Annotated in this window: 64 protein-coding genes, 1 other RNA gene and 1 pseudogene (2 of these 66 only partly in view); 12 read left to right on the top strand and 54 right to left on the bottom strand. The window is 35.7% G+C overall.

The genetic code is table 11. The annotated features are described in order from the left end of the window. Positions 1-326, bottom strand: partial view of a helix-turn-helix domain-containing protein gene (locus tag IGJ20_RS08315; protein ID WP_202522573.1) — the 5' end (the start) only. It extends 1,141 nt beyond the left edge of the window; the window shows 326 of its 1,467 coding nt (coding positions 1-326); it begins with the start codon at positions 324-326; its stop codon lies off the left edge, out of view. Continuing rightward, the gene (locus tag IGJ20_RS08320) at positions 316-1,650 is read right to left on the bottom strand and encodes an FAD-dependent oxidoreductase (protein WP_202522574.1); all 1,335 of its coding nucleotides are present in this window, start codon (positions 1,648-1,650) and stop codon (positions 316-318) included. Before IGJ20_RS08320 ends, IGJ20_RS08315 begins: the two co-directional genes overlap by 11 nt. A gap of 179 nt (positions 1,651-1,829) precedes the next feature. Here IGJ20_RS08320 and IGJ20_RS08325 point away from each other — a divergent pair, with 179 nt between their 5' ends. From IGJ20_RS08325 to IGJ20_RS08335, 3 genes are read left to right on the top strand one after another with little or no spacing between them, the layout of a single operon-like run. Next, positions 1,830-2,186, top strand: coding sequence for a hypothetical protein (locus IGJ20_RS08325; protein WP_002357135.1), 357 nt, complete (start codon positions 1,830-1,832; stop codon positions 2,184-2,186). Between the two features lie 33 nt (positions 2,187-2,219). Continuing rightward, entirely contained in the window at positions 2,220-2,381 is a 162-nt protein-coding gene (locus IGJ20_RS08330; protein ID WP_002357133.1) for a hypothetical protein, read from the top strand. Beyond that, a complete protein-coding gene (locus tag IGJ20_RS08335; RefSeq protein WP_002389250.1) occupies positions 2,368-2,541 on the top strand; it encodes a hypothetical protein in 174 nt (57 codons plus the stop codon). The genes IGJ20_RS08330 and IGJ20_RS08335 overlap by 14 nt, the downstream gene beginning before the upstream one ends. Before the next feature lie 80 nt (positions 2,542-2,621). On the opposite strand, the gene IGJ20_RS08340 is transcribed toward IGJ20_RS08335, so the two are convergent. From IGJ20_RS08340 to IGJ20_RS08355, 4 genes are all read right to left on the bottom strand, one after another. Further along, positions 2,622-3,062 (bottom strand): hypothetical protein, encoded by a 441-nt coding sequence (locus IGJ20_RS08340; protein ID WP_202522575.1) that lies wholly within the window; start codon positions 3,060-3,062, stop codon positions 2,622-2,624. A 69-nt stretch (positions 3,063-3,131) separates the two neighbouring features. Continuing rightward, positions 3,132-3,668, bottom strand: a complete 537-nt coding sequence (locus tag IGJ20_RS08345) for a GNAT family N-acetyltransferase (protein WP_002409761.1) — start codon at positions 3,666-3,668, stop codon at positions 3,132-3,134. 69 nt (positions 3,669-3,737) lie between these two features. Beyond that, complete coding sequence (locus IGJ20_RS08350) at positions 3,738-6,443, bottom strand: cation-translocating P-type ATPase (protein WP_002377094.1); 2,706 nt, start codon at positions 6,441-6,443, stop codon at positions 3,738-3,740. A 317-nt stretch (positions 6,444-6,760) separates the two neighbouring features. Then, complete coding sequence (locus IGJ20_RS08355; protein ID WP_002397432.1) at positions 6,761-7,411, bottom strand: YczE/YyaS/YitT family protein; 651 nt, start codon at positions 7,409-7,411, stop codon at positions 6,761-6,763. Between the two features lie 88 nt (positions 7,412-7,499). On the opposite strand from IGJ20_RS08355, the gene yeiL reads away from it, so the two are divergent. The 3 genes from yeiL (at position 7,500) to IGJ20_RS08370 (ending at position 9,902) form a co-directional block, all read left to right on the top strand. Beyond that, entirely contained in the window at positions 7,500-8,165 is a 666-nt protein-coding gene (gene yeiL / locus IGJ20_RS08360; protein ID WP_002357123.1) for a transcriptional regulator YeiL, read from the top strand. Between the two features lie 71 nt (positions 8,166-8,236). Then, on the top strand, positions 8,237-8,611 hold the full coding sequence (locus IGJ20_RS08365) for a DUF3224 domain-containing protein (RefSeq protein WP_202522576.1): 375 nt from the start codon (positions 8,237-8,239) through the stop codon (positions 8,609-8,611). 109 nt (positions 8,612-8,720) lie between these two features. Continuing rightward, positions 8,721-9,902 carry a multidrug effflux MFS transporter gene (locus IGJ20_RS08370; RefSeq protein ID WP_142666674.1) on the top strand — a complete coding sequence of 394 codons (1,182 nt, stop codon included), beginning with the start codon at positions 8,721-8,723 and terminating at the stop codon, positions 9,900-9,902. Between the two features lie 35 nt (positions 9,903-9,937). Here IGJ20_RS08370 and IGJ20_RS08375 read toward each other — a convergent pair whose 3' ends face one another. After that, a complete protein-coding gene (locus tag IGJ20_RS08375; RefSeq protein ID WP_202522577.1) occupies positions 9,938-11,773 on the bottom strand; it encodes an LTA synthase family protein in 1,836 nt (611 codons plus the stop codon). Between the two features lie 208 nt (positions 11,774-11,981). Between IGJ20_RS08375 and IGJ20_RS08380 the strand changes: the two genes are divergently transcribed. Together IGJ20_RS08380 and IGJ20_RS08385 are read left to right on the top strand one after the other, a co-directional pair. Further along, positions 11,982-12,131, top strand: coding sequence for a hypothetical protein (locus tag IGJ20_RS08380; RefSeq protein ID WP_002357118.1), 150 nt, complete (start codon positions 11,982-11,984; stop codon positions 12,129-12,131). Between the two features lie 150 nt (positions 12,132-12,281). Then, positions 12,282-12,632: an iron chaperone gene (locus IGJ20_RS08385; protein WP_002357112.1), complete on the top strand. Its 351-nt coding sequence runs from the start codon at positions 12,282-12,284 to the stop codon at positions 12,630-12,632. A 10-nt stretch (positions 12,633-12,642) separates the two neighbouring features. Here IGJ20_RS08385 and IGJ20_RS08390 read toward each other — a convergent pair whose 3' ends face one another. From IGJ20_RS08390 to IGJ20_RS08575, 38 genes and pseudogenes are all read right to left on the bottom strand, one after another. Then, positions 12,643-12,993, bottom strand: a complete 351-nt coding sequence (locus tag IGJ20_RS08390) for a DUF2200 domain-containing protein (protein ID WP_002360043.1) — start codon at positions 12,991-12,993, stop codon at positions 12,643-12,645. A gap of 73 nt (positions 12,994-13,066) precedes the next feature. Beyond that, a complete protein-coding gene (locus IGJ20_RS08395) occupies positions 13,067-14,071 on the bottom strand; it encodes an SIS domain-containing protein (RefSeq protein ID WP_002369188.1) in 1,005 nt (334 codons plus the stop codon). After that, a complete protein-coding gene (locus IGJ20_RS08400; protein ID WP_016618453.1) occupies positions 14,065-15,141 on the bottom strand; it encodes an SIS domain-containing protein in 1,077 nt (358 codons plus the stop codon). Before IGJ20_RS08400 ends, IGJ20_RS08395 begins: the two co-directional genes overlap by 7 nt. A 10-nt stretch (positions 15,142-15,151) precedes the next feature. Beyond that, positions 15,152-15,985: a PTS system mannose/fructose/sorbose family transporter subunit IID gene (locus IGJ20_RS08405; protein ID WP_002384383.1), complete on the bottom strand. Its 834-nt coding sequence runs from the start codon at positions 15,983-15,985 to the stop codon at positions 15,152-15,154. Next, complete coding sequence (locus tag IGJ20_RS08410) at positions 15,966-16,757, bottom strand: PTS mannose/fructose/sorbose/N-acetylgalactosamine transporter subunit IIC (protein WP_002357107.1); 792 nt, start codon at positions 16,755-16,757, stop codon at positions 15,966-15,968. Before IGJ20_RS08410 ends, IGJ20_RS08405 begins: the two co-directional genes overlap by 20 nt. 15 nt (positions 16,758-16,772) lie before the next feature. Further along, complete coding sequence (locus tag IGJ20_RS08415; protein ID WP_002357106.1) at positions 16,773-17,243, bottom strand: PTS sugar transporter subunit IIB; 471 nt, start codon at positions 17,241-17,243, stop codon at positions 16,773-16,775. Between the two features lie 11 nt (positions 17,244-17,254). Further along, positions 17,255-17,674 carry a PTS sugar transporter subunit IIA gene (locus IGJ20_RS08420; RefSeq protein WP_002389037.1) on the bottom strand — a complete coding sequence of 140 codons (420 nt, stop codon included), beginning with the start codon at positions 17,672-17,674 and terminating at the stop codon, positions 17,255-17,257. Positions 17,675-17,746: 72 nt separating this feature from the next. Next, entirely contained in the window at positions 17,747-20,518 is a 2,772-nt protein-coding gene (locus IGJ20_RS08425) for a sigma 54-interacting transcriptional regulator (RefSeq protein ID WP_202522578.1), read from the bottom strand. A gap of 143 nt (positions 20,519-20,661) precedes the next feature. Then, positions 20,662-20,877, bottom strand: a complete 216-nt coding sequence (locus IGJ20_RS08430; RefSeq protein WP_002357102.1) for a hypothetical protein — start codon at positions 20,875-20,877, stop codon at positions 20,662-20,664. A 211-nt stretch (positions 20,878-21,088) separates the two neighbouring features. After that, positions 21,089-22,450: a deoxyguanosinetriphosphate triphosphohydrolase gene (locus IGJ20_RS08435; RefSeq protein ID WP_202522579.1), complete on the bottom strand. Its 1,362-nt coding sequence runs from the start codon at positions 22,448-22,450 to the stop codon at positions 21,089-21,091. A gap of 16 nt (positions 22,451-22,466) precedes the next feature. Next, positions 22,467-23,291, bottom strand: coding sequence for a toll/interleukin-1 receptor domain-containing protein (locus tag IGJ20_RS08440; RefSeq protein ID WP_002360036.1), 825 nt, complete (start codon positions 23,289-23,291; stop codon positions 22,467-22,469). 353 nt (positions 23,292-23,644) lie between these two features. Next, positions 23,645-23,749: pseudogene (locus tag IGJ20_RS08445) on the bottom strand (hypothetical protein); the annotation flags it as partial. Positions 23,750-24,012: 263 nt separating this feature from the next. Further along, complete coding sequence (locus IGJ20_RS08450; protein ID WP_070416110.1) at positions 24,013-24,381, bottom strand: PH domain-containing protein; 369 nt, start codon at positions 24,379-24,381, stop codon at positions 24,013-24,015. A gap of 708 nt (positions 24,382-25,089) precedes the next feature. Further along, positions 25,090-26,967 carry a hypothetical protein gene (locus IGJ20_RS08455; protein ID WP_070415782.1) on the bottom strand — a complete coding sequence of 626 codons (1,878 nt, stop codon included), beginning with the start codon at positions 26,965-26,967 and terminating at the stop codon, positions 25,090-25,092. Positions 26,968-27,003: 36 nt separating this feature from the next. After that, a complete protein-coding gene (locus IGJ20_RS08460) occupies positions 27,004-27,882 on the bottom strand; it encodes a hypothetical protein (RefSeq protein ID WP_070415781.1) in 879 nt (292 codons plus the stop codon). 103 nt (positions 27,883-27,985) lie between these two features. Then, positions 27,986-28,294 (bottom strand): hypothetical protein, encoded by a 309-nt coding sequence (locus IGJ20_RS08465; RefSeq protein ID WP_070415780.1) that lies wholly within the window; start codon positions 28,292-28,294, stop codon positions 27,986-27,988. Between the two features lie 74 nt (positions 28,295-28,368). Beyond that, positions 28,369-28,755, bottom strand: coding sequence for a hypothetical protein (locus tag IGJ20_RS08470; protein WP_070415779.1), 387 nt, complete (start codon positions 28,753-28,755; stop codon positions 28,369-28,371). A gap of 28 nt (positions 28,756-28,783) precedes the next feature. Then, positions 28,784-28,969, bottom strand: coding sequence for a hypothetical protein (locus IGJ20_RS08475; protein ID WP_070415778.1), 186 nt, complete (start codon positions 28,967-28,969; stop codon positions 28,784-28,786). A gap of 34 nt (positions 28,970-29,003) precedes the next feature. Next, positions 29,004-29,204, bottom strand: a complete 201-nt coding sequence (locus IGJ20_RS08480; protein ID WP_070415777.1) for a hypothetical protein — start codon at positions 29,202-29,204, stop codon at positions 29,004-29,006. A gap of 400 nt (positions 29,205-29,604) precedes the next feature. Then, on the bottom strand, positions 29,605-30,540 hold the full coding sequence (locus tag IGJ20_RS08485) for a tyrosine-type recombinase/integrase (protein WP_070415776.1): 936 nt from the start codon (positions 30,538-30,540) through the stop codon (positions 29,605-29,607). Positions 30,541-30,680: 140 nt separating this feature from the next. Further along, positions 30,681-31,979: a phosphopyruvate hydratase gene (gene eno / locus IGJ20_RS08490; protein WP_016632213.1), complete on the bottom strand. Its 1,299-nt coding sequence runs from the start codon at positions 31,977-31,979 to the stop codon at positions 30,681-30,683. A 131-nt stretch (positions 31,980-32,110) separates the two neighbouring features. Beyond that, on the bottom strand, positions 32,111-32,866 hold the full coding sequence (gene tpiA / locus IGJ20_RS08495; RefSeq protein ID WP_002362045.1) for a triose-phosphate isomerase: 756 nt from the start codon (positions 32,864-32,866) through the stop codon (positions 32,111-32,113). Positions 32,867-32,914: 48 nt separating this feature from the next. Continuing rightward, complete coding sequence (locus tag IGJ20_RS08500) at positions 32,915-34,108, bottom strand: phosphoglycerate kinase (protein ID WP_002357094.1); 1,194 nt, start codon at positions 34,106-34,108, stop codon at positions 32,915-32,917. A gap of 126 nt (positions 34,109-34,234) precedes the next feature. Next, positions 34,235-35,236, bottom strand: a complete 1,002-nt coding sequence (gene gap, locus IGJ20_RS08505) for a type I glyceraldehyde-3-phosphate dehydrogenase (protein ID WP_002357093.1) — start codon at positions 35,234-35,236, stop codon at positions 34,235-34,237. 39 nt (positions 35,237-35,275) lie between these two features. Then, positions 35,276-36,313 (bottom strand): sugar-binding transcriptional regulator, encoded by a 1,038-nt coding sequence (locus IGJ20_RS08510; RefSeq protein WP_002357092.1) that lies wholly within the window; start codon positions 36,311-36,313, stop codon positions 35,276-35,278. Between the two features lie 420 nt (positions 36,314-36,733). Next, positions 36,734-37,612 carry a YitT family protein gene (locus tag IGJ20_RS08515; RefSeq protein ID WP_002357090.1) on the bottom strand — a complete coding sequence of 293 codons (879 nt, stop codon included), beginning with the start codon at positions 37,610-37,612 and terminating at the stop codon, positions 36,734-36,736. 142 nt (positions 37,613-37,754) lie between these two features. Beyond that, the gene (locus IGJ20_RS08520) at positions 37,755-38,324 is read right to left on the bottom strand and encodes a TIGR01440 family protein (protein ID WP_002365825.1); all 570 of its coding nucleotides are present in this window, start codon (positions 38,322-38,324) and stop codon (positions 37,755-37,757) included. After that, complete coding sequence (locus IGJ20_RS08525) at positions 38,321-38,827, bottom strand: ECF transporter S component (RefSeq protein WP_202522580.1); 507 nt, start codon at positions 38,825-38,827, stop codon at positions 38,321-38,323. Before IGJ20_RS08525 ends, IGJ20_RS08520 begins: the two co-directional genes overlap by 4 nt. Beyond that, the gene (locus IGJ20_RS08530; protein ID WP_002385835.1) at positions 38,811-39,647 is read right to left on the bottom strand and encodes a bifunctional hydroxymethylpyrimidine kinase/phosphomethylpyrimidine kinase; all 837 of its coding nucleotides are present in this window, start codon (positions 39,645-39,647) and stop codon (positions 38,811-38,813) included. Before IGJ20_RS08530 ends, IGJ20_RS08525 begins: the two co-directional genes overlap by 17 nt. A 152-nt stretch (positions 39,648-39,799) precedes the next feature. Further along, on the bottom strand, positions 39,800-41,569 hold the full coding sequence (gene aspS / locus IGJ20_RS08535; protein WP_002360034.1) for an aspartate--tRNA ligase: 1,770 nt from the start codon (positions 41,567-41,569) through the stop codon (positions 39,800-39,802). Positions 41,570-41,586: 17 nt separating this feature from the next. Continuing rightward, positions 41,587-42,888: a histidine--tRNA ligase gene (gene hisS / locus IGJ20_RS08540; protein ID WP_202522582.1), complete on the bottom strand. Its 1,302-nt coding sequence runs from the start codon at positions 42,886-42,888 to the stop codon at positions 41,587-41,589. Continuing rightward, on the bottom strand, positions 42,885-43,106 hold the full coding sequence (locus IGJ20_RS08545; protein ID WP_002383130.1) for a hypothetical protein: 222 nt from the start codon (positions 43,104-43,106) through the stop codon (positions 42,885-42,887). Before IGJ20_RS08545 ends, hisS begins: the two co-directional genes overlap by 4 nt. A 139-nt stretch (positions 43,107-43,245) precedes the next feature. Then, on the bottom strand, positions 43,246-43,692 hold the full coding sequence (gene dtd, locus IGJ20_RS08550) for a D-aminoacyl-tRNA deacylase (RefSeq protein ID WP_002357080.1): 447 nt from the start codon (positions 43,690-43,692) through the stop codon (positions 43,246-43,248). A gap of 23 nt (positions 43,693-43,715) precedes the next feature. After that, positions 43,716-45,929, bottom strand: a complete 2,214-nt coding sequence (locus tag IGJ20_RS08555) for a RelA/SpoT family protein (protein WP_002357079.1) — start codon at positions 45,927-45,929, stop codon at positions 43,716-43,718. A gap of 214 nt (positions 45,930-46,143) precedes the next feature. Continuing rightward, positions 46,144-46,896 (bottom strand): 16S rRNA (uracil(1498)-N(3))-methyltransferase, encoded by a 753-nt coding sequence (locus IGJ20_RS08560; protein WP_202522583.1) that lies wholly within the window; start codon positions 46,894-46,896, stop codon positions 46,144-46,146. 1 nt (position 46,897) lies between these two features. Then, positions 46,898-47,845 (bottom strand): 50S ribosomal protein L11 methyltransferase, encoded by a 948-nt coding sequence (prmA, locus tag IGJ20_RS08565; protein WP_002357075.1) that lies wholly within the window; start codon positions 47,843-47,845, stop codon positions 46,898-46,900. Positions 47,846-47,860: 15 nt separating this feature from the next. Next, positions 47,861-48,346: a DUF3013 family protein gene (locus tag IGJ20_RS08570; RefSeq protein ID WP_231414697.1), complete on the bottom strand. Its 486-nt coding sequence runs from the start codon at positions 48,344-48,346 to the stop codon at positions 47,861-47,863. Further along, positions 48,303-48,980 (bottom strand): DNA-3-methyladenine glycosylase, encoded by a 678-nt coding sequence (locus IGJ20_RS08575; RefSeq protein WP_231414698.1) that lies wholly within the window; start codon positions 48,978-48,980, stop codon positions 48,303-48,305. Before IGJ20_RS08575 ends, IGJ20_RS08570 begins: the two co-directional genes overlap by 44 nt. Before the next feature lie 128 nt (positions 48,981-49,108). Here IGJ20_RS08575 and IGJ20_RS08580 point away from each other — a divergent pair, with 128 nt between their 5' ends. From IGJ20_RS08580 to IGJ20_RS08595, 4 genes are all read left to right on the top strand, one after another. Beyond that, a complete protein-coding gene (locus IGJ20_RS08580) occupies positions 49,109-50,386 on the top strand; it encodes a replication-associated recombination protein A (protein WP_002360030.1) in 1,278 nt (425 codons plus the stop codon). A 72-nt stretch (positions 50,387-50,458) separates the two neighbouring features. Next, a non-coding RNA gene (ssrS, locus tag IGJ20_RS08585) (6S RNA) lies at positions 50,459-50,652 on the top strand. 7 nt (positions 50,653-50,659) lie between these two features. Continuing rightward, complete coding sequence (locus IGJ20_RS08590) at positions 50,660-50,992, top strand: hypothetical protein (RefSeq protein ID WP_002357068.1); 333 nt, start codon at positions 50,660-50,662, stop codon at positions 50,990-50,992. Between the two features lie 176 nt (positions 50,993-51,168). Continuing rightward, a complete protein-coding gene (locus IGJ20_RS08595) occupies positions 51,169-51,642 on the top strand; it encodes a universal stress protein (protein WP_002357065.1) in 474 nt (157 codons plus the stop codon). Between the two features lie 111 nt (positions 51,643-51,753). Here the strand turns inward: IGJ20_RS08595 and IGJ20_RS08600 are convergent, their stop codons facing one another. From IGJ20_RS08600 to comGA, 9 genes are all read right to left on the bottom strand, one after another. Continuing rightward, complete coding sequence (locus IGJ20_RS08600) at positions 51,754-52,941, bottom strand: acetate/propionate family kinase (protein WP_002357064.1); 1,188 nt, start codon at positions 52,939-52,941, stop codon at positions 51,754-51,756. A gap of 24 nt (positions 52,942-52,965) precedes the next feature. Next, positions 52,966-53,973 carry a class I SAM-dependent methyltransferase gene (locus IGJ20_RS08605; protein ID WP_002357063.1) on the bottom strand — a complete coding sequence of 336 codons (1,008 nt, stop codon included), beginning with the start codon at positions 53,971-53,973 and terminating at the stop codon, positions 52,966-52,968. 128 nt (positions 53,974-54,101) lie between these two features. Beyond that, the gene (gene comGG, locus IGJ20_RS08610; protein WP_202522586.1) at positions 54,102-54,455 is read right to left on the bottom strand and encodes a competence type IV pilus minor pilin ComGG; all 354 of its coding nucleotides are present in this window, start codon (positions 54,453-54,455) and stop codon (positions 54,102-54,104) included. Beyond that, on the bottom strand, positions 54,455-54,889 hold the full coding sequence (comGF, locus tag IGJ20_RS08615) for a competence type IV pilus minor pilin ComGF (RefSeq protein ID WP_002366893.1): 435 nt from the start codon (positions 54,887-54,889) through the stop codon (positions 54,455-54,457). The genes comGG and comGF overlap by 1 nt, the downstream gene beginning before the upstream one ends. After that, positions 54,879-55,205 (bottom strand): type II secretion system protein, encoded by a 327-nt coding sequence (locus IGJ20_RS08620; RefSeq protein WP_016615218.1) that lies wholly within the window; start codon positions 55,203-55,205, stop codon positions 54,879-54,881. The genes comGF and IGJ20_RS08620 overlap by 11 nt, the downstream gene beginning before the upstream one ends. After that, complete coding sequence (gene comGD / locus IGJ20_RS08625) at positions 55,171-55,617, bottom strand: competence type IV pilus minor pilin ComGD (protein WP_002360025.1); 447 nt, start codon at positions 55,615-55,617, stop codon at positions 55,171-55,173. The genes IGJ20_RS08620 and comGD overlap by 35 nt, the downstream gene beginning before the upstream one ends. Then, entirely contained in the window at positions 55,614-55,889 is a 276-nt protein-coding gene (comGC, locus tag IGJ20_RS08630) for a competence type IV pilus major pilin ComGC (protein WP_002356991.1), read from the bottom strand. Before comGC ends, comGD begins: the two co-directional genes overlap by 4 nt. Next, on the bottom strand, positions 55,889-56,935 hold the full coding sequence (gene comGB / locus IGJ20_RS08635) for a competence type IV pilus assembly protein ComGB (protein ID WP_002356990.1): 1,047 nt from the start codon (positions 56,933-56,935) through the stop codon (positions 55,889-55,891). The genes comGC and comGB overlap by 1 nt, the downstream gene beginning before the upstream one ends. Beyond that, positions 56,892-57,494, bottom strand: the 3' portion of a protein-coding gene (gene comGA / locus IGJ20_RS08640; protein WP_002364362.1) for a competence type IV pilus ATPase ComGA. Its footprint extends 366 nt past the window's final position; only the last 603 of its 969 coding nucleotides appear in the window; its start codon lies beyond the right edge, outside the window; its stop codon occupies positions 56,892-56,894. The genes comGB and comGA overlap by 44 nt, the downstream gene beginning before the upstream one ends.

Consider the following 57,494-nt stretch of genomic DNA (forward strand, 5'->3'; position numbering starts at 1 on the left):
ATAGAAAACTCTTTATTACGATATAAATAATCTAAAAGTTGAAATTTAAGAGACTCTTTTACAAATGCTTCAATTAAATGATTCAACGAAAAAAAATCCGATAAGGTGGTTGATAGCTGCTGGCCATCATAAGTAAGCTGACAGTCCTGTCCAAAAGGTTTCAAAAAATAATGTAAATCCTCTAAGTCTTTTTCAAAGGAGGCTTTTGTGACCGCTAAAAATGCTGTTAAATCAGAGACTGAGCAGGTACCGCCTGCTAAGATGGTTTGTTGCACCGTTAATAATTGTCGCATCGCTTTCTTTTCCAATAACGTCTCAACTTTCATCGTTCTCTCTCCAATAAGCCAAAGCACCCATCAAATTTGTAATATCATAAATATTGGTTAAGGAAGGTTGATAAAAATAATCTTTTTGTAATAGGTCTGTCAGTGTCTGACCTGTTTGGATACTTAATGCTAACGTATTTATTTTTTCTAAACAGTTATTTTTTGAACAAAGCTGTGCACCAAGGACCCGTTGCGTCACTTTATCATAGATTAATTTGCCTAAAATTTCTGTCCCATGTTGTAGAGACGGCGCTGGCTGTCTAACAATTATGGAAGCAAGTGTTTGCGGAAAAAATAAACCTTCCGTTTCGGTTAGACCTGTACTAGCAAGGTAATAGTCCCCCACTTTTGTTCCCATTGTTCGCAAAGAGCCAATGAATCGGTGTGTTTTTTCTTCTAAATTGTTGGCGACTACTAAGCCAGTTCGTACCGCATTGTTCACTAACGGAGCATAAAAAGTTTCCGCGACTGGTTCATTCATAACTGAAATGCAATCTCCGATGGCAAAAACATTCGGCACTGAAGTTTGTAAATAAGCATTCACCGCGATTGTCTGATCCAGATTCCGTTGAATTTTTTTATCTAAATAGGCTAATTGAGGATGTAAGTTTAAAGCAAAAATCCCACTGTCACAAGAAATTTTCTGTTCACTTGTTTCAAGAACAATACCATTTGCTGTTTCTTCAATTCCTAGGACCGTTTCTTCAAAATGGAAAATTACTGCTTGTTTTTCCAAAGATTTTTGAACTTCTGCAACCATTTCTTTATCAAAATATTTAGGCAATAGATTTTCCAAGCTTTCAAAGACATGAACCGTTTTCTTCATTTTCACAAGAAAATCAATAGCTTCCATTCCAATGGGTCCTGCACCAATGACGGCTACTGTCTGGCTCTTTTCCAGTAATGGAACAGCCGCTAAAGCACCTGATAAAAATTTATATTTGAGTAATTTTTCTGTTTGACTACCACGAATTTGCGTGGAAAACTGGCTCGCGCCTGTCGCTAAAATCAATTTATCATAAGAATACCACTGTTGCTCTTCCTTTTGTGCCCAAGCAATCAATTGGTTCTCAACATCCATTGCCACGACTTCTCTATTTAAAAGCAACTGAATCTTTTGACGACGTAATTCCTCTTCCGTTATGTAACGTGCTTCGTGTAATTCATTGATGGTATGATTAAAATACGCACTTAAGCCACCAGATAAATACCCCACTGTTGCTTGTTTATCAATTAAAGAAATTTCTGCTTGGGGATATTTTTTCCTTGAAGCAATTGCTGCGGAAATACCTGCGAATGATGCACCAATAATCACAATTTTCATTTGTTTCCTCCTCTGTCAGGACCTATTATACTTCTCTCAGTTTATCATGATTAAAAAGAATGCTAAAGCAACAACTATAGTTTTCCATTAAAATAATTATTTTTGCTGAGCGCATTGCTTTTCAAGCACTTTCATTTTCATTTATAATAAATATTACTACTGTTTGAGGAGGAGTTTTCATGTCTGCAACAAAAGAGCAATTGGAACTATTTTTATTTTATTTATCTGAAACCCATACAAAAAGTTTATCTTTACATGACTTAGTTACAAGTCGACCACGCCCAGAGGAAGCGCGTATTTTATTGAATATTAACGAGGTTTTCACTTACTACCATAGCGCTCGTGTTCTCTACACAAGTGTTCCTGCTCTTGAAAACAACAAGTCTGAGCCTTTTTTCCAAGCCTTCGAAAATTTTTATTTTGAATTAAAACAACATTTTTTCAATGAAGAAGATGAAACCAATCAATTGAATGAACGTCTAGAGGAAATGAAAATTGCCTTTGAACAATTGACGGATGACTACAATGTTCTATAATAGAAGAGAACAATTCGTTGAGAAGGGGTCCTTATGAAGCAAGAAGAAGTGATTGAACGTTTAAAAGAAGAACTAAATTTGCCATTTTTTAATGGTACGCTAGAAGAAAAGAACTATTCTGAAGCAGATTATCAACAAATCAAGAAAGAGTTAATTCAATACTTTGATGATTATGTGCGAAATGTTGAAAATTAACAAGCTAAAACAACCTTTGATTTTAATAAAATCAAAGGTTGTTTTATTATTAAATAAAAAAATAACAAAAAAACCACCGGCAGTTTTGCCGATGGAAAAGGAGTATTTACTCAATAAGAGTAAAATGAAAAATAAAAAGGTTGTTGTTGGTATGAATTAATAATACAATACACTTTCTCTTTTGTCCATAAAAAAGACATGAAAAAAATATTAAATTCGTTAGTTATTTTTATTAGTTTTTTATTTTTTCAAAAGAATGTTGCTCATTCGCGTAATGGCAAAGGTTAATTCATCCGTTGCTTGATCCTGCTTTTCCTCTGAAGTATTAAATAAATCTGCATCAATACCTGTTTCTGGATCTGTTGCTAAAATCATTTCATTGCATCCTGCTACATATTCTGTATAAGCATGTTCAAATTTTTTGTGAATACCAAGTACTTGTGGTGTTGGTTTTAATGTTCCGACTTTTTTGAGCATTAATTCATATTTTTCAGTACCTTCTTTAAATTTTGCTTGAATTTCTGCAATTCGTTCGGCTGTTAAATCATTCACTTTATTCTTATCGATCGCTTGACGAACTTCTTCGTAATATGGATTCATGACTTCGCCAATATCTTCTGTTGTTTTAACGATATCATTAATTGTTTGAACGTAAAATCCTAAATTTGGTCTCATAACCATCCCTCTTTTCCCTTTTCTCTTTCACTCCATTTTACACTTTTTCTATTCCATCTGACAAGTGGCACTTTTTCAGTCTTTATTCTTTTGATTTTTAACAGAGAAAACATAGTGAGGCATCGTTTTGCCACGATATGTTTTAATGTATCGATCCCTAACAAGCATCTGGTTTCGAATAGCGACATTCATAGAGGCTAAGTTCGTATCACGAATCGTTGAAATAACTTCTGGAAAATTTAATACATCGAATGCGTATTGCTTTGTCGCTGCGGCAGCTTCAATCGCATACCCTTTGTGCCATTCTTTCACACATAAATGATAACCAATTTCTGGATAGCTCTTGCCTTTTACTAATTGATTAGTGAGACCACACTCGCCGATAACTTCGCCTGTTCGTTTCTTCTCTAACGCCCATAAGCCGTAGCCGTATTCTTGATAGGACTGTAAGTTCCACTTTAGCCAGTTTGCAACCTCTTCATCAGAAAAAGCGTGTTCATAGGCATACATCACATTTTCATCTTGCAAAAATTTTTTCAATTCCACTTCATCTTCCGACTGCCATTCTCTGACAATAAGTCGTTGTGTTTCGAAAATAATTTTCCGTTTCAAGCCCTTTCACTCCTTACATAAAGAAAAATTGACTGGTTTAAGTACCAGCCAATTTTCTTTTCTTATTTATTAAGCACCTTTACCTGCTTTACGTTGGAAGAACTTCACAATTTCCACAATTGGGATGATAGCAAAAGATGTACCTGCTACAATTGCCCATTGATATGCATCTAAATGTGTGACGCTGAATAAATCATTAAATCCTGGAATAACAATCGTTGCAGCTAATAGCAAGAACGAAACAAGAATCCCATAGTTAAATGATTTGTTGCGGAATAAGCCAACTTTGAAAATTGATTGATAAATCGACTTCACATTAAAGGCATGGAACAATTGAATTAATCCCAAAGTAGCGAAGGCCATGGTTAAAGCATCGCCGTGTTGTAAATCATACAACGCTTGCGCCGATAAGTTTGTGTTAGCTGCGGTATGTGCTGGGAACATAATTGACATTTTATACACAATCAAAGTCAATGCCCCTTGCGTAATCCCTTGATAAACAACACTGCTTAAAACGCCGCCAGAGAAGAAGTTCGATTTTTTACCACGAGGTTCATGGCTCATCACATCACGTTCTGCGGGTTCCACACCTAACGCAATCGCTGGGAAAGTATCCGTTACTAAGTTAATCCACAATAAGTGAACAGGTAACAAGGTATCCCAATTGAGCATTGTTGCAATAAACAAGGTTAATACTTCCCCTAAGTTAGCTGAAAGTAAATATTGAATCGTTTTTTGGATATTTGAGAAGACTTTACGTCCTTCTTCTACTGCCACAATAATTGTTGAAAAGTTATCATCGGCAAGGACCATATCTGAAGCACCTTTTGATACTTCTGTTCCGGTAATTCCCATACCAATCCCGATGTCAGCAGCTTTTAAGGCTGGGGCATCATTTACGCCATCACCAGTCATCGCAACCACTTTTCCTTCTTGTTGCCACGCTTTAACAATCCGAACCTTGTGTTCTGGTGAAACACGAGCATAGACAGAGTAGTGTCCCACGACTTGTGCGAATTTTTCATCTGACAATTCATTTAATTCAGCGCCTGTAATGACGGCATCGTCGTCGCCTTCTTTGATGATGCCTAAACGTGCCGCAATTGCTTCTGCTGTATCACGGTGGTCACCCGTAATCATAATTGGACGAATACCCGCTTCTTTCGCGACTTTTACAGCATCTGCAGCTTCTTTTCTTTCTGGGTCAATCATACCGACTAAACCAGCAAATGTTAAATCTTTTTCCACAAGTTCAGAACTCATTTCGGCTGGAATCGTCTCAACATATTTATAAGCCATTCCTAAAACACGTAAGGCTTGTTTCGCTAATGAGGTGTTTGTTTTCAAAATTTCTTGACGTTTTGTTTCATCTAATGGACTTGTTTCTCCATTTGATAAGATTTCCGTACAACGTTTCAATAATTCATCTGGTGCACCTTTGACAGAAACTAGGAAGCCACCTGTTTTTAATTCATGAACAGTAGTCATTAATTTACGATCAGAGTCAAAAGGAATCTCTGCCACACGAGGTTCAGCTGCTACTTTTTCGGTTACGTTAAACGCATGATCTAAACCAAATTGTACTAAGGCAGTTTCTGTTGGGTCACCAATTAATGAACCATCTTGAGCGATTTTTGTATCATTCGTAAAGTTCATGATTTTTAAAGCCATATTATCAGCAGGGATTTCTGTGGAAGCAGATAACACTTGACCATCTGTATACAACGCTTCAACGGTCATTTGATTTAAGGTTAACGTACCTGTTTTATCTGAACAGATAATATCTGTACTTCCTAATGTTTCAACGGCTGGTAACTTACGGACAATCGCATTTTTCTTGGCCATTTTTTGAGTCCCTAAAGCCAAAATAATTGTGACAATCGCTGGTAATCCTTCTGGAATTGCCGCTACAGCTAACGAAATTGACGTTAATAACATGTCAATCCATGAACGACCATTCATCATTCCTACCACAAACATCACCGCTGCAATGACTAAAATGGCAATTGTTAACATTTTACCCAATTGGTTTAAGTTTTGTTTTAAAGGCGTTTCCGTTTCTTGTTCGCTTGCTAGCATGCCAGCAATTTTACCGACTTCTGTATTCATTCCTGTGCCAACCACAACGCCAAGACCACGTCCATACGTCACATTACTATTGGAATAAGCCATATTGATTCGGTCACCGATACCAATATCGGTTCCCTCTAAGATGGTTACTTCTTTTTCAACTGGAACAGATTCACCGGTTAACGCTGCTTCTTCAATTTTTAAGCTATTCGCTTCCAATAAACGTAAATCGGCTGGAACGACATCCCCTGCTTCTAATAAAACAATGTCACCTGGCACTAATTCATCACTTTTAACAGTAATGACGTGTCCATCACGGCGAACATTAGCATTTGGTGAAGACATTTCTTTTAATGCTTCAATGGCTTGTTCCGCTTTGGCTTCTTGGATGACCCCAAAGATGGCATTCAAGATAACAACCACTAAGATGATAATCGAGTCTACCACATCATGGGAAAAGACGGCCGAAATGACCGCTGCCGCTAATAAAACAATAATCATAAAATCTTTGAATTGCTCAAAGAATTTCACGGCAAGTGATTTTTTCTTCCCTTCATCTAGCACATTTTCCCCGTACGTTTCTAAACGCTTTTGAGCCTCCTGTGCACTTAATCCATCAGTTGTTGTGTTCATTTTCTCCAAAACAACTGTGTCGTCTTGTGCGTAAAACGCTTCAGACAATTGTGTTTTCTTTTCTTCTGACATGTTCTTCCTCCTCTATTTTTTGCAGCATCCTTCAAGTACTATTTTACATTTCATCAAAAATAAATGAAAAAAAATAGACTTGTGTATGCTACTTCGTCGAACATACATAAGTCTCACCGTTTAAGACAACACCAGAAATTGCTTTCGGAGTTGGTGATGTTGTCACAGCATAAATACTGTCAGTTACTCCCTCATGAAAAAACTATTTAACATTGATTGGAGAACCAATGTTATGAATAATTACTTAATTAGTATACCGTTTTCCACTCTTTTTTTCAAATAAAAGTTCTGCTCATTTGAAAAAAACTGAAATCCTTTCATTCGGATTCCAGTTTCTTGATTTGTATTCGTAAAATACGTTGTTGCCCCCGCTTTCGCGACCAACTAATAACCCAAGAAAGTAAGAAAAGACTAATCACGGTTCCCTCACGAACAAAAATCGGCAAATGATAACTAATGGACAATCCTAGTGCTAAACTGACACAAAAAATATCAACTAAATAACGATAAAACTGAAAACTATAGCGCGTTCTTTCAGAAATAAGTGTACAAAATTTTTCAATGGGAAATTGCAAAACACCTAGCGCAACTACCTGTCCTGTCCCCATTCCTGCTATGATTGTCCCTAAAATAAATAGAACAATTTTAACCAAATAATTTTGAAAAACAAGCGAACCAAATAATTGATATAAGAAAAAATTAATGACAAAACCAAAGCCAATTAACGCCACCAAAATAATCAAATAGTCCTGAATTTTACGCTGCTGATCTAACAACCAACACGTGCCTAAAAAAGCGAAATTGATAGCTGTGGTAACCGTTCCGACTTTTAAATGAGTAAGTGTTGCAAAGGTCACATTAAATGCATTAAAACTACTAACTCCAATGCCTGCTTGAATTGTCAAACTGATGCCCAATGCACTAATTAAATAAAAAAGAAACGATAGCACAATTTTTTTCTTCCACATTATAAAAACTCCTCTACTCTTGATACGTCTATTATGTGCTACAATAGAAGAAACAAATAGGAGATATCTCCTATTATAAGGAGAAAAAATGCTTAAAACAGCCTACCAACAATCACCGAAACAAGAATTAGCTAAAAATACGCCTTTTTTTAATGAAACTGATTTAAAACACAGTTTTATTATCGATTTTGAAAATCAAGAATTCATTCATCATCAAGCAGAGCCATTAAATTATCTTTTTTATTTAATCAAAGGAAAAGCGAAAATTTTAAAAACAGAACGCAATGGTCGCCAATCCATTGTTCAGTTTTTAACGACAGGTGATTTGATTGGCGATTTAACATTAGTTCAAGCGGAAACGATAACCAAGGACGTTATCGCCTTAGGTGAAACCTGTTGTTTGGCTGTACCTTTAGCTTACGCAGAAACTGTTTTAAAAAACAAGGTACTTTTTATGCAGCAACTCAGCCATTATCTAGGGAAAAAAATGCTCCAACGGGTGGACCACTTTACAACGAATCAGACCTATGAACTAAGTTATCGGCTAGCGGAATTGCTATTGGTTGCCGCTAATCACGAAGATGTTTATAAAGAAAAGCATACTGAGATTGCCGAATACTTAGGGGTTAGTTATCGCCATCTTATTTATACTTTCAAACAATTTCGAGAGCGCGGCTTTATTCAAAAACAAGGAACTGCTTATCACATCAACCGCTTAGCGTTACATTCTTTTGTGCAAAAAATGAAGAGTTAAAGTGGTGGATTGTTGACAAATAGTGCGCTTCCCGCTACCCTATTCTTATTAATAAGAAAGAAGGGACAGCAATGGAGCAAGCATCATTTACTGTATCTAGTTGGCAAGAACAACCGATTGACAATCTTAATGAAAATTTCCCAGTGAATCAAGCGAGCGCTACTTATCAATTGTCAGGCGCCTTATCTGGGACAGCTTCTGTAGAATACTTAATGACTTATCAAGGCTCTTCAATGGCAGATGGGCTTGAAGCTGTGGCTCAAGTGGTCGGTTTCCTACATTTCGAAGGAACTTATTTAGGAAAAAAAGGCACCTTTACTGCTTGCGAAAAAGGGACGTTTACACAGGGTCTTTTAGACTGCCCAGGTGAGCTTGCCGGTTTATCCGGTCGCTACACTTATGAATTTAGTCAAGAAGAAGCGCTTCTTCATTTAGACTTTGTATAATAAAAAATTTCAAGGAAAGTTGGTGACATTATTTTACTTATTTTAAATTTGGCGGTTGTAAAAGACAATGGGTGTTTTTGATTAGATTAAACTTTTAAGGAGAAAAATCATGAAAAACACCCGAAACACCGTCCCATCATTACTAATTATTATTTTGCTTGTGGGATTTCCACAAATCAGCGAGTCGATTTTCACACCCATTTTACCAGCGCTGAGTTCTGCTTTTAACATTCACGATAGCGTGGCACAATTAACCATGAGTATTTATTTTGTTGCCTTTGCCGTTGGCGTTTTATTCTGGGGAATTTTATCCGATACGATTGGACGTCGCCCAGCTATGTTATTAGGAATTTTATGCTATTTAATTGGAAATATTGGCCTTTTTTTGAGTCCGACATTTCCTTGGCTGTTATTCTTCCGTTTAATTCAAGCATTTGGTGCAAGCGTTGGTTCTGTTATTACCCAATCGATGATGCGGGAAAGCTTTAACGATCTTCAAAGAGGGAAAATTTTTGCTCAAACAAGCGCTGCCCTATCGCTATCTCCTGCCATCGGACCCTTAGTCGGCGGACTTGTTCAAACCTATTTTGGCTATCAGCATGTCTTTAGCACCTTAATTGTCATGGCTGTTCTATTACTTTTCTATAGTTTTTATCGTTTACCAGAAACCTTTCACTTAGGAAATACCTTAACGAAAGCGCCTTTTTGGTCCGTAGCGAAACGCCTTTCCTTCGACTCGAAAGTTTGGTGCTACGGCTTATTGATTGGGGGCATTAATGGTTTATTGTTTAGCTACTATGCAGAAGCTCCGTTTATTTTCATCAATCACTTTGGCTTTAGCAGTGTCCAATATGGCTTTCTTGGTTTAGTTTTAGCTGTGTCTAGTATTCTTGCTGCGGTTCTTATCAATTGGTTGCTAGGATATTGGTCAGCGGAAAAAATTGCCTTTGCTGGTTTGCTGCTAAGTATCTTTGCGGCTTGCTGTTTATTGATAATGACACAATTTGAAACAATCATTGGTCTTATTTTGTTTATTTTTCTCTTTTTCTTAGGGATTAATATTACTTTGCCCAATGCCTTAAGTATGGCCTTAAAAGGCTATGAATCTGTAATTGGTACTGCCAGTGGGATTTTTAGTTTTGTCTATTACTTGTTTGTTAGTTTCTTTACCTATTTGATTAGTTACTTTCACAATGGTTCCATTTGGGTCTTACCGCTTTACTTTTTAAGTTTTGCTTGTCTGTTAGCTTTCAGCTATTATGTCATTGTTTATCGTAAAACTTTAAAATAAAAATCAAAAAACACACGAATATTTCGTGTGTTTTTTTAGCTAAAAAATTGATTTTCTAAACTATATTGCTTCCCTGAAACAATGTCATATTGAATCAGTCGGTATTCCTCATATAGTTGTTCTTGCTTTTTATTCATTTCTACTGTTTTTTTCCATTCCCCACCGAGATAGTAATTCCCCTTTTCAAAAGCAGGCAATTGTTCTTGTACCTCATTTAGCATAGCGTAAAATCCCGATTGCGGTAAGCCACTTTGTTGGAAAAGTGAGGGAGCAAAATAAAATGGACTAATGGTTGCTTGATGCTGATTTTTTTCTGTTAACTGGTTCGCCGTATCATACATTAGAAATTCTGTCTGGTGAAGGGCTGCCCCTTCATTCAACGCTTGAATGTTTTCATCATAAATACTTGGTAAGTGATCTCCCCAAAAAACGACTAATGTGCGTTTGGGCATTTTTTCGATTTCTTGTAGGAAATTTTTCAAAGCTTCGCTACTGTAGGCAATATCTTGCAAGTAATTATTGAGCGCGACTTGATTGCCGTTTCCTTGAGAAAAATAATTGGACGTTGTGTATTTATTTTCATAGGGCATATGTGTTTGCATAGTAACTAAATGAATGAATTGCGGTTGCTCTTTTTCTTTAAGCAGTGTCGTCACTTCCTGATACGCTGCTTGATCTGAAATGTAAGGATTATTTTCTAGTTTATCCGTATAGTTCATTGTTTTTTCATTGATAAATTGATCAAAACCTAAAATTTTATACACATCTTTTCGTTTATACATAGATGTATTGTACGGATGAATAGCCGTTGTTTGGTACTTTTGTTCCTTAAGTAATGAAACAATGGAAGGCAATTCCGTCATCTTAGGAATCATCATTGTATAAGGTGTAGTCATTTGGGCATTCATTAATTCCATCGAAAAACTTGTTAGGGCTTCAAATTCAATATTCGCAGTTCCGCCCCCGTAGTTTTGTGAAAGCATCTGGCCACTGTAAGTTTTATCAGCGATTTGCTGATAATCAGCTAAAGGGTTACCAATAATGGACAAACCTTTCAGATGATCTGGATTTGAAAAACTTTCACTCATGACAAACACAATATTTGGTTGCTCATTGTTCGGCACTGTTTTCGCCTCGGCCAACTTTTGATATTTCTGAGTAATTTCTGAAATAGCTTCTTTTGAATAACCCTTTGGTTGGTCCATAGCCTCTACTTTTAAATTATATAGAAAACCACCAATAAATCCTGTATTGTAGTAATTCATTTTTTGGCTGTAAGGAATCCATAACGCGGTTTTATTATAGGCTTTACGTAACAAATTTTGCGGATTGTTAAAATCACCAATATATGAAAATAGACCAATCGAAAGAACAAGACTTAACACACGAATTGTTTGTTTTTTCTTCGATAAAAAGAAACTTTTATAAAAGGCTTTTCCTAAGAAAAAAAGTGCTACACAACCTAACGCAACCACAAAAATAAACGGCCATAAACCAACCATTTCTTTTAATAAACTAACTTCTGTGATCATTTTTAAGTCGTCTGGATAAATAGGTTCGACACGATAAAACATCTTTTGATAGTCAGCAAATCCTAAAACACCTATTATGACACTATATAAAAGAGCGCCAACTCCTAATGAACCTGCCAAACTACATAAAAAAAGTAAAAAAACGCTTAGCACAAAACAACCTAAGAAAAACTTTTCCGTATGCCACGAAAAAGCAAACTTGAAGGCTAAATCAACAGACAAGTTATTCTGACACCATTGCAAATATAAATTACTAAAAATAATTAATATGATGAACCCGATTCCATACAGAAGATAGCGGTAGGTCCATCGTTTAAATTTCTCAACTCTCTTTTTCACATCGTTCTCCTATTCAAAAACTAGTAATGTATTTATTTTATGCTTCTTGAAAAAGAATGTAAAGAAGTAGCTAGCAAAGAAGTCTAAGGAATGGTAAAGAAAAAATGTTATTTGTTGCAAAAATAATTTTCCAGTGGTATAGTAACAATGGAATTTCGTTATCAGTTATCGTCGCCTTTTTAGAGTACTTTATGAAAGGAGAATAACTATGACTTACAAAGTAAAAAACATTCAATACCGTATTCAATTAGACACAGACAAAAATATTTTCATTGTTTTTGATGCAAAAAATGAAAGTAAAACAGCAACTGGTCACACAATTGAAGAAGCAATTGCACACTTAAAACAATTAAACTAAGGAGTGACAAACATTTCCATGCAAGACCCTTTAGGTAGTTATTTAAGCTAAAAGCCGTTTAGTAAAGAAAAAGTACTAGACGGTTTTTTTGTATCCTCTTCGACTTTTATTTTTTACATAGTATATTGAAACAAACGGAGGTGTTTTTATATGACCATCATTGCAAACTATATTCGCCAGCAACCCCAACATCAAACACAGTTAACAGAAATCTATCAAGCAATTTTAGCGGTTGTTCCTCAGGAGACTACTGAAAAAATCGCTTATGGAATGCCGACCTTTTACTTAAATGGCAATTTAGTGCATTTTGCGGCGGCCAAGCAACATTTAGGTTTCTATCCTACGCCATCAGCCATCCAACGTTTCAGCAAAGAATTACGCCCTTTTAAAACCTCGAAAGGTGCCATTCAATTTCCCTACACGCAAGAGTTACCTCTTTCATTAATACAGGAAATAGTTAAATTCCGTGTACAAGAGAACATGAAAACAGGGTCTCATTGAGACCCTGTTTTCATGTTCTTAAAATTTTTTCCATCGCTTTTCCCTTGGCCAACTCGTCGATTAACTTATCTAGGTAACGGATTTTTTGCATTAAAGGATCTTCAATTTCTTCCACGCGATAGCCACAAATTACGCCTTTGATCAATTGGGCATTTTCATTAAAATTGGGTGCTTCTTCAAAAAATGTTTCCATCGTTACTTTTTGAGCCAATTGTTGTTGCAAGCCTTTTTCATCATAACCAGTTAACCAATAAATAATTTCGTCAACCTCCGCTTGCGTTCGATTTTTACGTTCTGCTTTTTGGATATATAGCGGGTAAACACTGGCAAAGGTCATTGTATAGATTTTCGGTTTTGTCATTGGTTTTCCTACTTTCTGAAGTATTCTCTCTTCAGTCTACCACAGGCTTGCTGGAAAAAGAGGCTATTTTGTCTTAGTAATCAAATTGACGATAATAACGACGAATCTCTAATGGGTGACAATTTAATTTTTCTACATGCGCATCAATGCGTTGCGTTACCGCATGCATTAGGAGAAATGAAACAACTCGGCCACGATATTTTTCACTAATTCCTGGAAGTTCATACGCTTTCGAATCAATAATTGTATAATTGGCACAGATTTTCGGCAATAATTTTGCTACTCGTTCTGCCAACGGTCGCTGCTCGTCTTCTCCAATAAACAACGTTACTGGCGTAGTTTCATCTACAATTTCTAGCGTTCCATGTAAGAACTCTGCTGCATGAATTGATTTTGAGCGAAGCCAACTTTGCTCTTCCCAATAGCACATTGCATAAGAATAGACCGCTCCCCATTGGTTCCCTGCGCCAATAAAATAGTGAATGCTATCATGACGATGTTTTTCCGCAAAAGCTAAGCCAAACGCATCGGCACTTTTTTCGGCTTCAGCTAAACCTGTAGGCAAATATTCTTCCAATTCTTGGTAATAATTTTCGTAATCTGTAAATTCGTTGTTTTTTTGCATTAAACGATCAGCTACCATAAAGAACTTGATTTGCTCAGTTCCTGGGGCTGGATAAGTCACCACATAATCACATAAATCTGCTAAAAGACTGTCTTTTGCATCGATAAAACCAAATAACGTCGCGCCGACCTTTTTGATTTCTTGAACGGCTTGCACCACTTCTTGTGTTGTCCCAGTAACGGAAGACAAGATGACGAATGATTTTTCTGTTAAACGTTTATTGCCTGTTGTGTAATACTCAGCAGCATGTTGAACATAGATTGGTAAATTACTTTTTCCATTCGCATAAGTAACTGCTTGCATGGCTGAAGCATAAGTACCGCCGATTCCTAAATAATAAACCGCATCAAATCCTTTCGTCCAAACTTGATCAACAACTTTTTCAACATCTGAACGCAAGGCTAAGGCACCTCGTATGTCTTTGATTTGTTGTTCTTCATTAAATTTTAACATGGCTGATTTCCCTCTTTCTTTGCTATTTTACTTTTTAGGACACAATCAAAATCATCAAAAATCCGTTGAGATAAATCAATTCCTTTACTTGTAGCTACTTGATACGCCAAATATTGAAATGGAATAACTAATAATAAAGGACTAATTTTTTCTTCGACATCACTTGCTAAACCTAACGTATTTGATGCTCTCGTTGAACCCGTTGTAATTGTGTAACATTGGCCAACATAACTGGCTAGATAATTTTTCAAGGCTTGGCTACGTGCTTGAATAGGACTTTGATTTTCAATAAAAAACAAAAGATGTGTAGTATCCGCTTCAAGATAAGGCCCATGCATATAAGCTTCGACTTCAAATCCTTGGGAAGGTAAGCGAACTGTTTCTGTAAACTTCGTCTCAAACTCTTTTGCCGTACCAATATTGGGCCCATAACCAATTGCGATAAATCGTGTCCCCTCTGTTAATTCTTTTTTCGTTTTTTGCCAAAATTGTTCGGTTTTATAAATCACCGAATCGATTTCCTGAATTGCTTTGGCAAGTTTTGCTAATTCTTCTTCAACCTCTACTTTTGTTAATTGATGCTTTTGATAGCCCAGTTTCAAACCAAATAGAAATAAATTTAAAAGTGTTGCCGTATAGCCTTTTGTGACAAAACCAACTGTTTCAAGCCCCATTTTTAAATCCAGGACTTCATCCACAACCTCCGTAATCGGGCTGGTGACATCACTTGTCAAGGCCACTGTTTTTACAGACGTTTGGTTTTTAATTTTTGCAATGGCATCAATTGTTGAAGCACTTTTACCACTTTGCGAAACCGCTACGACCAGATCAAACCGATCATCCACTTTGCCATAATGAGCAAAATTGAACGGCTCTTGGATTTCCACATAAATAGGCGCCACTTCTTCAAGGTAAACTTTAGCCGCCTGACAAGCGTTATGTGACGAGCCAGTTGCTAAAATTAGACAGTGCGTGACCTTTGAAACGTCTGTATCAGTTAATTGAAATTGGTTAAGAATCTGAGTTAGAGCTGCTTGCTCCTCATTTATATAATCCAGCATCGTTTTCATATTTTGCCTCCTAAAATAGACCAATTAATGAGCCAAGAATTCCGACAATTGCCATGCCACCTAAAATCGCTAAAGGTTTTACTTCTTTTTTCAATAAATAAAAAACAAAACCAAAAGATGCAAGCGGTAATAATTTAGGCATGATATCGTCAAAGATACTTTGAACCGTGACTGCATTTTTGCCACTTCCGCTGATTGTAATCGGGATAGTTAAATCAATCATGGAGGCGGTCATAGCACCTACCACCATCAAGCCAATTATTGAAGCGCCTAATGTGAGACTTTCCATCATGCCATTTGCTTGAATTTTTTTGAGAAAACCAGTTCCTAATTTATAGCCCCAACGATTCAGTAAATAACGAACAATCACATGGGGGACGTTAAAAATGAGTAAAAATAGAATTGGCCCTAACACATTCCCTTGTAAAGCTAACGAAGTTCCAACACCTGTTGCAATCAAGCGTAAGGTTCCCCAGAAAAAGGAATCACCTAAACCAGCTAAAGGTCCCATTAACGAGGTTTTAATACTATCGATTGTTCCAACTTCAAAATTTTCGTCCAGAACATTTTCTTCTTCCATTGCAGCATTAATTCCTAAAATAAACGTCACGATATGCGGCGTGGTATTAAAGAAAGCAAGATGCCGTTTTAAAGCTGCCGCCATCTCTTCTTTTTGAGGATATAATTTCTTTAAAATAGGGATCATGGCATAGACATAAGCCATATTCATCTGACGTTCATAATTCCATGAAAATTCCATTTGAAATGAACGCCAAAAGACTTGATTAAGTTCTTTTTTTGTAATTAAGTTTTCTGTCTTAGTTTTAGAAGTCTTCGTCATCATCAATTACCTCCCCACTTGTTGTTTGTATTGTTTCATTCTTTCCTTTGGCATAATTCATGATATTCACAACAATTACTGCTGTAATGGCACCCAAAATTGCTACTCCTGTTACAGGTAACTTAAAGTAAGCCATTAAGACAAAGCCTAAAAAGAAATATGGCGCCACTTGTTTGTTAATCAGTAAGCGTGCAAGCATCGCAAATCCTAGCGCTGGAATAATCCCCGTTGCAACAGACAACCCATGTTGAATAAATTCAGGGATCAGATCAAGTAAGCCTTTAATGGTGTTGCTGCCCACGGCAAATGAAATAGTTACAATGAGCGCTAGCATGAACGATAAGCCAAAGCCTGCAAGTAAATGCATGCGCTCCACCCCTTTATATGCTCCTTCTTCAGCATACTGATCAGCTTTTTGACTCATGATTGGGATGAGCAAACCCAAATAAATATTTTTAAGAATCAACGTTAACGTTGCGATTGGCAAGCCTAAAACTAAGGCTGTTTCTGTTCCTGCGCCAGCAGTAATAGCAAACGCTGTACCAAGAATCCCACCAGTCACTACATCAGGTGGGATTGATGCGCCCACTGAAAAAGAACCGATGAAAGCTAACTCTAAGGTCGCGCCCATGATTACGCCCGTTTTGACATCACCTAATACAATTCCGACAAATAAACCGGTTACAATTGGTCTTGAAAGCAACGAGGTTCCTAAAGCATATTCCGACTGCGCAATAAAAGCGATGCAACCTAAAAGAATCGCTTGTCCTATCATTTTTATTTCTCCTTTCTACAAGACATTTAATGCTGCTACTTTTTTGTCATTTGGGACTTGTCGAATTTCAACTTCACAACCATTTGCGACCAATTCTTTAACCATTTTTTCTTCATCCGGTGTGATATTAATTGCTTTAGAAATGTTTCGAGTATTTTCCCTTACTTTCATCCCTCCTAAGTTAATTTCTTTTATTTCTGGATAAGCAGTAGCCAATCGATAAGCATCTTCCACACTTTCAACTACAATAAAAAGTTTGTATTTTTCTGTAACACCACTTTTTAGTGCGGCAATCGCATCTTCAATCGTTTTAATGACCAGTTTTACTCCTGCTGGTTTAGCTAGCTTAATGGTTGTTTTTCGAATATCATTTTTAGGTACGTCATCATTTGCGATTAAAATACAATCGGCGCCTAAGCCTTGGGTCCATGAAAAAGCCACTTGACCATGTAACAAGCGATGATCGACTCTTAACAATTTAATCATTTCATTTCCTCCTAAAATTCTTCTTCTAAAATTTCTTTACTAGATAACTCGTTACAATAACAAAGACTTTCTTGTCCGTTTTCAACGGCACGTTTTACTAAATCAACTAATGAATCAACAGTATTTATTTGGGTATATATTTCAATTAACGTTGCTAAATTTAATCCTGAAATTAAATGCATTGCTTGTTTCCCCACATAATTAAAGAATTCGTTATTCACGCTTCCGCCAAATAGGTCTGTAATCACAATTAATTCATTTTGTTGATTGTTCTTTAAAATGTCTTTGACCGTCTTGGCTAAATCATAAGGTTGTTCCATATAAGCGCAAAGACATTCCACATTCTTTGTTTCACCACAAATTAAAGCTAATGATGTCTGGATCCCTGCAGCGAAATTACCATGTGTTGCCAGAATAATTTTACGTTCCATTTTCTTCACCTCACTTACTTCTTTATATAGCAAAAAGAGTGCCAAAAAAAGTGGCACTCCCTCCTTTTTATTTTAAAAATCGCTTTCTGCGTTGTTAAACTCCGTTTTTCCAAACAACACATCATAGACATAAAAAAGCTCCGATTCAGGTATATTGACACTATAAACTTTTTCAATGACACTAAACGCCTCTTTTAACTCTTGCAAGACCGTTCTTTGACACTGCTTTAATTGTTCGGCGCCATTATAATTTTCAATAGGTTCATTCCGGATTAATCGTTCAATTAAACAACTGACATGGACATATACCGCCAATTTACGATCATTTTGAATCGTTTGTTGCCACCGCTCTTCTAATTGAATTAAAAAGACTTCTACTTGTCGAATAATTTTTTCTGTATCTAAAATCGTCACTGATTGAATGACCCGATCTAATGAAAAGTTACGAATCAACTCATGATTTACATAGGACAGCATATCTTTAGTTAATTCTCTCTTTGTCCATTCTAAAAGGGTCGTAATTCCTTTTCCTGCAATCAACTCTTCTAAAGAGATATACGGGAGGTCATTTGAAGACGGGTTGTTTGTACCGATGATGCCGACAATCTCATATTCTGGAAAACTTTCTTTGATCGACTCTGCATTACGTAATTGATTATACTCACAAGGAATAATCTTTAATTGTGCTTCCGCAGGTAAACTTTTTTCAAGTAAATCTCTAATTTTAACGGCTGTGCCAATTCCGGTACTACACGTTGTTAAAATGACACGTTCCGTTTTATTTTCAGGTAATATGATTTCCCATTCATTTGGATGAACCGTTAACGCTTTTTGGGGCAATTCTTCAAAAGAAACTTCGTCTTTAATGGCTTCTCCTATAGACAGAGCCAAGCTTGTTGTCACATTATTCATTAATAAAAAAGGACCTTCTTCTTCTGCCGGAAAATACTGATAAATTTCTTTCAATGAACCCATATCAAAAAGAATTACTAAACCATTCCTCGTTTCTTGACGTTCCATATAGTGAATTAAGTGTTCGGAAATTTTTTTGGGAGTAACATCTAACGGCATGTCAAACGATTGAAAAATTGGCACATTTAACAGCCGATTTGCAACATTCGCAATACTACTTGCTGTGGCATATCCGTGGGCAACAATCACCGCTTTCGGATAGTGACTTTCCTTTACTGAACCCGAAGAGTGAAGATAAATGGTGACAATAATTCGATCCATCTGGGATAGTTCAATATCTAATGAACGTTTCACTAAAGTTAACAGTTGTTCAGCGTAGCCATAACTAGTTGCTAATTTAGTTTGAACTTCTGTTAAAAGTTCGTCAATGACTGTTGTAGGTTCTTTTTCTGGAAACCAATCAATACATCTTCGTTGAAACAGATAGGTGCTTAATGCATAGACTAAACTGCCATTAAACCGAATTTGATAAGACGATTCAATCGTTTCCAATAATTGACGGATATTTTGCGTAATAAACAATAGCATTTCGTGATTTTTCTCTCGCTTCTTTTCAAATAATAAATCATCGAATAAGCGTTCAATTTCTTTCGAGATGTCGTTATTGGCAGTGGAAAGATGATGATGGTGAGAGACATAAAGACGAAGGATTCGTTCATAACTCTGGATAATTCTTCTTTGCGCAAGCTCTGTTTCCTCTAACAAACTAACCAGATTTGTTTGCTCATCTAAACGAATAGGCAATTCATTTTCATCAGGAGCTAGTCTGATCGATTGATCCAGAAATTCTTTCGGTAGATCGTGCAAAGTGATTGGAATAACACGTTTATCAAGATTGGCGGCAAAGCTGCGTGCAGTAATAATTTTTATATTATTTCTTAATTCACCTACATTGCCTACATAATGGTGGTTTTCTAAAAGTTGGATAACTTGTGGCGTGATAGTAACTGCTTTTTGAATAGCTTGCTGTTCCTCATAAAATGCTCGCATAATTAATTGTTTTCTTTCCGCTTGAGTGCGTTCAGCAAGACTTGGGATTTTAATTTGAATAGGAATTCGTCTTAAAAATGTCGTTAAAAAGGTGCTAGAAATTTCTTCAGTTGTGGCAAAGCACAACCGACACGTAACAGGAATGGGCCGATTGGTTTCACCCATCCGATAAATGATACCCTGATCTAAAAATGTAAACAATTTTTCCTGCCCTTCAGGACTCAAACGATGAACTTCATCTAAAAATAAAACGCCCCCTTCTGCACTTTGAAAGGCTCCAATTTTATCGGAATCTGCTCCCGTAAAAGCGCCTTTAAGATGCCCAAATAATTGACTAGTTAAAAGCTCTGGATTGTTGGCATATTGCGCACAATTAACTGTCACAAAAGGTGCTGAATCGTCAAGTAGTTCTTTTGAAAGACAAAACTGATAATATAAGGATGCTAAAAAACTTTTACCCGTACCACTTTCACCTGTAATTAAGACAGGCAAGCCACCACCAGGATAAAGCGCTGCCATTTTCAATTGTTCGATGGTCTGAGCTAAACTACCGCGATAACCAATGACCGACTGAAAAAAATCACTTTTGCGATCAAAAACAGGCTGTTCATCGATCATTTCTTGGAAACTTTGATAAACAGTTCTTTTTAAAAGATAGTTTTGTTGTTGAAACGCTTCTTTATGAAAAAAGTAAACTGGTCGTGTATTGATCTTAACTAGAATCCCTTCTTCGTTTAACTGATTTAAATAGTGACTAGCTGTATTTCGTTTGATAGAAAATGTCGTTGCAATATTGCTTGCTGTGAAAATTTCACTGACTAAAGATGGTTCAAAAAAAGCTGTTTGATTGCGTAAATAATCAACAATTTGCATTTTTAACATAAAATCACCTCTCGTTTATCATAACGTACCTAAAAAAAACGTCAATATTCAAAATTTCTTTTGTTATTTTTCTTTATATAAGGAGCCCATTTTTTATGTTATTTAATCACAGGAACCTGATTCTATCATTGCAGAATAGGCTTTCATTCAGTATACTGTAAATAGAGGAACAAGAAACGAATTGGATAATTAGGCACTGAAAGAACGCACCACCGTTCTGAATGTTTCGAAACACACAACAGGTTATCGAAATGGCCATTGGAGAAAAATTCCTTTTTCTCCGAGGTTAGCGATTGTGACATGTTGCAATCGTTTTTTGTCCTTAAAATGTTGAGAAAAAGAAAAAAGGCACTTTGCATGTCAGCACCACCTGACAAACAAAGCCCTTCATAGACAGCACAACCTATCTATTCCAGTTGCCTTTTTTGCTAGTTACACTAGCTAATTTTAGTGTACCCGATTTTCAGTGAAATTACTAGCATCTTTAAAATTTTTACTGAAACGATCAGCCTGTGCAATGAACTAGTTTTCTTCAGCGGCGGCAACCGCTGAGAAGCTTTTTCTCAAATTTTAAGTGAATAATGTATCATAAACTTTTTTGGCATATCCATCCGTCATATTACATACAAAGTCCACCGCCATTTTCAAACGATAATAGTCTTTTTCTGCTTCTGTAGCGTTCTTTGCTTCTCTTCTATACAACGCTTTCGCGCTTTCCGAAATATTATTAAAGATTCGCTCCTCATACTTATTCATGGAAACTTTTTCGTATTTCAGTACGACTGGAACAAATTCATCTAGTAATCGATTGATGATATTGAAGCCCAATACCTCTTGATCCAAAATTGTTTTTGTTTGAAAAACATAGGCTCTAGAAAAGTTTTTTAATGCCTGAAAGCATTTCACTTCATCACAATCTTCAATGATAATTTCATTATGATAGATACCTCTCATAATTAAGTCATAATGATTAGCAAAATTTTTCGCTACGCTTTGACAAACAGCTCTTTGTGTCTTTCTCAAAAATTCTTGTAAGGTAGCTTCTTCTGTTTTATCTTTTTCTAACATTAAAAATTTTTTTGTTCCTGTTTGCCCATCAACAAACTGCATTAAATCTTGATAGCTGTATAAACCATAATTATAGGCATCTTCGATATCTGAAAAAGTATAGGCGATATCATCTGAAGCTTCTAACAAAAAGACTAATGGGTGTCGCTTATTTTGTGTTCCTGTCGCAAATTTAATGGCGTTAAACACTTGTTTTTCCGAGTAAAAATAGCCAACTTTTTTAGACAAAAGCTGTTGCTTATTTAATTGATCTGAAGATGCCGTATATTTGATAACTGTATCTAATGTCGTGGCGGTTAGTTTCATTCCTGCTTTAGAAGTCCCATTATCATGATGCAGTTTTGTTAAAAGTCGGATGGTTTGAGCGTTTCCTTCAAAGTTAAGAAAATCATTTTGTTGTTGCTCCGAAAAATCAGACCAACAAGCATACAAAGGACCATTTTTTTCAAACCAAATACGAATGGCTTCTTCCCCAAAATGTCCAAAAGGGGGATTGCCGATATCATGGATTAATGCAGCTGTTTCTAACAACCGATAGCATTCTGATAATTCCATAACCTCAATGTTTCGTTCGTTCAACTGTGAAATAACTAATCTAAGTATATCCCTGGTATGCATTGCTACTTCTAAGCTATGTGTTAAACGCGTTCTTACAAAATCATTACGTTCTAAAGGAAAGACTTGTGTTTTGTCTTGTAAACGTCTAAATGCATCACTTTTAATTACTCTACGATAGTCACTATCAAAAGATTTACGAAGTTCTGTGGCTAAATCAACTTGCTTATTTAACCAGTCATTTTGATATTGTTTACCATTATCAGAAATACGATATGTACCAACCAACTGACGCCAATTCATTTTCATTTATTACCTCCTCCAATTACTCTACCTTCTCTAAATAAGAGACGTAAATATTTTTACATTTACCAATATCACTAAATTCCCGATTGTTATACGCCTTATCCTTTTTCAATTTAAACCGCACTTTTTCGCCTTCTTGAAAAGTTCCCCACGTAAGAAAAAAGAATAGCCAATGGCTTTCATCCTCTGATAGCGTGTCTAAACCTAAACTTTTAGGCTCAATTAAGCTAGGTAATTTAAAACAGTCATACACCCCTTTTGCTGTGCCATACACAGGACGATGAGTGCTAAGAGTCGTTTCAAAATATCCCTTTTCATCAGGTTTTAAATAACTTGCTTGCCGAATCAGTTGTGTCAGTTTATTTTGGAATGGCTGAATATTTTTTTCAACGTTTAGTTCAAAATCTGGCTCAGCTTGTACATCTGTGTCATGAGATAACTTTTTTAATAAGCAGTTTATTTCATTAGTACTTGTCTTATCATTAAACGCAATCGCCAAACGCTCACTACTAATAACACCTTTCATATCTTTCATAGAAAAATTATTTAACGCAATTGGATAGTGTTTATCTGATAGCATCCAAGAAGCACCCATTTCGTTTAAACATGGAATACTCTGATAATAATGATCAGATAAAAAATACAGCATGACAGGTTGATTAGTTAGCTCCCTTTTAATCGTGTCAAAAATTAATTCTCCTGGCTGTACACCTGTTTCAATAGTGGAACTATAAAAAATATCCTGTGTTCGAAACCCAAACTTTTTCAATAATTGGATAAACGCATCCACATATTCTTGATCCTTTGAACTATGACTAATAAAAATCTTTTTCCCATTGCTCACTACTCAACATCCTCCAAGTTAAATTTGTGTTTTCATTTTTTTGTGAAATTCTATACTATTTCTTTAAGCGTACAGCGTTATCTGAAACCAGTCAATACTAAAATTATAAAATAACAATTATTTTGTTTTATTAAATTTTTATATAATGTTGTTTTGTTAATGTTTTGTTATTTTTAAACAAGTGATTATAGAGCGATGTACGGTTGAAGTTATTTCTAATCTATTTTTTTCAATATTTTTATAAATATAAAAAAACACGCCTTTCTTTGCAGAAAGGCGTGTTTTTACGTCCGAGTATAAGGAGAATTGGTTCATTAACCAATTGTCCCTTTAAGCGTTATTCATTAAATGAATTATTTGTTTTTTAAGTTGTAGAAAGATTTTAAGCCTTTGTATTCAGCTACATCGCCTAATTGATCTTCAATACGTAATAATTGGTTGTATTTAGCAATACGGTCAGCTATAAAAGACCCTTAGGAGTTTTGACTCACTTTGTTTTGACAGCGATTTTAATGAATTATTTACTTCTTCATCTTATTAAAAAAGCTGAATTACCAATGTTTTCAATCGAGAATCACAAATTATTTAGTCAGCTATCTATAACTTTAAAAAAACTGTTTCCATGTTTTTAACAAACTCTATTTTTTACCTTGAATTGCTAAACAGAACCATATTTTCTTGGAAAAATCTAGCATTTAAAAATTGGTATAGTTGTTATTTATCAAATCATACTGATTAAGCTATTTAGTTGTGCTTTTTGACTGATTTTATAAAAAATAGTATCTCTTCTAATATTAGATACAATCAACTGTTGCTTAAATAATCCCTTTTTTAATCTAATGTCAGTAACACTACTTAAGCTAATCACACTAATTTTAGCAGACTTAAAAAATTGATTAGTTGCGATAATCATTTTAGATTTAGTTGCAACTACAAGACAAAGATTATTGTCATTGTCACAACAATCAAATGCACTAATTATAGTATCTGATGATTTGACTTTAGTTGCTATTGTTTTTAGTAACTTATTATCATAGATTTCTGCATTGCATTCTCTTTTAATTTTTGTTTGTAAGTCTTTAAAGTCCATATTTATCAACTCTTTCTGTATGTTTTGTATTTTTGATAACTGGACCATACCATCAATATTGTATCTAATCAAGTACAATACTTACTGTTTTGCTTTTCTAAAAATTTATGACAAAACACACTTAAAAAATGACCACTCTAAAACCTTGATTTTATAGGGGTTTTTATTATGTTGACAAAAAAGAGAGATTATTGTTATATCAAGGTTTTAAGCATCTATTTTTGAAAAAACACCTCACAGATTCATTTAAAAAATATTTATGGGTAATTCTACACTAACTTTTAAATTTAAGGTGTTTTTTATCTCAAATAATGTAAATATCTAATGATAAACAATTAATAATCATTGATATATCAGTCTTTTATAGAGTTTTAAATAGAGAGCAAATTTTACATATTTGACTAAATCTAAAACATCTATATAAGTAAGCAAGCTCTGCTTGCTAATACTCAATCCTTAAATTTAGAAAAATAAGTGCTTTAAAGCTTGATATATCAATGATAACCTTTTATCCCCCCCCTATATATAGTATTTATATTATTATAGGGGGGGTAAGAAGCAATTAAAGTAAAGATATTGTTGATATATCAGTATTTATCTTACATTGATAATGATTAATTTATGTAGTATATTACTTAATCTTATGTATTGAATAAATAGATAGCAAATAAAAAAGAATACTGTTAAATCAGTACTCTCCTTTCATTTTTATTTTAAATAAAATACATTACCTTTAATTATTGTTGATTTATCAATACCTAATTGCTCTTTTAAGTCATTAGATATTTTATCAAAGCCTAAATCTTGTGAATAATAATTGCTGTATTCTTCAACAACTTTATTCCTAAACTTTGTTAGATTCTTTTGAATTTTGGGGAATTTATTTTTCTTCAATAATTCTACAAGTGTTGAATTTTTGATATAATTTGTATCATTTGTTGTTAGATAAGTTTGTATCACACTCATTATCATTTCAATTTTTTTAACTGAATCATTGCTTATCACTAAATTATCATTGATATTCTTAACTTCAGAATCAAATTTTTGTGGGAATACTTTTAATGCTATTTCTTTAGAGTAATTTGTATATAACCACTCAAAATTAAGACTTCCTTCAACTGTGAATTTCTTAGAATTTAAGTCTTTTAGAATGCTTTCAACCGTTTCTAAATCTGCATTGTCTGTTATGCTCAAAAAATTAGGGTATCTTTTATATCTTTTTAAATCTGTTTCGTTATTGTTCTTAACTCTTGATTTATCAATGTTTTTCAATAATTGCTTATCCACATTTTCTATTTTTTCTTTTATTAAAATGTCTGTCAAAGTTAGTAAATACATACATTTAACTACAGTTTCTTTAGTTACATTTTTATGTTTGATTCTATGATTGATTTGTTTAGTTAAAGAATCAACAGTTAAATAGCTCATTATCTTAACATTCCCTTTAGAATCAATATATTTGTATTCAGAAACAATCTTAAGCATCGATGTAATCTCTTCCAAATTTCTGCTTAAAAATTTATAACTAGTTGGATAAAGAGTTGATAAATCAGGGTTTTCTAAATTACTAATTAAATAATCAACAGTTCTAATTTGTCTTTGTATCAAAGTGTCAGTGATTAAACTACTATCTGTTAGATACATTAATAACTCGATAGCCTCAAAAGCTGTTATATCAGCTAATTTAGCAATTAATCTTACTAAATCAGCTCGATAATTGTTGGCAAAATTATGATAAATTTGTGTTTCTGTTTCTGATTTATATACACCTGCACTTGGTTTATTGTCTTCAAAAACAATGCAATTAAAAGACTTTGAAGAAGGTAAATCAAGAAATTCTAACATATCTACTTCAGTTTTGAAGAAATGATTTACACTTGTTTCATTCTTAAATTGATTATTCAAAACATTAGAATTACTGTATTTAATAGCTATTATCTCTTTAGCTTGCTTAAATTTTTTATCCTTAATTAACTCATAAACATAAGTATTATCAATGATTTTAAAGTCTTTAGGTATATTTATTTCATATCTCTTTACCTTTTCTACTTTTTCTTTTATTACTTCAGCTTTCTTCAGTCTATTTTCAAAATTTAATTCTATAAATCCATTATTACTGCCAAAAAACAGGCGATTAGGGTTACTTGTGTGTCTGTCAGCTTGGGTATATTTAGCTAATAGTGTTTTATAAGCTCTTGTCACTTCTTCTGTGCTTTCTAATGCACTATCTAATGCAAATACTACTCTAAACTTATCAACCGCTTTAGAATCGCTGAAAGTGCGATATATGAAGCAAGCATTATCTTTAATAAATTTGTCATTTAGGGCTTGCTCTAAAGTAAATTGGTTATCTTTATCTTGATTATCAAAGTCTAGCATTAGCAATGATTGTTGCTCTAATTCCGCTTGTTTTAAGTTAGCTATATAAGTTGCTAACATTATTGTTCTGCCCTTTTCAGCTATTTCTTTTGCTAATTCTCTTAAGTCTAAATCTGCTCTTTGTTTATATATCTTGTTAGTGATTATTCCAATTTCCTGATTTTTAGGTTTTTTATTAAATTGTTGATTATCTAAATATACTTGCATGTCTACACTCCCTTCTGTCATTTTTAGTTTTTATTTTTAGATATTTTCTTCTATTTCTTCGATTATTTTTGTTTTCATTTTTTCTAAATATTTTGTCACTTCAGCTAATACTTCAGCATGATTGTAATTAATATAAGTACTTAGCAAGTCAAACATTATATAGTTGATGTTTGTGTACCACAAATTTGTTGCTTTTCCATTTATTGTTAATCTGATTTGATATAGCAAATCTATATCCAAATAAAAAATTAATTCTGCTTTAATTAATGTATCTTTGTATTTTCTTTCAACTTCATTTTTGATTATTTCATTAAAAATATTTAAACAATCTGATTCTAAATTTTTTAACTTATCTAACTCTACTGCTGATTCATTAATCCATTCGAGATATATTGCAATAGTATCAGTATTATCAGTTAGCAAATTGTAAGATAAGCCTGCATACTCTTCTAAATTTGAGACTTTGTTATTGTCAATTTTTTTAATATATAAAGACATATACTGACCTTCGACTAATTTAAACTTGTAGTAATTATTATTTAATTTGAGATTTGCTCTATCAATCATTTCTTCAAACTTTGTTTTTAAATCTTTAGCTATGTTCTTTTTTACTTGCTTTAAGATATTTTGCTCGACACAATAAGATTTGTATGCAGAATAGTTGTTGTAATCTATATTTGTATATGCTAAATCAATTACTCTTGTATAATCTTCAGCAATTTCTTCCGCAAATTTATTGTAGTTAAATGTTGATATTTTGCTATAATTATATTTTTTAAAATCAAATTTAACTTTTACTTTAAATGTATCTGACACATTTAAAACATAAATATCACACTCAAATAACCCTTTTAAATTATAAATTACAGCCTCTTTTACCTTATTTTTTAATACTTCCTTATATCCTAAATCCATTAAAAAAAACTCCATTCTTTTTTTAGTTTTTTTGTTTTTAAATTTTAAAAACTTTATTAGTAGTTAGATAACTTAATATCTAACTACCTAAAAACCTTTAAAATCAACCTTCTGTAACTTCTCCAAAAATTTCTATGAAGTCTTCAGCATCTAAGTGTTTCATTGCAAATTCCTTCGCTTCTTCTTCAGTTATTAGCTTTATTCCTTCATTTTCCGAATAAGTTTGAGATGCTACTTCTTCTCTATATTTAGAAAGACCTCCGCCCCAAAAATACATAAAGTATTGACCTTTTTTAGTTTTATATACTTCTTCTTCAATCCCATAAAAGTCAGACCTGTTTCCTTTTCGATATTCTGCTATTAATGTTGCTGTCTCTGTGTTGTATAGTTTTCCTTCAATAATTTTTTTCATAATATATTACCGTCCTTTTCATTATTTTGTACTCATTTAAATACAATATTTAATTTTAAATTTTTTAAAATCTTTTAAAGTGATACTGCTTGTGATTCTAAACTGTATGTTAAGTATTGATTTAACAGTGATTTAAGTGTTTTAAGATTCATATTCACTATTTCAATATCATTATCTTTAATATAGATATTCATGCTGTAATAAGTATGTCTGCATGATTGACTTAGATTTTGTTTAACTACTAACAATCCGCCATTTTCCAATTCAAATTCTTCATATCTACTATATCTTTGCTCTGTTGCTCTTCTGCTATTTGCATTAAATCCTGAACTCCAGAAATAGCTGTTTTTGCATGTTTCATGGTTGCTGATTAAGTCTTTTAATGTTTCTATTGCCCATTTTTCTTCATTACTGAATATTAATTGATTAAATAATTGTTCTTCTTGTCTTTTTGTCGACATTTCAATCACTCCATTTTTTTATATCATTTTAAAAATCTTTATCAAAGATTGAGTTAGTTATCGCATTAGCTCTTAAAACAATATATAATGCTAATGCTTCAGACTGTTCAGATGTATGTCTTCGACTTAAATCACTTACTAATGCTTGATATATTTCAATTTGTTCACTATCTAACCCCAATTCTTCTAACTGCTTAATTTCCCTATTTTTCATGATATTTACCTTCCTTTTATTTTTTTGTATTAATTTAGATATAATAATTTTCCAGAAATTTTTTTAACTCTGATTGCTTATTATCACTAATGTTGTAACCTTTTTTTAAGTAGTTACTTAAATGCTGTTTAGATATATTGCAATTACTAACTATAAATGATTGCTTTATTCCTTTTTTATTTACTAAATCTAATAACTCTTGTCTTAAAGCACCTTCTTTGTCCTTATTTTTCAAGTAAATTACCCCCTTTTTTATTTTTGTATCTTCATAAATACAATACTTATGTCTGCTACATCTACAGTTATAGCATATTTAAAAATTATGTCAAATTTAAATATTGACTTTTTTTGCAGTTTATGCATCATCAAAATATACCATAAAATTTAAACTGTCAATCATTGATACATCAACATTGTTGATATATAAGCATTTTTAATTTTTGCGATATGATTGAGTATAAAAGTTATATACTATAAAATATTTTTTGTCATTTTTATCAATCTTAATAATTTCTTAATAATTAGACTCGAAAATAAATAAATACACAAATAAAGCAATCTAATAGACTTTAGATTGCTTTTAACTATTTATACTATTTATTACTTAAACACTCTCAAATCGCTTGTCAGAGCTTTTAAAGTATATCTGATAGAGGGCTTGTTTGTTTTGCTTTAGTTATTAATTGTTCATCAGTGATACTATTAATATATATTTTAGTTGTATCCAGTTTAGAATGTCCTAAAATTCTGCTGATTGTAAATATATCTTGCCCTAGATTTAAGTTTTTTACAGTCCAATAATGTCGAAAAGTATGGGGACTAGCTCTGACTGATTCTCTTACATTAGCTTTAATCGCTGTTTCTTTAATCATTGTTTGTAGATTAGCAACTGTTTTAATCTCAGCACCTGTTTTATTTAAAAAGAGATTGTTATCTATCTTTCTCTCTTTATTGTTTCTATTCCTGATGTGTTTAAAGTGATTATCTCTTATTCTTCTATATTTTGTAATAAAATAATTTAATTCATCGGAAATCGGAACAACTCGCCATTTATCACCTTTTCCATAGATTCTTATGTGCTGACCACTTAAATCATTATCTTTTATATTTAATAATTCTGATGCTCTGATTCCAGTATCGGATAAAACCGCAATTATACACTTATTCCTTGCACTTAAATAATCACTAAATTTCCAAACATTAAGCATTCTCTTGATTTCGGCATCATTAAATGTTGTTAACACCACTTTTGTTTCTTTTAGATTTTTAATTTTAGCTAATGGGCTAACTTTTACAATATCCTCATCTACTAGATAATTCCAAAAAGCTCTTTGACTTTTTAAAACAGCATTGATATATGTTGCTTTATATTCGCAATCTAACATATAAGATATAAACAATTTGTAGTCATAACTTGTAACTTTTAAGATATCTACATTTGTATTTATTTCTTTTTGATAAAATCTGATAAATTTATTCTTCTGAAAATTGTATGATTCTAAAGTTCTTTTAGAAAAATTCTTTAGTTTTAAATCTAACAAATACTCTTTAAAAAGTGTTTCAAAATCCATAAAAAATACCCCTCCCATGTTGTTATTAAAAACATGGAAAGAGGTATTAACAAATCTTTTAGTATTGCTAAACAGAGCCAATTTTTTTATAAAATCCAAAAGATTTTTAAATTGGTATACCTATTTAACCTACTTTAAGACTATTTATTTTTCAAGTTATAGAAGCTTTTTAGACCTTTGTATTCAGCAACTTCGCCTAATTGGTCTTCAATACGTAATAATTGGTTGTATTTAGCAATACGGTCAGTACGGCTTAATGAACCAGTTTTGATTTGGCCAGCGTTTGTTGCAACAGCGATATCAGAGATTGTTGAATCTTCTGTTTCACCAGAACGGTGAGATACAACTGCAGTGTAGCCAGCTTCTTTAGCCATTTCGATTGCTTCAAATGTTTCAGTTAAAGTACCGATTTGGTTAACTTTGATTAGGATTGAGTTAGCGATACCTTTTTCGATACCTTCAGCTAATTTAGTTGTGTTTGTTACGAATAAATCGTCACCAACTAATTGAACTTTGTCGCCTAATACTTCAGTTAATTTTTTGAATCCGTCCCAGTCGTTTTCGTCTAAGCCGTCTTCGATTGAAATGATTGGGTATTTAGAAACTAATTCTTCGTAGAATGCGATCATTTCTTCAGTTGTTTTTTCGCCTTCGCCTGAGTCAGCTAAAACGTAAACGCCTTTTTCTTTGTCGTAGAATTCTGAAGAAGCAGCATCCATAGCAAGAACAACGTCTTTACCAGGAACATAGCCAGCTTTTTCGATAGCTTCGATGATTACTTCGAAACCTTCTTCGTTTGAACCTAAGTTAGGAGCGAAACCACCTTCGTCACCTACTGAAGTAGCTAAGCCGCGACCTTTTAAGATTGAAGCTAATGCGTGGAATACTTCTGCACCCATACGTAAAGCTTCTTTGAATGTAGGCGCACCTACAGGCATGATCATGAATTCTTGGAAGTCAATACTGTTGTCAGCATGTGATCCACCGTTGATGATGTTCATCATTGGAGTTGGTAATACTTTTGTATTGAATCCGCCTAAGTAGTGATATAAAGGCACTTCTAGGTAATCAGCAGCAGCACGAGCTACGGCGATAGACACACCAAGAATAGCGTTAGCACCTAATTTACCTTTGTTAGGAGTTCCATCTAAATCGATCATTGCTTTATCGATAGCCATTTGATCGCGTACATCGTAACCGATGATTGCTTCAGCAATGATGTTGTTTACGTTATCTACAGCTTTAGTAACACCTTTACCTAAGTAACGAGCTTTGTCGCCATCACGTAATTCAACTGCTTCGTATTCACCAGTTGAAGCTCCTGAAGGAACCATTCCACGGCCGAAAGCTCCGCTTTCAGTGTAAACTTCTACTTCGATTGTTGGGTTACCGCGTGAGTCTAAGACTTCGCGTGCGTAAATATCAGTAATAATTGACATGTTTTGTCTCTCCTTTGAGTTTGTATTTATACTAAGGGGATTCCCTCATGTATGATTGTAGTTAATTCTCGCAAACTATGCAAACATTTTTTTGCAAAAGTCATTGAGAAAACGTTACCGTTAGTGATTTCTTATTTTACAGCATCTAATAAAGCTAGGAATGAGTCTGCTTCTAAGCTTGCGCCGCCGACTAAAGCACCGTCAACGTTTTCTTTTGCCATATATTCAGCGATGTTTTCTGGTTTAACAGAACCACCGTATTGAATACGAACAGCTTCAGAAACTTCTTTGCCGTATAATTTTTCAACTGTTGAACGAACAACACCACAGATTTCATCTGCAATATTAGCATCTGCAGATTTACCAGTTCCGATTGCCCAGATTGGTTCGTAAGCGATAACCATTGAAGCAACTTGTTCGTTTGATAAACCAACTAAGCCGTTAGTGATTTGACCTTCGATCCATTCCGCTGTTTTACCAGCTTCATACGTTTCTAAAGTTTCACCACAACAGAAGATTGGTGTCATACCATTTGCAAAGATTGCTTTGGCTTTTTTATTGATATCTTCATCTGTTTCGTGGAAATATTCGCGACGTTCAGAGTGTCCGATAATCACATAGTTTACGCCTAAATCTGCAATTGCAGCTGGTGAGTTTTCACCAGTGAAGGCACCAGCGTTTTCCCAGTAGCAGTTTTGTGCAGCTAATTTCACTTCAGAATCTTTTAGGTTCCAAGCTAAAGGAGCTAAGAATAATGCTGGAGATCCAATCACAGCGTCAACAACGTCGTTTGATGGAACAGCATTTTTTACTGCTTCTGCAAAGCTTTGTGCTTCGCTTAAAGTTTTGTTCATTTTCCAGTTACCAGCGATAATTGGTTTGCGCATGAAAAGCACATCCTTTTCTTTTTTTAAAAATATTGTCTTTTAAACTGATTATTTATCGTTAATAGAAGCTAAACCTGGTAAAGTTTTGCCTTCTAATAATTCTAAACTTGCTCCGCCACCTGTTGAGATGTGAGAGAATTTGTTTTCGTATCCTAATTGAATTGCTGCAGCAGCAGAGTCCCCGCCACCGATGATTGTTGTTGCGTCTTCTAAATTAGCAATCGCTTCACAAACACCAATTGTTCCTTTGGCAAAGTTACTCATTTCAAATACGCCCATTGGTCCATTCCAAACAACTGTTTTCGCACCTTGTAATTCGTTAGCAAATAATTCAATTGTTTTTTCACCGATATCCAAGCCTTCTTCATCATCTGGGATTTCAGTTGAAGGAACCGTGTGGAAAGGAGCGTCATTGCTGAACTCTTTAGAGACAACTGTATCAACCGGTAAAACTAATTTGTCGCCAGCTTTTTCCATTAAGCTTTTCGCTAAGTCCACTTTATCTTCTTCAAGTAAAGATAAACCAACACTATAGCCTTGTGCTTTCATGAATGTGTAAGCCATACCGCCACCGATTAAAATTTTGTCGGCTTTTTCAATTAGGTTTTCAATGACAGCAATTTTGTCAGAAACTTTTGCGCCACCCAAGATTGCTACGAATGGACGTTTTGGATTTTCAACAGCTTCGCCGATGAATTTAATTTCTTTTTCCATTAAGAAACCAGCAACTGTTGGGATACCAGTTGAAGCAATTCCAACGTTTGAGGCATGTGCACGGTGTGCAGTACCAAAAGCATCATTGACAAATACATCGCCTAAAGAAGCCCAGTATTTACCCAATTCAGCGTCATTGCCGCTTTCTTTTTTGCCGTCAACATCTTCAAAACGAGTGTTTTCAAATACTAAAACGTCGCCATCTTTCATATTGTTAACAGCGTCTTCTAATTCTTTACCACGTGTTTCTGGAACAAAAGTAACTGGTTGACCTAGTAATTCGCTTAAACGTTCAGCCACTGGTTTTAATGATTTGCCAGCTTTGTCTTCTTCTGTTTTTACACGACCTAAATGAGAGAAAAGAATTGCTTTTCCGCCATTTTCAATCACGTATTTGATTGTTGGTAAAGCCGCTACGATACGATTATCGTTTGTGATCACGCCATCTTTTAACGGAACGTTAAAGTCAACACGGACAAGGACTTTTTTGTCTTTTAAATCTACATCTTTAATTGTCTTTTTAGCCATGAGTAGACCTCCTGTATTGTCAATTTTAGGATTTTTCTTTTTTAAAAAAAGAAAGCGGAGAAGCGCGTTGCTTCCCCGCTTATTATTTCACAATTGTTCAAATTTCACTAATGATAAGAATGAATCTTATAAGTTAGCGAAGTATTCTAAAGTACGAACTAATTGAGCAGTGTATGACATTTCGTTGTCATACCAAGCAACAGTTTTAACTAATTGTTTGTCGCCAACTGTCATAACTTTTGTTTGAGTTGCATCGAATAATGAACCGTAAGTCATACCTACGATATCAGAAGAAACGATTTCGTCTGTGTTATAACCATAAGATTCGTTAGCAGCTTTTTCCATTACTGCATTCACTTCATCAACAGTAACTTCTTTGTCTAATACAGTAACTAATTCAGTTAATGAACCAGTAGCTACAGGAACACGTTGAGCAGCGCCATCTAATTTACCGTTCAATTCTGGGATTACTAAGCCGATTGCTTTAGCAGCACCAGTTGAGTTAGGTACGATGTTTGCAGCAGCAGCGCGCGCACGACGGAAGTCGCCTTTAGGATGTGGTCCGTCTAATGTCATTTGGTCACCTGTGTAAGCGTGGATAGTTGTCATTAAACCTTCAACAACACCAAAGTTGTCATGTAAAGCTTTAGCCATTGGAGCTAAGCAGTTTGTAGTACAAGAAGCGCCTGAAATTACAGTTTCTTCTCCAGTTAATGTTTCATGGTTTGTGTTGTAAACGATTGTTGGTACATCGTTACCACCAGGAGCTGAAATAACTACACGTTTTGCACCAGCAGTTAAATGTTTTTCAGCAGCTTCTTTAGAAGTAAAGAAACCAGTACATTCTAAAACGATGTCTACGCCTAATTCGCCCCATGGTAATTCTTCAGGGTTACGGTTAGCTAAAACTTTGATTTCTTTGCCGTTAACGTTGAATGAACCTTCGTGAACTTCAACTGTACCGTTGAAACGGCCTTGAGTTGTGTCATATTTTAACAAGTGTGCTAACATTTTAGCATCTGTTAAGTCGTTGATTGCAACTACTTCGATTCCTTCTACATCTTGGATACGACGGAAAGCTAAGCGTCCGATACGTCCAAATCCATTAATACCTACTTTAACTGTCATTAAAGATTTCCTCCTTATGAAAATCAAAAATTTTTTATTTTAAAGGGTTACCCCTTTTAAAATCTCGTTTGCAGCAGCTTCATCTGTGATGAGCCACGTTTGTTTTGGTGCATTTTTCATATATGCGCGAATGGCTTTGGCTTTCGTTTTGCCGCCCGCAATTGCGACGACATAGGGAATTTCTTGTAAGTTTTTTAATTGAAGACCAATTCGTGGGATTTTATAGACCACTTTTCCTTCTTCATCAAAGAAATAACCAAACGATTCTGCCACGGCATTTTTTTGTTTGAGCATAACCATTTCGTCATCAGACATTTTTCGGCGTGCCGCCATGTGCAACGCTCGACCAATACTGTGCACCACACAATTGGCATGACTAATTAACGTAAGAACTTCTTGAATCGAGGGTTCTTGTAATAAACTATTATACGTTTCACGACTCAATTGTTCTGGGACATATAACGCCCGGTAGTTACCACCCGTTTTGTTGGCCATTACAGCACTAATTGAATTGGCTTGGACAGAAACTGCTTCACCAATCCCTCCTCTGGCTGGAACAAACAAATTATGACGTTTTTCAGTTTCTAGTGATCCCATATTTTCGGCCACCATGGCCATTGTTGTCCCACCCATAACCGCAATTGTATTCTCACCATTTGGTAAGAGTAAATTCAGCGTATTGGTTAAAACATCTCCAAAGTCCGAAAGAACTTTCTTTTGGATATCACTATCTCCTGCAACAACGATACAACGTTGAATGCCAAAGTACTGTGTCATTTCTTTTTCGATTTGGTGCATGCCAAGCAATTGATTCATGACTAATTCTAAGCCTTGGTAGACTTCCAAACCGCGTTCTGTTAATGTCATTCCGCTTTTTGAAGGTTCAATCAGGTTGAGTTGCTTTAAAACATCTGTTTCTGTACGCAAGACTCGCTCTGTAATTCCCATCGTTTCTGATAAACTTCTACGTCCAATAGGTTGCATCCAATAAATATTGCGAAGAATTTGGAATCTTTCTTGTAATACATCGAGCATATCTGGAGCAACTGCTTCAATCATTTTAAATTCTTTTAACATGATGCGCTCCTTTTGTGGGTCGAAATATGTCCAAGTAAGACTGAAAACGACCTATGAACTTTAAAAAAATAGAATTGATGTTCGTTTTTCCTACTATTTATTCATAACAGTATTAAAAGTACTTATCAATTACACACTTAGTGTACCAGTTTTTTTGGGTCTTTTCAATAAAAATGATTCTTTTTTCATCGTTTTCTTTCAAATCCAAACAAAGCATTCGTTTGCGAGAAACAATAGCGACTTATTTCCGAATAATTAGATTTAATTAAACCAAAAGAAAAGGAATTCACGAACGTCTTTCAATTAACTTCTTGTTTAAATGGGAATTTCAGGTCCTCACACAAAGCATTTTTTTACTTATTTTTCAAAAAAAGCAACGAAAGAATAGACACAGCCATTCTCTCGTTGCTTCATATCCTTTTATTTGTAATCTTCTTCGTAAAAACGTCCTAAAATTTTAACATTATCTGAGATGCTGACAAAGGCATTCGGATCGCTTTCTTTCATGGCTGCTTCTAAACTTGGCAACTCAAAGCGTGTCACAATAGTTAGCAAAACAGTTTGGCGGTCGTGGCGATATGCCCCTTCCGCTTCATGAATAATTGTAATACCACGGCGCATTTTCTTTTGAATCTCATCCACGACTCGATCTGGGTTTTTGGTGACAATCATAACTTGCATTTTCTTTTGCTTAGTATAAACGGCATCTGTGACCTTCCCACTTACAAAAATTGATAACGCACTGTAGAACATGTACTGCCAGCCAAATAAATAGCCTGCAACGAAGACAATTAGTGCGTTAAAATAAATTGAAATCGAGCCAACGGAACGCCCCGTTTTTTTTCGAATGGTAATGCTTAGAATATCTAAGCCCCCAGAAGAAACCCCGTTTTTTAAGACAAAACCAATTCCTGATCCAGAAATCGCCCCACCAAAAATAGCACAGATAATTGGATCTTGGGTCATCACCGTTTGCGGAACAATATGCATAAATAATGAAGTTAAAGTCACGGTAATGAAAGTAAAAATTGTAAACTTCTTACCTATTTTCTTCCACGCAATAAAGAATAACGGCACATTTAACAGATACAATGTAATAGAGACAGGCACATTAAAACCGACAATTTTTGTTGAGAGGGTTGTTAAAATTTGTGCCAAGCCTGTTAAGCCACTGGAATAAATATTTCCTGGTTGATAGAAAAAGTTCATGGCAATTGATGCAAGAATAGCATAGACAATCGACACAGAAAATTTTGTTGTATAGTCATGAACTGGCAGTCCGTCATAAATTTTTTTCATAAATAATAGCCTCGTTTCAGGTTTTCAATAAATTACATTTCTTTTCATATTATACGTGGTTTACCGAGAGAAAAAAAGAGATTCCTATAATAATTACGGAAGATTCATCAAATGTTTATAGAAATGAAAAAAGAACGAAATCTTAACGATTTCGTTCTTGGGTGGTTTCATAATGGGCTCTTGGTCCACCAATATATTTAGGACGAGAATATAATGCTGTAACATGGGCCGCACCTAACGTTCGAATGCTCAAGCGAAGAGGAACTTGCACATGTTTTACATGCATACCGATAGATGTATCGCCAATGTCAATCCCTGCTTGAGCAACAATATGTTCAACTTCCACAGGTTCATCAAATTTTTCAAAGGCAGCCACTGAACAAGAACCGCCAGCATGTAATTGTGGTACTACCGAGACAATTTCAAAGCCTTTTTCTTCAGCCACACGACGTTCCATCGCTAAAGCACGATTAATATGTTCGCATCCTTGGACAGCCAAAGAGATGCCTTTTTTATCTAATTGTTCAATTAAGGTTGAGACAATCCATTGTCCTACTTCGGCACTGGAATTTTTACCAATGACGCCACCTACTACCTCGCTGGTGGTACAACCTAAAACAAATAGGTCCCCTTTTTGTAAATTTCCTGCTGTAATGACTTCCTCTGTAATTGTCACTAACTGTTCTTTTAACATTTTTTCATCGATAGTCATTTGTTCATCCTTCTTTCTTCTAAACGACCATTTTTTGGTAACACACGTTTTAATGTTTGACTAAGAGGCAATGCTACAATCACCCCAAATAAGGATTGAATGATATTCCCTGGTAATGAGGCAATCCCCGCACCCACGCCGTAAAGCCAGCTAGTCGCTAAAGCATACCCGCTAATCATGAGGAGACTGGCTAAAAGTAATCCTAGCGTTTGCATCTTTTTATTTTTATTAAAGAAGTGCCCTGCTAACCAACCTTGTCCGCCATGAATCAATAACGAAAAAACGAACCATTGTGGATAGCCTGACAATAAATCAATTAAGCCACCGCTTAAAGCTCCGACTGTCAAGCCACCGATCGGACCAAAAAGTAAACTAGCAATGTAAATCCCTGCATCCGCCAATGTAACAAAGCCATTTGTTGCTGGGACGGGGATAATAAAGACCATTGACACAGTCACTGTTAAAGCGGTAATTACTGCATATAGACTAATTTTTCTTGTCATTATCCGCCACACCTCCTGCTAGTAATCCTTCATGCCACACACTTCCAAAAGCTGCATTTAGCTGTACCCCAGAAACAATGGCTTCATGAACGTATGTTTTTGCTAAATCAACTGCTTCAATTAACGGATATCCTTTAACTAAATTCGCACCAATTGCAGAGGCAAAGGAACAACCAGCGCCATCAATGGTGTGGGCCATTACTTTTTCTTTGACCAATTGAATATGTTGTTGTCCATCATAAAAAAAGTCACGTGCTTCTTGACCAAGCCAACGATTACCGCCTTTAATCACCACCGTTGCCGCTCCTAAAGAGTTTAACTCTTCCGCCGCTTGTTGGACTTCTTCGACGGTTGTTAATTTTCTGCCAATGAGTAATTCTGCTTCTTTTAAATTAGGCGTTATAATCGTTGCGAATGGAAAAAGTTTTTCAATCAATAACTGCATGTATCTTTTTTCATAAACTGAAGTCGTTTCTTTAAAAGCCAAGACAGGATCCAACACCACCGGCAGACCTGCATGCTTTTTCAAAAAGGTTGCAATTTGTAGCATACTTTCTTCACTGTGAATCAAGCCAATTTTGATGCCGTCTAAACTCCCGGCAGGTATGGAAGCGAGTTGCTCTTTCACCAAAGAGGTCTCCAGGTCATGAATCTGAAAATGATTCTTGGGGGCTGTAGCAAGGCAAGTTAAAGTTGATAAGCCAAAGACTTGATGATTTTCAAACGTTTTTAAATCTGTTTGAATCCCGCCACCTGAAAAAGGATCGGAACCGCCAATTGTTAAAATTATTTTTGTCATTTGTTTCGCTCCTTTATACACTCAGTTATCATACAAAGTTTTCTAAAAAGAAAAAACAGCCAATTGGCAGATTTTTAGCTCAGCCACTTTTTAAGTCTTTCGTTATCTTTTCCTTTCCAAAAAAAGAGTGACCTCATCCGTCAATGAAGTCACTCTTTCTTTGGATTTAACACTTATTCGTCAATGGCTGTTACATCAATGTTTAATTCAAACAATTGTAATGGAGAAACTAAACTTGGTGCGTTGTTCATTGGGTCAATTGCTTTCCCGTTTTTAGGGAAGGCAATCACTTCACGAATATTTTCTTCCCCAGCCAATAGCATTGCTAAGCGGTCTAGCCCTAAAGCAATCCCTCCATGTGGCGGGAAGCCGTAATCTAATGCGTCTAGCAAGAAACCAAATTGGTCTTGTGCTTCTTCTTTTGTAAAACCTAACGTTTCAAACATTTTTTCTTGTAATTCTCGTGTATGGATCCGTAATGAGCCGCCGCCTAATTCGTAGCCGTTTAAGACAACATCGTAAGCTTCAGCATACACAGAGGCTGGGTCTGTTGCTAAGCGGGCCACATCCTCTGCTTTTGGTTGTGTAAATGGATGATGAGCAGAAACATAGCGGCCAGCTTCTTCATCATATTCAAACAACGGCCAATCCACAATCCATAAGAAATTGAATTTCGATTCATCAATTAAACCTAATTCTTTACCTAAACGTGTACGTACCGCACCTAAAGCAGCGGCTACGATTTCAGGTTTATCGGCACCAAACATTAAAATATCACCGACTTCTGCATTGGTAGCAGCAATTAATTCATCACTAACTTCTGTTAAGAATTTAGCAATTGGTCCTTTTAAGCCATCTTCTTCAACTTTTAACCAAGCTAAGCCTTTTGCGCCAAATTGACTCACATACTTACCTAAGTTATCCATATCTTTACGAGAATACTTATCTGCGGCTCCTTTTGCATTCAAAGCCTTCACATGTCCACCATTTTCCAACGCTGCTTGGAAAACTTTGAAGTCTACGTCTTTCACTACATCTGCAACATCAATTAATTCCATAGCAAAACGAGTGTCGGGTTTATCGCTACCATAGCGTGCCATCGCTTCGTCATAGCTCATTCGTGGAAACGGAACAGAAATCTCAATTCCTTTTGTCTCTTTCATCACTTCAGCCAACATATTTTCTGTATATGTTTGAATTTCTTCTGGTGTTAAAAAGGTCGTTTCAATATCGATTTGTGTAAATTCTGGTTGACGGTCGCCTCGTAAATCTTCATCACGGAAACAGCGAACGATTTGGTAATAGCGATCGAAGCCTGCTCCCATTAATAATTGTTTAAAGAGTTGTGGTGATTGTGGCAAAGCATAAAAATGACCGGCATGGACACGAGAAGGAACCAAATAATCGCGAGCGCCTTCTGGTGTTGATTTGCCTAAATAAGGAGTTTCAATGTCTAAAAAGTCATGATTATCTAAATAGTGACGGATTGTTTTCGTTACTTGGTGACGTAATTTAATGTTGTTTGTCATTGATGGACGACGTAAATCTAAATAACGATATTTCATGCGCAATTCGTCATTAACGTTATTGTCATCTTCAATGGTAAATGGCGTTGTTTTCGCAGTATTTAAAATCGTAATGTCAGTCGCCATCACTTCAAACTCGCCAGTTTTCATTTTGGGATTAATCGCTTCTTTATCACGATAAACGACTTGACCTTTAACTTCGATGACGTATTCACTACGACATTTATCAGCAATTTCCCATGCTTCTTTTGACTTTTCTGGGTTAAAGACCACTTGGACGATTCCTTCACGGTCACGTAAATCAATAAAGATAACGCCTCCTAAGTCACGACGTTTTTGAACCCATCCTTTTAATACAACTTCTTTTTCAATAAATTCGGCAGATACATTGCCGCAATAGGTTGTGCGTTTTGCCATTTCTCAATCTCTCCTTTTTATTCTTCAATCATTTTTGTCATCATTTCGTCATACACTTCATCAAATGAATCATGAATAGCACTTAACGGGAAGGCTTTTTCTTCGCGTGTTGCCATTGATTTTACGTTGACAATGCCTTCATTCAATTCATTTTCACCGATTGTTAAAACTAATTTTGCTTGTAATTTATCGGCCGTTTTAAATTGCGCTTTTGGTTTGCGATTCATGTAATCACGATCAGCTGAGAAACCAAAGTTACGAATGCTTTGAACAAGTTGTAAAGCTGCGACATTGGTTTCTGAACCAATGCCAACCACATATGCGTCTAATTCAGATAACGCTGGAATCACAACTTCTTCAGCTTCCATTGTTAACAACACTCGTTCAATGCCCATACCAAAACCAAAGCCTGGTGTATCTGGGCCGCCTAATTCTTCAACTAAACCATTGTATCGGCCCCCTGCACAAATAGTTGATTGTGCCCCCATTTTAGGCGCTTCACTCATAATTTCAAAAATTGTGTGTGTATAATAATCCAGGCCGCGAACCATATTACTATCAATTTCATAAGGAATTTCTAGTAAATCTAACATATCAGTTACTGCTTCAAAATGTGCTTTAGATGGTTCATTTAAATACTCTAAAATGGAGGGCGCTTCCGCGACAATCACCTTGTCTTTTTTATCTTTGCTGTCTAACACCCGCAATGGATTTTCGTGTAAGCGACGTTGTGAATCCTCGCTTAATTCTGCCATATGGGGCTCTAAATAACCGATTAATGCTTGACGGTACGTAGCGCGTGTTTCTTTATCCCCCAAGGAATTAATAACTAATTTGATTTGTTGGATGCCTAATTGTTTGAAGAAGTCCAAAGCCATAGCCATGATTTCAACATCCAATGCTGGGTTTTCACTACCAAATGCTTCCACACCAATTTGATGGAATTGACGCAAACGACCAGCTTGTGGGCGTTCATAGCGGAACATCGGCCCCATGTAATAGGTTTTATATGGTTTCGTATATTCCGGACCATATAATTTATTTTCAACGAAGGCCCGAACAATTGGCGCTGTCCCCTCAGGACGTAGCGTCACGTGACGATCTCCTTTATCATAAAAATCATACATTTCTTTTGAAACAATATCTGTAGTATCGCCAACACTGCGAGATATTACTTCATAATGTTCAAAAATCGGGGTTCTGATTTCTTGGTATTGATAATCTTTAAAAATCAAACGAGCTGTTTCTTCCACAAATTGCCATTTTTCAGAAGTTCCTGGCAAAATATCGTTTGTTCCTTTTGGTTTTTGATAACTCATTGTCTTTCTCTCCTTCTATCATTCCACAAAAATGTGTGCGCCATTTTCTTTTTTCTAAAAATGAAAAAAGCCCTTGTATGTTGAACATACAAGGGCGTAAAAGTCTCTTTTACACGGTACCACCTAGTTTTGAAAGATTTTACTCTTTCCTCAACGATTAACGCTCGTAACGGGACGGCTTTTCTTCCGTCCATCTCCAGAATGTCTTTCACTTTCACTGTTGAAGTTGCTCTCAGCCACGGCAACTCTCTCTTCGCAGACAGATGAAACTTACTCGTTCCTTCGTAGATTTTTAATATTATCTATAAACTACTAAAGTTCTCTTAGAAAGTCAAGTGGTTCCGACAGGAAAATCAATTATTTTTCTCGTGTATCGATCACAATGGTCACTGGACCATCATTGGTCAACGACACTTGCATATCCGCGCCAAATTCTCCTGTGGCTACCGCTATTCCTTCTGCTTCTAATTGTTGATTAAATAATTCATACAAAGGAATCGCCACATCTGGACGAGCCGCTTCAATAAAACTGGGACGATTGCCTTTTTTAGTTTTTGCATAGAGGGTAAATTGAGAGATACTCAAAATTGATCCTTCAATCTCTTGAATACTGCGATTCATTTTTCCTTCGTCATCTTCAAAAACACGTAATTTACTGATTTTGCCAACAACATAAGCCACATCTTCTGGCGTGTCTTCTTGATGGATGCCCACCAGCACCATGAATCCTTGTTTGATTTGTCCCACTATCTGCTCTTCTATCGCAACTTGTGCTTGACTGACTCTTTGAATAACTACTTTCATCTTTTTTGCCTCACTTTTAACACTTACCCATTGGTTCGACGAACACTATAAACATCTGGTACACTTTTAATTTTGTCAACGATGGTTTTTAAATGAGAAAGGTTTTGAATTTTCACAGTGACATGAATCTGGGCCATCTTATCTTTGGATGGACGAGCTTCAACGCCGACTAAATTTTTTGTCATCGAACTAATGACTTGTAAAACATCACTTAGTAAGCCACTACGATCATAGCCGTAAATCTCCAAATCGGCAGCGTATTCTTTGCGACTGTGCTCGGTATCTTCCCACTCAACTTCAATTAGACGTTGTGCTAGTTCTTCTTGATGTTGTACGTTAGGACAGTCCGCACGATGAATTGAAACACCACGTCCTTTGGTAATGTAACCAACGATTTCATCACCAGGCACTGGATTACAACAGCGGCTTAAACGAATCAATAGGTTGTCCACCCCTTGAATCACGATGCCGCCTTCATGACGAACTTTCATTTTTTCTGATTCTTTTTTGGCTGGCTGATTTAGCAACTCTTCTGCTTCTTGACGTTGGCGTTCCAACTCTTGTTCGCGGCGTTCTTTTTCTGTTAAACGATTGCACACTACTTGCGCACTTACTTCGCCATAACCTACTGCCGCAAATAAATCATCTTCCGTTTGAAATTTAAATTTATCTAGCACTTCCGCCATTTTATTCTTCGTTAAAAATTCTTTCGGTGTAAAGCCGATTTCTGTCATGTATTTAATGACAGCATCATGCCCTTTAATAATGTTATCTTCACGGTCTTGTTCTTTAAAGAAACGTTTGATTTTATTTTTGGCTTTACTTGTTTTAACCATTTTCAGCCAGTCGCGACTAGGTCCGAAAGAATTCGGTGATGTTAGGACTTCAATAATATCCCCATTTTTTAGGACATAGTCTAACTGTACCATTTTGCCGTTGACCTTCGCACCGGTTGTTTTATTCCCAATTTCAGTATGAATGCTGTAGGCAAAATCTAGTGGTCCGGAGCCTTTTGGCAGTTCGGTTACATCTCCGCTTGGCGTAAAGACATAGACTTTGTCACTAAAAATGTCTTCTTTCACACCTTGCATAAATTCAGAAGCATCATAGCTTTCATCTTGTAATTCAATAATTTCATGGAACCAATCGACTTGCTTCGTCAGTTCATCTGTTTCAATTTTTTCCGCTTTGCCTTCTTTATAGGCCCAGTGAGCCGCCACCCCAAATTCGGCGATTTGGTGCATCTCATGGGTCCGAATTTGGACCTCTACTGGATTCCCTTTTGGCCCAATAACTGTCGTATGGATAGATTGATACATATTCGCTTTTGGCATAGCAATATAATCTTTAAAACGACCTGGCATTGGTGTCCAACGTGTATGAATCGCCCCTAACACGGCATAGCAATCTTTAATGGAATCGACAATAACACGAATGGCTAATAAGTCATAGATTTCATTAAACTGTTTCTTTTGGTCCTTCATTTTACGATAGATTGAATAAATATGTTTTGGTCGACCATATATTTCTGCGTAAATTTCTAAATCTTCCGTAGCTAAACGAATATCTTCGACTGCTTCTGCCACATAAGCTTCACGTTCATCGCGTTTGCTTTGCATCAAATTAACAATTCGATAGTATTGGTTGGGGTTAATATAACGTAAGGCCGTATCTTCTAATTCCCATTTAATTCGACTAATCCCTAAGCGATGTGCTAAAGGCGCATAAATTTCTAAAGTTTCTTGCGCAATCCGTCGTTGCTTATCTTCACGTAAATGTTTTAATGTGCGCATATTGTGCAAACGATCGGCTAGTTTCACCATAATGACCCGTAAATCTTGCGCCATTGCCAATAACATTTTCCGATGGTTTTCGGCTAATTGTTCTTCATGAGATTTATATTTAATTTTTCCTAGTTTCGTCACGCCATCGACTAACATTGCGATGTCTTCGCCAAATTCTTCTTTTAAATCGTCCAGTGTTACGTCCGTATCTTCGACAACATCATGTAAAAATCCTGTTGCTACAGTATGGGGATCCATATGTAATTCAGCCAGAATGCCTGCCACTTGAATCGGATGGATGATGTAAGGTTCACCTGATTGTCGGACTTGACCTTCGTGTGCTTTTTCAGCATAAGTTAATGCTTTTTGAACCAACTCAACATGTTCTGGTCCCATATAGGTACTTACAATTTTGATGACCGCTGGGCCTGTCAGTATTTCTTCTTTTGGCATGGTATTCACTCCTCTATGAAGGTGACCTTTGGATAAAGAACACTTCGTTCACGTTTTATCTATTTTAATAAAAAAGAAAAGTACCACTTGAAACAGTAGCACTTTCAACAACTCTATTATACTAAATTTCCCTTAAATTTCAATCACTGTCGCTTTTTTACTCTCTCTTTATTCAAAGAGAATGCCTACAAGAATTTTACAGGCGGGCTTTCGTTTAATTTAAAAGTTCCATTTGGTAGCTAACCGCACTTAAAAGATACAACGGTGCTGTTTCTGCTCGTAAAATTCTCGGACCCAACCCGCAAAGTTTCGCCCCAGCCTGCAGAAATTGTTCAATTTCTTGCGGTGCAAAGCCACCTTCAGGTCCAAAGAGCACACACAAACGTGCGCCTGGCTGGCAAGTGGATAATACTAGTGCTAATTGACTTTTTTCTCCTTGTTTTGCTGATTCTTCATACGCAACCAAGACTGTGTCATATGAGTCAAATTGTGCAATGATTTCTTGTGTTTTTTCCACCAAAGAAACACTTGGTGTCTGCTGCCGATGCGATTGCTCCGCCGCTTCTGTGGCAATTTTTTGTAATCTTTTTTCTTTGGCTGCTCTTTTTTTGTGGTCCCATTTGACAACGGAAGTTTTCGCAGGAAAACCGATAAACTGATTGCCACCTAGCTCCGTGCCTTTTTGAACAATCCATTCTAACTTGTCCCCTTTTGGTAACCCACACGCAATCGTCACTTCAATTGGCAATTCTTTGTCCATTTCTTCTTTACTAATTTCTTTAAAGTAAACAGATGTTGAATCAATTTCCACAATCTCAGCTAAAATGGCAGTTTTATTTTGAAATACTAAATAACAACGATCATTCGGCGTCATTCGCATAACTCGCACAATATGATGATAGTTTTCATCTGCGACTTTATACAAATCTTTTTCTTGATAATCTTCTTTCATGAAATACCGTTGCATTTTACTCTTCCTCTGGTTTCTTCAAGATAATCGCATACCAATCGCCTTGATTAAAGAGTTGGTCCACCACAAAACCGACTTTCGTTAGTGCTTCTAAAACCATTGCTTTTTTATCTTCAATAATTCCAGAAATAATGAAGGTACCGTCTTGTTTTAGCAAACGCCAAGCATCTTCAATCATTAACACAATAATATCTGCCAAAATATTTGCGACGATTACATCAGCAGAATGGTCAATCCCTTTTAGTAAATCATTGGCTGACACATGAACATCGGCCGCAATAGGATTTAAATCCATATTTTCTTTTGCCGCTGCAACTGCTACTTCATCTAAATCATATGCGTAGACGTCTTTAGCCCCTAAATAGCGACTTGCAATACTCAAAACACCAGAACCCGTTCCTACATCTAGAACTGTTTCGCCACCACGTAAAACAGTTTCTAAAGCTTGCAAGGTTAAACGAGTCGTTGGATGCGTGCCTGTACCGAAAGCCATGCCCGGATCCAATGTGATAATTTTTTCTGCTTCATCTTGTGCGTGATAGGCTTCCCAACTTGGCACAATCGTTAAGAATCGTGTGACACGGACAGGATGATAATATTTTTTCCAAGCAGTTGCCCAGTCGCTTTCTGCTACTTCACTAATTGTCATTTCGTTTTTACCAATGGATAAGCCGTACTCTGGCAAGCGTAAAATATTTTCTTTCATAAATGGTAAAATTTCTGGTAAGAAGGTTGTTTCAGGAAAATAAGCCATCACAATCGCCCCTTCTTTAATGTGGGTGAATTGCTCTTTATCTAAAATTTCCCCATACAGATCACTTTCAAAATTTTCAATGTCCAACGCATCTTCAATGGCCACACCACTTGCGCCAGCTTCCATCATAATGTTTGAAATTGCTTCAACTGCTTCGCTAGCCGTTTCTACTTTTACTTCTGTCCACTTCATGTTCTCACCTCTAAATTAATAACTTGGATACGCAATCCATTGTTCTTTTTCTGTTTCTACCACTTTTTTAATCATCGCTTCAAAATCTGCTGGCTCCCAATGCAATTCAAAAACTTCCGCTGTTTCATCTGATAAAAAGTCTAACAAATCACTTTGCCCTTCATCTAAAACCACTTTTAAATAGTGAATGAATCCGTCTAAAACTGCTTTGCGTAGCCCTTTTTTTCCTTCATAAGGAATTGTGACTAAATACTCTTCATCATCAACGACTGACTTTTGCGGATTATAAAATAACAAGCCATCTTCAAATTCAATGAATTCTTCTTCTGAAAGCGTACCGTCAACATCATCAATCGCCACTTGTTCATTGTTTTCTGCATATAAACGAACAATGACTTCGATGGTATGGTTTTTGCGATCCCAATCAAGGCCTACTTCGTAATCTGCTAAGTGTTTTTCAAGTTGTTCCTCTAAGTATGTGAGCATTGTTGCTTTTTTCATTTTCTTCATCCTTCCAGCCAAAATCTATTTGGTCTACTGCTGTTCTTTTTTGTTTAGAAATATATGGATTGCCAGCCACGACGTATCTTAAAGGCAACTCTGTCCAACGACCTTTATTGGGAATCCCAATTCGTGGTAGTTCCTCAATTTTTTTCGGAAATTTTCGTTTTTCTGGCACGATCCGTAACGAACTAGAAAAAATCGACTGCCCATATAATTGCTTATCAATTCCTAAGGCTGCAACTAATTTACCTGGTCCATTGGTCAATTCCACGCCTTGACGTCCTTGGCGATTTTCAATCATTTTGTCAACACCTTCAACAGGTTCAATCGCACGGATCATCACCCCTTGTGGTTTGCCTTGTTCTTGTGTCACCATATTTAAAATTAAATGCGTGTGCATAGTATATAAATAAATCGTGCCTGGTTTGTCATACATGGCTTGTAAGCGTGGCGTTTTTCTCAAGCCAAAGCTATGGGCCGCCTCATCATCAGGACCTAAATAAGCTTCTGCATCCACAATGTACCCACCTAAAACGCCTGTTGCTGTTTCGTTCTCTAAATACATCCCTAACAAATATTGTGCCACTTCTTCAGTTGTTTTTGTGTTAAAGATATTTATCGTTTCTTTCATTTCTTTCACCACTCCCTATCATACACGAAACCTTCCGCTATATCCATCTAAAACCCAAAAAACCACCAAAAAGCGAATGTACGTTCTTTATGTTATAATAAGATGATTATGAAAAAGGAGGTCCTTTTATGCAACAACCTTTAGCCTATCGAATGCGACCTCGTCACTTAGACGAAGTGGTTGGTCAACAACATTTAGTCGGCCCTGGTAAAATTATTCGTCGGATGGTCGAAGCCAAAATGCTTTCATCGATGATTCTTTATGGGCCGCCTGGCACTGGAAAAACCAGTATTGCCAGCGCAATCGCTGGTTCAACAAATTATGCCTTTCGCATGTTGAACGCGGCCACAGACACTAAAAAAGATTTACAAATCGTTGCTGAAGAAGCCAAAATGAGTGGCACAGTGATTTTACTGCTTGATGAAATTCACCGATTAGATAAAACAAAACAAGATTTTTTGCTCCCTCATTTAGAAAACGGACGAATTATTATGATTGGAGCCACTACCGAAAATCCATATATTACAATTAACCCTGCGATTCGTAGTCGCACGCAAATTTTTGAAGTAAAGCCTTTAACAGAAACAGACATTCAGCAAGCGATTCAAGAAGCCTTAACCGATAGCACACGTGGCTTAGGCGATTATCCCGTCCACTTAGAAGAAAAAGCATTACAACATTTGACACGCGCAACGAACGGTGACTTACGTAGTGCGCTAAATGGACTAGAATTAGCTGTTAAATCAACACCCAAAAATGAACAAGGCGAAATTAAGATCACCTTACCGATTATTGAAGAGTGCGTGCAACGAAAAGCCTTAACCCATGATAAAGATGGCGATGCCCATTATGACGTGATTTCCGCTTTCCAAAAGTCGATCCGAGGAAGCGATGTAGATGCTGCACTTCATTATTTGGGTCGCTTAGTTGAAGCAGGTGATTTACCGATTATTTGTCGTCGTTTAATGGTCATTGCTTACGAGGATATCGGTCTTGGGAATCCTGCGGCCGCCGCTCGGACAGTCACCGCTGTTCAAGCCGCCGAAAAGCTAGGGTTTCCAGAAGCTAGGATTCCTCTAGCTAGTGTCGTCATTGATTTATGTTTATCGCCAAAATCAAATTCTGCAGTCACAGCGATTGATGCTGCTTTGGCAGATATTCGACAAGGCTCTGTGGGAGACGTTCCTGATCATTTGCGTGATGCCCACTATGCTGGAGCCAAAGAATTAAACCGTGGTATTGGTTATCAATACCCACATAATTTTGAAAACGGTTGGGTCAATCAGCAATACTTACCTGACAAATTAAAAGAGGCACGTTATTACGAGCCGATTGATATTGGTAAATATGAACAAGCCTTACATCAGCAACTCAAGCGTATCCAAGAATGGAAACAGAAAAAATAACAAAATAATACGCTTTCAAAAAAAGAAACAATCTCGTTGCCGATTTTGAGAGAGTATGCTATTATAAAGATGGTAAATCTGTGATGTACGCGTTGTCCTTTCACTGTGTTGACCGAACATTTTTATTGATATCTAGGGATCCTGCTTGTATCAAAGTTGGTAACATGCCTTTTCTTTTGGTAGTTCAATACTGCGATCGAGGAACCCACCTGCTTATCTTGCGGGTTCAATACTCTAGGACGATTACCGGCATCGACGGATTTTACCATTTTTATGAAGATTTCTAAACAATTTGCTCTGGCAAGTTGTTTTTTTTTGGAGGACAAGATGATTCGTATACTCGTACTATTACTCGCCGTTGTCACAGGCGTAGCCAGTTATTATTTGATGAAGAAAAGTGCAGCTTTTTTACCACTCTTAAAAAAAGAAACTGCAACAGAAAGTCAACAGTTTATCGAACGTTTTGGGCGTTATTACTTGATTATCGCCATTCTAGGTGTTCTAGCGGCTATTTTTAATCGCCCGTTATTGTCAATTGGTTTTATCTTTTTTGTTTTATTACTTTCAACGTTGTTTAGTTTAACTTTTGCAAAAAAAATGTCATAAAAGACGATGAATTTAAAACTTCGTTCAAAAAGATTTTTTTGAACGAAGTTTTTTTTACAAAAAAATGCCAATATTCAGAAAAAAAGAAGCGGTTTCAGTTTCTTTTTTTCTTTGTTTGTTTTACAATTATTATAGAAACAATTAATGATTTTTTTACGCTGAAAGGAGCGGTTATTATGTTACAACAATATCAAAAAATTATGATAGCAATCGATGGTTCTGACGAAGCAGACTTAGCCTTTAAAAAAGCGGTCAACGTCGCTAAACGAAACGATGCTGAATTACTATTAGCACATGTTGTTGATACGCGCTCTTTCCAATCAGTGTCCTCTTTTGATGGTGCGCTAGCAGAAGAAGCAATGTCAATGGCAAAAGAAACCTTAGACACCTACCAACAACAAGCGGTGGATATGGGACAAACAAAAGTCTCTAGCGTTCTAGCCTATGGTTCTCCTAAGAACATCATTGCCAAAGAATTACCAAAAGAATACAACATTGATTTAATTATGTTAGGAGCAACTGGATTAAATGCCGTTGAGCGTTTATTTATTGGCTCTGTCTCTGAATCAGTTATCCGTAACGCTAGTTGCGATGTTCTCGTTGTACGGACGGATTTAGACAACAAATTACCAAAAAATGAAGAAAAATAAAAAATAAAAAGAAACTGAGCCAACTATCACTTTTGATAGTTGGCTCAGTTTTTTCTTATTTACCTATTAAGCACACCTTGTGAGAGCATCTCACAAGGTGTGTTCGTTTAATTATTTTAGACGTTCTACGTCACGGGCAATCATTAACTCTTCATCAGTTGGTACTAATAGAAGCTTGATTTTTGAATCATCAGTTGAGATAACTGCTTCTTCACCGTGTACATTATTTTTGTCATCATCGATTTCACAACCAAACCAAGTCATGCCATCAATAATATCTTTACGAACGCCAACTGCATTTTCACCGATTCCAGCAGTAAAGACAATCGCATCAACGCCATTCATAACAGTGACATAGCTACCAATGTATTTACGAATACGATCGATAAAAATGTTGTATGCTGTTTGAACTTCAGGTTTATCTAAGTTTGATTGAATATCGCGCATGTCGCTTGATAAACCATTTGTTAAACCTAATAAACCAGATTTTTTGTTTAAAATATCAACCATGTCTTGTACATCAGTCAAGCCAAGTTTTGTCATTAAATAAGGCAATAGTGACGCATCAACATCCCCTGAACGAGTCCCCATTGTAACGCCAGCAAGAGGAGTGAAGCCCATTGATGTATCGACTGATTTACCACCATCAACTGCAGTGATTGAAGCACCATTACCTAAGTGACAAGTGATAATTTTCAAGTCTTCAATTGGACGACCTAACATTTCTGCAGCACGTTGAGAGACATAACGATGACTTGTTCCATGTGCCCCATATTTACGTGCAGCAAATTTTTCATAGTATTCACGCGGTACACTATATAAATAGTTGTGTTCTGGCATTGTTGTGTGGAACGACGTATCAAAGACTGCCACGCTAATGATTTCTGGTAAGATATGTTTAAATGCTTTAATCCCCATCGCATTCGCTGGGTTGTGTAAAGGTGCTAATTCAGATAAAGCTTCAATTTTTTCTAATACTTCGTCTGTAATAACAACAGAATCTTTAAATTCTTCTCCACCAGCAACTACACGGTGACCAACACCAGTAATTTCATCATAAGAACCTAAAATGTTTAAGTCGATTAATTGGTCTAGTAACATTTTTACTGCCACTTCATGGTTATCAATATCAACAATCACTTCATATTTTTGTCCTTCACCATATTTAATTGTGAAGATAGAATCTTTTAAGCCAATACGTTCAACGATTCCTTTAGCGATCACTTCTTCATTTGGCATTTGGTATAATTGCCATTTTAAACTTGAACTACCTGCATTAATTGCAATTGTTTTAGACATAATTTTCTCCTCTTCGTTACTATTTTATTTTAAATTTGAAGCTTTCCAAGCTTCAAATTGTTTAAAGAACTCCGTTACTTTATTGATATCTTTCAAAGAGGCAAGTTTTGCTAACAAAACTTCCTTCACTTGCTCAGCATCTGCACCCTTGTTTTGAACAAGCAAGATACTTTTACGTGATTGTTCTGACTTAAACAATTCATCAGGTAACTGTATCATTCCTTGTAAATAGACATTTTTTGTCAACCAATTTTTAAAGAATTCACTTTGCTCAGTCTCTAAAATATTGGTCGGGATTAAGAATAAGCCAAACCCTGCTGGCTTCACGTATTTCATGGCTTGTTCCATTAATAAATGATGCGCATAACTATGGCCTTCCTCAGCAGCAGCAGCAAATCCCTTTGCTCGCTCATCATTTGGATAATAGCCAATCGGCAAGTCACTTAATGCTAAATCAACTGGATCCAATAACAAATCTTGCAATCCGTCTTGATGGAACAACTGAATATTGGCTTGTGACCAAGCATTGTTCACAGAAGATACTGCCAAAAGTGTTTCATCGATATCCACACCATAACCAGAAACTTTGTAACCAGCTGTTTCAAGGTTCAGCAGAACCGTTAACAGTAAATTTCCCATTCCTGAAGCAGGATCTAAAATTTTTAATGGCTCTGATTTATTTGTTAATTGTTCTACTAAATAAACAAACAAAAAGCCAATACCGTCTGGCGTCAATTGATGATTTGCTTGAAGCTGCTCTTTTCTCGTTCCTTTTAACAAAAGTAATTGGGACAAGCGTCGCACATCTTCAGGAGCTAAATCAATTTTTTTAATCGTATGATACAGCGTTTCTAATTGTTTCACTGTCTCTGGATTAGGTACTCCGTCAAGTACTCGTACTTGAAAATCATCTAAAATATTTTCACCATTTTCAATATACGCATCTAAAAAAGAAGTATCCAATGACTGTTGCAATAACTGGATTGCTTGTTCCATTGGCTCGAAAGCCTCTTCAATTTTTTCTGGGAACAAATTAGCACCTCTATTCTATTCAAAATGTAACAACTTCCATACCTGTTTTATTTTAACGAAAAAAGAAAGAATAATCAATGCCTTTACTGTCTTTCTTCTAAAATCTAATAATTTGTAGAAAAACAACGCTATTCCAGTATTGTTTCCGCTTTTTTTTGATGAGAAACTCTCTCTTGATATTGGTATTTTCGACCAGATTTGTTTAATAAAACAGTTATTCTTAATTGTTCATTTTTGTATGTATAATCGAGGGTCACTTGCGCGTATACGAGCCTTTCTTCTGTTTTTAACTTTCGTCTATTTTGTTTAACATCTGCAAGAAATAAATGAAGGATACTTTTCCCTGCATAGTAATCCTGGGTAGCTTGCGTAAATTTTTGTGTTAACTGACGTTCTTCTAGTAACTGAAGGGTGAGAAAACTCATTAAATAAACAAAGGCCACGGCCGTGAACAATAAGTTTCCTGAATATTTTTGCCTCATTAAAATTCTCCCTTTATTGGAAAAGAACTATCAAATGTTTTTCCAGAAGTAAAAGTAACTTCCAAAGTAAACGATTGTCCTTCATTTTTAAACTGTCCATTTTTGATACCAATTAACAGCGGTTGGTAGCCTTTACCATTGACTCGCTTAATAATTTTATCTTCTTTGATTTGAATTGAAATAGTCTTGTTTGTTTCTGAGTCTAGGAAAGAAATCTCTTGAGCAGAGCCTGTTTGGAAAACGAGCTTTTGACATTCTTTTTCTAATTGAATTAAAAAAATATGCCAGGATTTCGAATCATTGTTTTTCAAATATTGATTTCCGATAAAACTTTGTTGAATCATCAACTGAAACAATTGACACATACAACTTAAAACGACTAGTGCCACTAAACACTCTAACATCGTAAAACCCGCATATTTTTTATTCACCAATCAAAATCGCTCCTCTTGAATCTGTGACTTTTAGTATCCTTCTTCCCTCGTTCTCCATCAAAGAAAATCGGTAAGTTTCTCCTTGATATATCCGCTCTTTGAAACGTAAATCACCCGTCTGCTCTAAAAATAAAATTGCTTCGTATCCTAGACGAGTGCGCGTTAATTCTTGCTCCCGTTGATAATTTTGCTGAATTAATTGTGTAATAGCCAGGGAGAATATCCCTGCTACCACACATACAATACTAAAACTAACGAGACTCTCTAATAAAATAAAACCGCTATAAATAGTTAATTTTCTTCGTATATTTGCCACTCCCCATCTGAAATTGTAAAATAAGTTGCTGTTTCTTTTCAGTCCAAGTAAAAATATATTTCACTAAACGGCCATTGTTCCCTGACGAATGAAGAAAACTGAGTTTGCTTGGGCCACTCACTGTCATTTTTTCAGGTACAGCTAGCGAAGTCCTTCCAGCTGATTGGTTCAATTTATCAGGAAATGAAAAGCTTTGTTGTTCTTCAAAAAACCAAACTTCTTGTGTTTCCTCTAAAACAATTGCTTGCTGTTGCGCAAAACGAAGTTGTTTTTCTACCGTAGCAAGAAACTGTTCAATTTTTAATGTTTCTTGCCAGCGGTGAATAGCGAGTGTTGGGAGCATAGTCATAAAGCAAACAATCGTTAAACTAGCAAGTGTTTCCATTAATGTGAATCCTGCTGACTTGTTCATTGCTTTTCTGCTGTATATTTATCTAACTGCTCTTTAGTAATGTAGCCTTCGTTGACTAATTCATTTAAGGAAGGCGTCTTATTTTTTTCTAGTGTGTAGAGCTCGATTTGTGATTCTACAATTTTTACGATTGCTTCATTGCCTTTTTTGTCAACTGTTTCTTTATGTTTCGCTAAGTTAGGGACAAAAAGTAAAATCAATACGGAAATAATCAATAAGACAATCAACATTTCTAATAATGTAAACCCTGCGTATTTTTGTTTCTTTTTCATTATAAAACTCCTTCCATATTGCCATAAATAGGCAGCAACATTGCCCCATAAACACCGATAATTAAACAAGCAATTATGATAAAAATAAGTGGTTGAACGAGAGTAATGACTCGTTCAATTTTTTTGAAAAAACCTTGGAAACAGACATTACTATAAACCATCAACTCCTTGCCTAATTTTCCTTTTACTTCCCCTTGTTGAATCATTAAACCCAATGCTTTTGTAAAAAAAGGATAAGCAGCTAATTGTCTATGTAAGGTTTCACCAACTAGCAGTCCTTCACTAATTGCTCCAGCTAATTCTTTCATTAAGGGGTAATTGGTTGTATGGCGCATCAAATCGATGACCTCTTTCATTTCTAATCCTTGCGCAAGCAACTTCCCCCATTCTAGTGCAAAAAAAGCACTGACGTATTCCCGATAAAGGCCACGGATAATTGGCAGTTTCAGATATACGAAGGCCCGCTGAATAGCAGACTGATGCTTCAAATAACGGTTTAAAATGAAGAAACTAAATGAGAGGACAAAAACTAAGGTAACCAGAATGTATGGACTGTAAACAATCAGAAGAATCCCAATATTTTTAGAATAACTATTGGCATCATTTTCCATTAATTGGGGCAATAAAAATTGCCGGATACCAACAATGACGAGAATCAAAAAAACAATCAGGAGCAGCGGGTAACTAATTATTTTATAGAACTGTTGCCGATATTTTTCCGTTTGAAAAAAATGTTCGGAAATCGCTTGTAGTGTCCCTACCAAATCCCCGTGTGCAGTAGCAAACGACAATTGTGCCGAGACCATTGTTGAAAACCCTAATTCTTCAACTAAAGCTTGTAAGGCAATGCCTGAGGAAAAGCCTTCAACTAAAAAAGTTATACTGTGCTGAGGTAATGCGTTTGATTTTTTCATGAAGGAAAAACTTTCTTGTATATTAAAACCATTTGCAAGCAAATCCGCTAATAGTTTCAGAAAAAGCTGCTGTTGTTTTTTCGTTAATTTATTCGATGGCTTGAAAATACGTTTTTTCTGTAATAAACCCATACGCCCACGCCTTTCTTAGATTCTTTTGCCAACTACTCTTTATAACGGCTTCCTTAAAGAAGAAATAATCATAAAGAATTCCTGCTACTTGTTCCTTATTAATCGTGGTTGTCAAAATCTGTTGATAAATGATACCTTGCAAGCATTCAGCCAATTCATGCTCTGGGCCACCTAATTCTATCAAACGCCGTTGCACCCCCAATAAGTTACGGGCGTGAATTGTCGCAAAAATAGTATGACCCGTTAAGGCGGCTCGAATAACTGCTTGAGCCGTCTCGCCATCACGAATTTCACCAATAATCAAAATATCAGGATGATGGCGTAAGCAAACTTTTATCAAGGCTTCGTACGTTAACTGAATTTTTTCATTTGTTTGCAACTGTAAAAACTGCTTTTCCTCAATTTCAACAGGATCCTCAATCGCTATCACTTGTTGTTCGCCACTTCTTTGTTTAGCCACACGATACATGGTTGTTGTTTTCCCAGAACCAACTGGCCCACTGAATAAATAAAGTCCTCGTTTCTGACAAGATGCTTCAATTTCATTCAGCTGGTGGGG

Origin of the sequence: Enterococcus sp. DIV0294 (assembly GCF_050558155.1) — a bacterium.
In the GTDB taxonomy this organism is placed as follows: Bacteria; Bacillota; Bacilli; order Lactobacillales; family Enterococcaceae; genus Enterococcus; species Enterococcus faecalis.

Bases quoted from the DNA above. Each gene is read 5' to 3' on its own strand.
- IGJ20_RS08320 (WP_202522574.1), bottom strand. From the start codon at position 1,650: ATGAAAATTGTGATTATTGGTGCATCATTCGCAGGTATTTCCGCAGCA.
- IGJ20_RS08325 (WP_002357135.1), top strand. From the start codon at position 1,830: ATGTCTGCAACAAAAGAGCAATTGGAACTATTTTTATTTTATTTATCT.
- IGJ20_RS08330 (WP_002357133.1), top strand. From the start codon at position 2,220: ATGAAGCAAGAAGAAGTGATTGAACGTTTAAAAGAAGAACTAAATTTG.
- IGJ20_RS08335 (WP_002389250.1), top strand. From the start codon at position 2,368: ATGTTGAAAATTAACAAGCTAAAACAACCTTTGATTTTAATAAAATCA.
- IGJ20_RS08340 (WP_202522575.1), bottom strand. From the start codon at position 3,062: ATGGTTATGAGACCAAATTTAGGATTTTACGTTCAAACAATTAATGAT.
- IGJ20_RS08350 (WP_002377094.1), bottom strand. From the start codon at position 6,443: ATGTCAGAAGAAAAGAAAACACAATTGTCTGAAGCGTTTTACGCACAA.
- IGJ20_RS08355 (WP_002397432.1), bottom strand. From the start codon at position 7,411: ATGTGGAAGAAAAAAATTGTGCTATCGTTTCTTTTTTATTTAATTAGT.
- yeiL (WP_002357123.1), top strand. From the start codon at position 7,500: ATGCTTAAAACAGCCTACCAACAATCACCGAAACAAGAATTAGCTAAA.
- IGJ20_RS08365 (WP_202522576.1), top strand. From the start codon at position 8,237: ATGGAGCAAGCATCATTTACTGTATCTAGTTGGCAAGAACAACCGATT.
- IGJ20_RS08370 (WP_142666674.1), top strand. From the start codon at position 8,721: ATGAAAAACACCCGAAACACCGTCCCATCATTACTAATTATTATTTTG.
- IGJ20_RS08380 (WP_002357118.1), top strand. From the start codon at position 11,982: ATGACTTACAAAGTAAAAAACATTCAATACCGTATTCAATTAGACACA.
- IGJ20_RS08385 (WP_002357112.1), top strand. From the start codon at position 12,282: ATGACCATCATTGCAAACTATATTCGCCAGCAACCCCAACATCAAACA.
- IGJ20_RS08390 (WP_002360043.1), bottom strand. From the start codon at position 12,993: ATGACAAAACCGAAAATCTATACAATGACCTTTGCCAGTGTTTACCCG.
- IGJ20_RS08395 (WP_002369188.1), bottom strand. From the start codon at position 14,071: ATGTTAAAATTTAATGAAGAACAACAAATCAAAGACATACGAGGTGCC.
- IGJ20_RS08400 (WP_016618453.1), bottom strand. From the start codon at position 15,141: ATGAAAACGATGCTGGATTATATAAATGAGGAGCAAGCAGCTCTAACT.
- IGJ20_RS08405 (WP_002384383.1), bottom strand. From the start codon at position 15,985: ATGATGACGAAGACTTCTAAAACTAAGACAGAAAACTTAATTACAAAA.
- IGJ20_RS08410 (WP_002357107.1), bottom strand. From the start codon at position 16,757: ATGATAGGACAAGCGATTCTTTTAGGTTGCATCGCTTTTATTGCGCAG.
- IGJ20_RS08415 (WP_002357106.1), bottom strand. From the start codon at position 17,243: ATGATTAAATTGTTAAGAGTCGATCATCGCTTGTTACATGGTCAAGTG.
- IGJ20_RS08420 (WP_002389037.1), bottom strand. From the start codon at position 17,674: ATGGAACGTAAAATTATTCTGGCAACACATGGTAATTTCGCTGCAGGG.
- IGJ20_RS08425 (WP_202522578.1), bottom strand. From the start codon at position 20,518: ATGTTAAAAATGCAAATTGTTGATTATTTACGCAATCAAACAGCTTTT.
- IGJ20_RS08430 (WP_002357102.1), bottom strand. From the start codon at position 20,877: ATGCAAAGTGCCTTTTTTCTTTTTCTCAACATTTTAAGGACAAAAAAC.
- IGJ20_RS08435 (WP_202522579.1), bottom strand. From the start codon at position 22,450: ATGAAAATGAATTGGCGTCAGTTGGTTGGTACATATCGTATTTCTGAT.
- IGJ20_RS08450 (WP_070416110.1), bottom strand. From the start codon at position 24,381: ATGGACTTTAAAGACTTACAAACAAAAATTAAAAGAGAATGCAATGCA.
- IGJ20_RS08455 (WP_070415782.1), bottom strand. From the start codon at position 26,967: ATGCAAGTATATTTAGATAATCAACAATTTAATAAAAAACCTAAAAAT.
- IGJ20_RS08460 (WP_070415781.1), bottom strand. From the start codon at position 27,882: ATGGATTTAGGATATAAGGAAGTATTAAAAAATAAGGTAAAAGAGGCT.
- IGJ20_RS08465 (WP_070415780.1), bottom strand. From the start codon at position 28,294: ATGAAAAAAATTATTGAAGGAAAACTATACAACACAGAGACAGCAACA.
- IGJ20_RS08470 (WP_070415779.1), bottom strand. From the start codon at position 28,755: ATGTCGACAAAAAGACAAGAAGAACAATTATTTAATCAATTAATATTC.
- IGJ20_RS08475 (WP_070415778.1), bottom strand. From the start codon at position 28,969: ATGAAAAATAGGGAAATTAAGCAGTTAGAAGAATTGGGGTTAGATAGT.
- IGJ20_RS08485 (WP_070415776.1), bottom strand. From the start codon at position 30,540: ATGGATTTTGAAACACTTTTTAAAGAGTATTTGTTAGATTTAAAACTA.
- eno (WP_016632213.1), bottom strand. From the start codon at position 31,979: ATGTCAATTATTACTGATATTTACGCACGCGAAGTCTTAGACTCACGC.
- tpiA (WP_002362045.1), bottom strand. From the start codon at position 32,866: ATGCGCAAACCAATTATCGCTGGTAACTGGAAAATGAACAAAACTTTA.
- IGJ20_RS08500 (WP_002357094.1), bottom strand. From the start codon at position 34,108: ATGGCTAAAAAGACAATTAAAGATGTAGATTTAAAAGACAAAAAAGTC.
- gap (WP_002357093.1), bottom strand. From the start codon at position 35,236: ATGACAGTTAAAGTAGGTATTAATGGATTTGGACGTATCGGACGCTTA.
- IGJ20_RS08510 (WP_002357092.1), bottom strand. From the start codon at position 36,313: ATGTTAAAAGAATTTAAAATGATTGAAGCAGTTGCTCCAGATATGCTC.
- IGJ20_RS08515 (WP_002357090.1), bottom strand. From the start codon at position 37,612: ATGAAAAAAATTTATGACGGACTGCCAGTTCATGACTATACAACAAAA.
- IGJ20_RS08520 (WP_002365825.1), bottom strand. From the start codon at position 38,324: ATGACTATCGATGAAAAAATGTTAAAAGAACAGTTAGTGACAATTACA.
- IGJ20_RS08525 (WP_202522580.1), bottom strand. From the start codon at position 38,827: ATGACAAGAAAAATTAGTCTATATGCAGTAATTACCGCTTTAACAGTG.
- aspS (WP_002360034.1), bottom strand. From the start codon at position 41,569: ATGGCAAAACGCACAACCTATTGCGGCAATGTATCTGCCGAATTTATT.
- hisS (WP_202522582.1), bottom strand. From the start codon at position 42,888: ATGAGTTATCAAAAACCAAAAGGAACAAACGATATTTTGCCAGGAACT.
- dtd (WP_002357080.1), bottom strand. From the start codon at position 43,692: ATGAAAGTAGTTATTCAAAGAGTCAGTCAAGCACAAGTTGCGATAGAA.
- IGJ20_RS08555 (WP_002357079.1), bottom strand. From the start codon at position 45,929: ATGCCAAAAGAAGAAATACTGACAGGCCCAGCGGTCATCAAAATTGTA.
- IGJ20_RS08560 (WP_202522583.1), bottom strand. From the start codon at position 46,896: ATGCAACGGTATTTCATGAAAGAAGATTATCAAGAAAAAGATTTGTAT.
- prmA (WP_002357075.1), bottom strand. From the start codon at position 47,845: ATGAAGTGGACAGAAGTAAAAGTAGAAACGGCTAGCGAAGCAGTTGAA.
- IGJ20_RS08570 (WP_231414697.1), bottom strand. From the start codon at position 48,346: ATGAAAAAAGCAACAATGCTCACATACTTAGAGGAACAACTTGAAAAA.
- IGJ20_RS08575 (WP_231414698.1), bottom strand. From the start codon at position 48,980: ATGAAAGAAACGATAAATATCTTTAACACAAAAACAACTGAAGAAGTG.
- IGJ20_RS08580 (WP_002360030.1), top strand. From the start codon at position 49,109: ATGCAACAACCTTTAGCCTATCGAATGCGACCTCGTCACTTAGACGAA.
- IGJ20_RS08590 (WP_002357068.1), top strand. From the start codon at position 50,660: ATGAAGATTTCTAAACAATTTGCTCTGGCAAGTTGTTTTTTTTTGGAG.
- IGJ20_RS08595 (WP_002357065.1), top strand. From the start codon at position 51,169: ATGTTACAACAATATCAAAAAATTATGATAGCAATCGATGGTTCTGAC.
- IGJ20_RS08600 (WP_002357064.1), bottom strand. From the start codon at position 52,941: ATGTCTAAAACAATTGCAATTAATGCAGGTAGTTCAAGTTTAAAATGG.
- comGG (WP_202522586.1), bottom strand. From the start codon at position 54,455: ATGAGGCAAAAATATTCAGGAAACTTATTGTTCACGGCCGTGGCCTTT.
- comGD (WP_002360025.1), bottom strand. From the start codon at position 55,617: ATGAACAAGTCAGCAGGATTCACATTAATGGAAACACTTGCTAGTTTA.
- comGC (WP_002356991.1), bottom strand. From the start codon at position 55,889: ATGAAAAAGAAACAAAAATACGCAGGGTTTACATTATTAGAAATGTTG.
- comGB (WP_002356990.1), bottom strand. From the start codon at position 56,935: ATGGGTTTATTACAGAAAAAACGTATTTTCAAGCCATCGAATAAATTA.